Origin of the sequence: Actinoplanes sp. NPDC023714, assembly GCF_040639855.1 — a bacterium.
In the GTDB taxonomy this organism is placed as follows: domain Bacteria; phylum Actinomycetota; class Actinomycetes; order Mycobacteriales; family Micromonosporaceae; genus Actinoplanes.
Genome location: NZ_JBFAAR010000005.1, coordinates 226,939 through 284,609, shown reverse-complemented (window position 1 = coordinate 284,609; position 57,671 = coordinate 226,939). Strand labels below are relative to the sequence as shown.

Below are 57,671 nucleotides of genomic sequence, written 5' to 3'. Positions count from 1 at the left end.
GCCGTGAGCGCGCCGCGGATCTTGGCGATCGGCAACTTGCGGGGGGTGAGTGCGTGCTGGGCGTGGAACATCTCCGAGGCGAGGACCGTGCCCACCAGATCGGGCGTGGCTGATGCGGGTGGGGGGCCCGACAGTTCGAAGAGCGTCTCGCCCTGGTCGGCTTCCCTGCGGCTTGGTTTGCGGGCTTTCGAAGGCGCGGCCACGACCGGCTGTTCGACCGGCGGGGCGGACACCTTCAGCGGGTTCCACCAGGTCGGTTGTTGGGTGCCGAGGGGCCGCCAGGTCGGTGGTGCGGGCGCGCCGAGTGGCAGTAGCGCGACGACCGGCACGGTCACCTCCCCAAGTGAGGCGCCGCCGTGGTAGCCGGCCCGGCGCGGCAGGTATCGGCCGTTCTCCTCCCAGAGCGCCACGATACGGTGGTCGCCGTCGAGCACTCGGGGGCCGCTCAGTTCGACCTCGCCGTCGGCGGGTTCCGCGGCGTCGAGGCGGTGCCGGGCCGATGCCGGAGCCGCGGCGGCTCGCAGTTGCCCGCCTCGTTCCAGCACGTGCCCGTGGTCGCTGGTCAGGATGACCGCCAGCCCCTGATAGCTGGCATGGTCGAGAAGGGTGCGCAGGACTCCCAGTTGATTGATCCGCCATCCGGCGTCGGCGCTCTCCCGGCCGTGGTCCAAGGCGTCGTCGATGGTGTTGATCACGACGCCGACGATCGTGTCCGGCTCGCCGAGCGCGTCGACGAGATCCGTGCTCAGTACTCCTCCGGCATCCCCGTACAGGTTGTTCTTGTGGAAGAGGCGGGCCTTGCGGCCCTGCCAGAGCGGATGTTTTTCGAAAGCGGCTCGCTCGTCGTCCTGGTCACCGCGCCGCAACGATCCGGTCAGCAGGGAGGTACGCGAGACTGCCGTGACCGACGGGAGCCCGGAGACCACCCCGCGCCGCCGGGCGCCGCCGACCCCGCGGGATCCCGCCGGGTCGTACTCCTGCCAGCCGTTGCCGGTCAGTTCTTCGGTGATCTCGTTGGCCGCGGCGACGGTCATCCCGTCCAGGACGACGAGTAGCACACCCCGGTCCCCGTCACGGACCAACGGTTCGACGACCTTGCCGAGGATGGTGTCGACCGTCCAGGCACCGACAGGGTGCCGTGCCCAGTGTGCGAGAGCGGTCGCGAAGTCGCTGTCGAGTGTCCTCCGCCGTTCACGTACCCGGTCGTGCAGTGCCCGGTAGGCCCGGGCCAGGGCGGGATGGGCGTCATCGCCGATCCAGATGTGTTCGAGCGCGGTGTCGACCCAGGAGAACTCGCCGACGTGGGCATCGATCGCCTCTCCCGTGCTGGTGAAGGATCGCGGCGGGATCTCCAGCCACCGCAGGAGCCGGATCGCCATCTCGGCACGCTGCAGCCGGTGCCGGTAGCGTCCGGCCAGCAGGTGTTCGGCGAGTCTTCGTACGGCGGACTCGGCGGCCGGGACCGCCGCCCGGGTGCCACCGAGTGCCTGTTCCAGTGTGTGGGCGACGGCAGCCAGGGCACGGTCGAACCCGGTCGGCAGGACGCTGCTGTGTTCGGCGGCGGTGTGCGCGGAGAACATCGTCAGCAGGTCCTCGGCCCGCTCCAGCACACGTTGCGGGGTGATCTCGGCCGGTTGCTGATCGGTCGGGTTCACCAGGCTGCTCATCAGGTCCTGCGCGGCTGCTCCGTAGGCGCGCATCGCGGCCGGGTCGAGATGCCCAGCACCGGCATACTGTTCGATGCGTCCCTGGGCACGCTGGTCGGTGCCGCCCGGCTCGGCCCAGAGTGCCGCACAGAGCAGCCCAAGCGGCAGCAGGTCACCGATGTGCCCGGTCCGGGCGAGAAGGGCGAGCATCCGGCCGGTGGGCCCGAACGTCTCGCCGAGCCAGGCGAGGATGCCCAGCCGTTCGGTGTCGGCGAGCTGGTCGAGGTCCGGCCCGGAGGCGTTCAGGGCACTCCACCGCAGCAGCACGGCGTCGTCGAGATCGTCCGGTTCGACGCCGAGACGCCGTAGACCGAACCGTTCGACGGTGAGGTGCCGCAGGGCCAGATCACGCTGCAGCACGGTCCCGGCGAGCGGCGGCCAGCCGCGGGCCGGGGTGGCGTCCAGCAAGGCCGGCCCGGCCCAGCGGAGCTCGGTCAGGCGAGGGTCGATCCGCTGGGCGCCGAAGGACTCCGCGATGACGGCCCACGGCTCCATCCGGAACACCGACCGGTGCACGACCCGGCTGAGCAGGCCGATGCCGAGCGTCTCCTCCGGCACCGGCGTGAGGATGACGGTGGGTCTGGTGTGCTCCGCGACGACCTGCTCCCAGATGGCCAGGACCGACTCCGCCGCGATCACCTGAAACTCGATACCGGTACGGGTCGTCTGCACCGGCTCGTAGGGCCAGTGTGCGGCCGCCGCGACGAGAACGATCGGCGCGGGCGTCGACGGCCGGTCCTGCAGGATCTTGGTGATCCGTTGTGCCAGCACAGCCGGGTTGACCGCCAGCGCCGGCGTGGCCGGGTCGGAGACGGTCACGGCACGATCCGCCAGTTGATCTCCACCCGCTGTCCGGGGTGCTGCCGGGCGGCCTCCCGCAGATCAGCGAGTGCACTCTCCAGTTCCGTGGCCGGCACCAGGTCGTGGCCAGCGGGCAGCGACTTCTTCGGCGGCAGCGGCGGCGGGTTCTCGGGCTTTTGCCGTTTGGTGGTTCGCCGTAGCAGTTCGGTGGCGCGGCTCCGGCATCGGCGCAGCACCGGGATCAGTGGTGTGGTCAGTTCGTCGTCCTGCGCTGCCCGGCGCAGGTCGGCGAAGATCTCCTCGGCTTCCGGACGCCACTGCTCGTCGAGATCGGCGATCAGGTCGAGGGTGTCCCAGTCGGTGGCGCCGAGGGCCCCGCTGACCTCTCGTGCGCTGCGGATGCTCGTGCCGACCCGCTCGGCGGGGCCGCCGAGGTCGGCGCGGGCGAGCTGGCGCACGATCTCCACATTATTATGCCGGGAGTCGAGTCCGTCGAGCAGATCGGCGGCCACGTGGGCGGTGCGCAACCGTCCGGAGGCGGCCCGATGGTCGAGCCCCAGCCGCTCGCTGTGGCGTTCCAGTAGATCGACCAGGTCACGTGCGGCTGCCCGGTGGTTGCGGGCGTGTTTGGAGAGGTCCTGCACGAAAAGGGCGACCAGGCGGCCGCGGGGCAGCACCGGCGGCATGAACCCGAACAGGTGCATGGCCCGTTCCCGGGCTTTCTCCCAGTCGGCGTCCTCCGGGCGTTCCGGGGTGCGCAGGGTCATGTCGTCGGAGATCGTGCTCGGTTCCGGTTGGGGGGTCAGCACGGCGCCGTGACGCATCCAGGTGCGGTCGGTCTGCTCGGCGAAGGCTGCCAGCACCAGACGGGCCACCAGGGGGTCGAGGCCTCGCGGCTGCGGGTCGTCGAGCCAGGCGAAGAGCCGTCGGGCGGGCAGGTCACCGCTGATGCCCTCCTGCCCGGCCTTGCGGTGGAAGTGCTCGACCCAGTGCCGGCCGAGGATGAACGGCGCCTCGTGCATCTCACCGAGCCGCAGCGGGTTGGCGATCCGGCGCATGATCTGCCGGTCCTTGCGGTCCACCTCGACCCGTCCGTCACTGGCCTCGACCGCGCGGCGCACCCAGTCGAAGACGGTGCGCAGTTCACCGGGTTTGAGAGCCTCGCCCTTGCGGTCGGGGTCGAAGTCGGGATGCGCCGGGAACTGCCGTTGCAGGATCTGGTCGGCGATGCTGTGCAGGGCGGCGTTGAAGCGGGCGCCGACCGGCAGGGTCAGCGGCGGGCCGCCGGCCAGGTTGATCAGATGCTCGTCGTACGTGGTGAGCACATCCGCCGATTTCTTGGCGGCCAACCCGTAAGCCTGCCGCAGCACACCGCGCATGGCCAGCATGAGCGCGTCCCGCTGGCTAGTCAGTGCGGCGTGTGCCCGCTGCCGGTCGTCTTCGCTGAGATGTTTGGCGTGTGAGGCGAAACGTTGCCCGCTGAGCAGTGCATCCAGGATCACCAGGCGGCCCAGATCGTTCTGCCGGCTCAGGGTGAGAGTGGCCGGAATCCAGCACACCGTCTGATCCGCGAATTCGATCTTGGCGACGCGGGCCCGATCGTCGGAAGGGTGGTACGACTTATCGTCGAACGGGTAGTCGATCACCAGCCGCCAGGCGCCCGCGGTGAAGGGATGGAAGGTCTCGTCCCGCAGTTCCTTGTCGTCGCGGATGTTGCCGTAGACGACCTCGATCGAGCGCCGGCTGCCCCGCCACACCACATGCGCGAGATCGACGTACTGGTCGGTGACGGTGACGCCGAGCTCCTCCCAGAGCAGCCGTTTCACCATCGTCTTGCGGGCGCCGAAGCCCTGGGTGTCGAAGTGCCGGGCCGAGTTGATCACGCTGTCGACGTCGATGCCGACCAGTTCGAGCCGGACCGACGGGTTGTCGCCGTCGCTGACCTTGATCTCGCCGAACCGTTCGGACCAGCGTTCCAGTTTCTCCTGGACCACGCCGACCTCGTTGCCGGGGACCCGGCTGACGAAGCTGCCATGGTTGAGGGCCGACAACTTGCGAGGTGTCAGGTCGCGCAGGGCCGGAACGGACGGCGCGAGCGCCGACAACAGCAACGTCTTGATCAGCCGATCGTCGGCCTGGAATCGCACCACTTTCACGCGTTTGTCCGCAGGCAACGGCTCACCCAGCCGTACCGCTTCGAGATCCTCGTCGGTCAGACCGTAGGTGTCCAACAGGAAGGGCCGCAGTTTGCCCTGGTAGAGCTTCTGAGCTGTCTCGAACTCGGCTTTCAGTTTCTCGGTGAACGGCTGATCACCACCACGGCTGAGCACGTCGTAGAGGTCACCGAGCGGGATCAGCTGACCGAGCCGTAGCTCTTCCCGGCGCTCCATCAGCAGCTGCCGCATCAGCTTGAGCGCGGTCCGGGACCGTTGCAGCGCACTGGAGACGTAGACCAGGGTGGAGAGGAAGGCCGGGCTGAAAGGGTACGACTGCCGGAACGATTCGAGATCGGCGCCGCTGCCGGTGTCGACGCCGAGCAGGGTGTCCCAGACGTCCGGCCGGACCCGCTGCACCTCCTCGAACCGGCGGTCCAGCTCGCGATCCTGCGGGCTGCCGTCGCCGCCGATCCGTTTCAGCAGACGCCTGCGGGTGATCTCCGGCAGGTTGCGGTCCTCCAGGGTGATCCGGTCGAACCTGCCCTTGGCCAGATCCAGGGCGTCCTGGAAGCCCAGCTCGGTCGCCCCGGTGACCCCTTCACCGACGAGTTCGCGCAGGTCACGCTGGCGGGCAATGAACGTGATCACCGGGATGGGCCGACGGGCGTCCGACCCCTCCACGAAGTTGGTGATCTTCTGGACCTCGCGGGCCACGAACCGTTCGTCACCGATCGAATTGGCCAGCCAGAGGATCAACTCGTCGAGGAAGAGCACGAGAGCGTCGTACCCCAGGCTCTTGGCATGCCGGGCGATCTCGGTGAGGCCCCGGTCCAGGGCGACGAACCCCTCCGCGTCCTCCAGCGCGTTGCGGAAGAAGCCCTTCTGCCAGCTGCTCAGCAGATCGCTGACCAGCTTGCGCCGCGCCTCGTCGTCGTGGGCGGCGGCGAAGGCTGCGTCGAGGGCAGCCGGCGTCCAGGAACTGACCGGGTCGTCGTCCCAATCGTCCTCCTCACTCTCGCCGGGCAGGCCGGTGATGAACGCCTCGTCACCGATCTGCTCCCGCAGATGCCGGCTTTGCTCCAGCAACGCGTCGGTACGGTGCACCGCCGGCAGATCACAGCCGGGTTCGAGCTCCCGCACCCGCAGCACGTACTCGCCGAGCACCTTCTGCTCCAGCGAACGCGCACCGAGCATGTGGTACGGCATCAGCAGGAACTTCCGCCGGCCGAGCCAGTCGTGTTTGACCAGCAGCGGCGCGAACTCCGGCCGGTCCCGGGCGGCACGGTCGTTGCGCAGCAGCGCATACAGCACCGCCATGAAATGCGACTTACCCGCACCGAAGGAGCCGTGCAGGTAGGCGGCCCGGGAGGTGCCGGTGGTCAGCGCACCGGAGATGAGGTTGAGCGCCTCGTCGAAGTTCGCCACCAGCGACGGCGGCAGAATGTAGTCCTTGAGGGTCAGCTCGGCGTTCTCCACCCCGTCGGCCAGCTTCAGCACGAAATCGCTGTCACTCGTCGCAGAGGGCTCGGGGATGTAGATGTACTCCTTGAGCAGGGGCGGTTGACTCTGCGCTGACATGCTGACCACCGTACCGTTCGAGACTATTCGACGCCGTAGCCGGAAGCGCGTATCCAAGCCCGGCCAACGCCGGGCGAAACGCCGGTTACGGATCGAGAGGTACGGCGAGTCGCCGCTCTCCGACCGGGGTGCAGAGGGTTCGCAGCCGCCGATCGTGACTGATCACCTTGGCCACCACCTCGTACGTGCACTCCATCAGGTTCTCGGTCCGCTGGGCCTTGATGTTCTCGACTCGGCTTAACTCGTCGATCAGCCCTTTGTTGAGCCGGGACCGCCACAGCGCCCGGAGCACGTCGGCCGCGGGTTTACCGAGGGCGGCCCGGCCGGTGGCGGTCAGCGTCCGCTTTGCGCCGGAGATTTCGCCGAGCCCTCCGGCCTGCATCAGCAGCGGCCAGGCGACCGCGATAGCCGGCTCGGCACGGTAGAAGTCGCCGGCGGACAGCACCGCGGCCGCCTCGACGACGGTGGCCGCCGCGGGCCTGCTCGTCGTGACACTACACTTCAGCAGTCCCGAGTCAGACAGCCGCAGCACGGCGTGTAGGTCCTCGGCCCCATACCGCTCGGTCCGGCGAACGCACTCCGCCTCCGGTGACGTCTGCTTAGCCACGCACAGTCTTTCGTCCTCGCACCGGAGCCGGTGGACGCCAGCCGGTCAGGTCGTCCATGGTCAGATTCCAGCGGGCCAGCCGCTCACCGAGCAGACCCTGATACTCGTCGACGGCATCCGGCTCCAGCTCGTAGTGCCACTGCCGCGCCCACGGCAGGATCTCCCGCAGCCCGGCGAGCAACGGCACCAGACGGTCGGCTGGCCAGCCATCCCGATCACCGCGCTCCACAATCAGCATCGACAGGACGTGCGCCTGGTCCAGGTGATCCCATCCGCCCCAGCCGATCAGCTGCGACGGGTCACCGTCACGCTGGGCTCGCGGGTAGGAGATGAACCGTTCCTTCGGCACGTCCAGCTTCCCGCGGTTCGACCAATAACTCGTCTTACGGAAGTCGGCCTGGACGTACTTCGGCGGCACCGGGATCGTCTTGCGGATCCGCTGCTTCGCCTCCTCGTCCTCGGCCGAGTCCTCCTGCCGCTGCAGGTCCCAGACGTGCTCCCAGTCGGCTCGCTTGTCCAGCCCGGAGTCCTTATAGCGGAGCGCCGCAAGATAGGGAACGTGCTCGGACTCGACCAGGTCGGCGACGACCTTCCCCAGATCCGTATCGGAAGCGTAGATCTCGGCGACCGACACGAAATCGGCGTCCCGCCGCAACTCATCGGCAAGCCCTGCGGTGGACAATGGGCGGGGCTGGTCGAACCCGTACTCGTCAGGCTCGAACCATAGCTCCCGCTGCTCACACCGATCCAGCAGCCAATCTCGCAGGGCCCGCTCCTGCATCTTGTCCCAGCCCTCGGTGGCCCAGCGGCGTTTGCACTCCGGCCGTTCGATCAGCGCCAGATAGCGGTTGGTCTCGATGACTCGGATCCGCTTCTCGACGATCTTCCGGTACGCGGCCGGCCAGCGCTCCGGAATCTCGGTGATCGGCGTCGAACCGTGCCGCGCGAACCACTGCGTCTCGGTCTCGCCCCGCGCCATCCGCCGCGCCAGCACGATCTCGAACGCCCGCTCCCCCAGCCTGATCTCCGGAACGTCCACACAGGTCAAAGCATCGTCAAGCAGCCCGTAGAGATGATAGACCTCCCAATCCAGCTCCTCCTGAAGCGCGATCATCCGCCCCCGCGTGGCATGCCACCCGTCCTTGGCCTCCGCCAGCCGCTCCCGCGTCGGAACCTTCTCCTTCACGATCTCCACTGGGCTCAAGGCCGTCAGGCGCCGCGCACTTTCGTCCAGCGCCGTCGCCAACCCAATCGGGTACGCCGCAGGCAGCGGAAAATCCTGCAACTTAGTCCCGGTGAACTCGTAGAACCGCTCCCACTCCTGGCTTTTGAAGCCCTCGTTGACACCTTGGCTGCCCTTGTCATGACTTACCTGTTTGAGCCAGTAACAAGAAGTAGAACTATTCAGCAGCCCTAAGGTTCCCAGAAAGTCTTCATGCTTTGCATTTTCCTGCATCTTGATCACAGGGGCAGTTCGACTTGAAGCGCGCCGCTCCGTATCGAGGACTACGTGATTATGAGTAGCAACAAAGGCGAATCGAAGTGACCAAGGGTGAGATCCCTCATCTTTCGGGAGTTGATGCCATTGCCACCACTTTCTTCCCCGAGAAAAATACGTTCCGCCCCCCGCGCTTCGCATCCAGAGTTCCCATCGAAATTGCCACAGATGCCTCTGCAGCGGCAGGCTAACCTGCTCGAAAGACAGAAGGCCATGAAGCTCATCGTAAGGGAAAAGCATTAGATCGAACTCTGAAGCCGACCAATCGCGAACCTGATCGCCCTTGTTCGCTTTTTTGATTTGGCCGGCCGCCACATCGGGGAGCAGTAAGGCCGATTTGGGCATCATAAATACATCGTCGGCATGCGTGTCTCCATAGAACCCTATCCGTGTCGCCAGGGTCGACAGGCGATTACTTCGCCCAGCCTCAATCTTTTCAACTAGCTCGAGTCCGCCATCCTGCAGGATCCACGGGAAGCGCCGAAAGTATCTATCCTTTCCCAAATCACCCACGCTCACCCAGTCACTTGAAGAATTGACTCGCGAAGTCTGATCAACGATCGCTGCCCATACGATCCCTTTACTGCTGTCGCCCGGCAAGCCCGGCTCACCCCGAACAGACCTGACCGTACGGGTGGTTCCAGACCAGCTTGCTGCACGACGGCGACCGATCAGAATCACGGTCGGCGTTCCATGTCCGGGAATGTAGGCACCTGATGAGTCAATGACGTGCGTCAGATCTACTTTGCGAGAGAAAAATTTGGTTACCAGAGCTTCGCCGAACTCGCGCTTCATGAAGGAATTTGCCGTGATTTGCCCGGTGTACCCGCTGGCTCGACCATCGGAACTACCAACAACCGCAAGCTCGAAGATCAGCTTGGCGAAAGGCACGGCCAATGAGAAGCTGCCCACGCACACATCGGGATAAGTTTCAGAATAAGTGCGTGCGGCTTTGCTGTCTTTTGGAGTGATGTAAGGAGGATTTCCTACGACGACGTGATATCTACCATCACGCAAAATTTCCGGATGCTCGTGGAGATCCTCCACTGCATACTTGAAAGTGGCCAGCTTTTCTGCGTCACTAGCGCCATCGAGAGTAAGTTGTCGAACCCGGATCAGGGAGTCACCGATGGCAAGATTCAGCGGAAAGACCACCTGCCTAATTTCATCGAAGCTTGTAAATCCAGCCTCTTTGAGGGCAGCGATCAAAAGGCGATAGCGGGCGATGGCTACCGCGAACGGGTTGATGTCGACGCCGTGGACGGCTTCGAGGGCGAGGCGGACGATCTCGTGCGGTTCTCGCCGGGTGGTCTCGCGCCATCGGTTGACCAGGCGGTGGAAAGCACCGAGGACGAAGTGGCCGGAGCCGCAGGCTGGGTCGATCATCTTGACAACGTCGAGGCCGAACTCGTCGATCGCCGGGGTCAGCGTCAGGTCGAGGATGAACTCTTCGACGAACTCGGGGGTCTGCAGCAAGGCGTACGTCTTGCGGGTGGCCTCTGAGAGATTCTGGTAGAGGTCGCCGAGGAAGCGGGTGCCCCAGTCCGGATCAGTGAAGTCGTGGATCAAGACGCCGTCGGCGTTGGTGCGCCGCCAGAAGGCGATCAGCTCCTTGGCCGCGTCCGGACTGATCGGCAATTGGTAGGCGGCGTTGTGTTTCGGGTCGAAGAGCGTCCTGCCGGCCTGGGTACGCCCGATGTGGTCGAACGCGGTCAGCAGCCAGTGCCGGTCGTTGTCGGCAGGATTCATCCGGAAGTACTCTTCCTGGGCCTCCTCGGCCAGGATCGCCCGATCCTTGATCGGCCCGGCGAGGAAGCAGGCATCACCGAACAGCCCATTGTCCTCGCAGAAGCGGACGAAGACCGTACCCAGGATCCAGGCGACCGCTGCCTGGGTGATCCGCTCGTCGCGCCACACGGCCCAGGTTGAGGCGGTGCGTTTGAGCTGGAATGCCGCATCGTACTCCGCTCGCAGCCCGCTGTAGAGCGGCCCGCTCGTGCCGACCTGCTCGACTAGGTCCTGTTCCAAAAGTTTGACCCGCCCCTGCAGATCCTTCCGCAACGCCTCCGCGTTGATCACGCCGCTCACCCTCGCCCCACCAGCGCGCCGCCCGGACCGGCACGAACCCGCAACACCGTACCGCCCAGCAAACGCGACCGACCGCAAGCGCACGGCGCCGCGTCAACCCGGTGAGCCGGCCCTGCAGCCCATCGCGCGATCCGTCGGGAGCCGTGCCACGACGGCGTCTACACCCGAATCAGAGCACAGATTCTGTAGCCGATCGGACTCATAGAGTTATTAAGGTTGCCTGTTTCCTGTCGTCCAGTAGAAGAATGAGCCTTTCCAACCTGATCTTGCAGGTCAGCGCGGTAAGCAGGGGGCCGGTGATCGGTGAGGGCGAGGCTCCAGTAGGACAGCAAATCGACCAAAACCCGATGCCCCGACCGGGAGCCTCGCCATGCTGTCCTACCCTGCCACCATCTCCTTGTTCAGCCGGACCCTGAACCACCTCGTCGACCGCCTCCGCGGCCACCGCTAGCAGCGCAAATCCCGATGGAGGCGACTGACCCCGGGCCGCCAGGCCCTCCTGGCCCTGGCCCACCTGCGCAACGGCGACACCTACACCCGCCTGGCCGCCGGCTTCGAGATTGGGATAGCGATCCGCCTGGCGCTACGAGGAAGCGATCACCCTGCTCAGCGCGGCCGCCGAGGACCTGGACACCGTCATGTGGCGCATCCGGCAGCTGGCCTACGCGATCCTGGACGGCACCCTGATCCTGATCGACCGGGTTGTCAACCAGAAGCCGTACTACTCTGGCAAACACAAGCGCCACGCAGTGAACGTGCAGATCATCGCCGACGCGGCCGGACGTCTCGTCTGGGCCTCGGCCGCGCTGCCCGGCTCGGCCCACGAGCTGACCGCCGCCCGCACCCACGGCATCATCGACGCGCTGAACAGCGCAGACGTGATGACCTTCGCGGGCAAGGGTTATCAAGGTGCCCGCGGCAGCGTGCGCACCCCGTTCAAGCGGCGCCGTTTCCGGCCGAAGCTGTCACACCGGCAGACGGCGGTCAACCGGGCGCACGCGAAGATCCGCGCCCGCGGTGAGCGCGCGATCGCCACGCTCAAGACCTGGAAGATCCTCACCAAGCTGCGCTGCTGCCCACGCCGCGCTACCACGATCGTGCAGGCCATCCTCGTCCTGCACCACGTCGAAGCCAACCGCTACGCAGGATGAAAAAGGCTCAATGACTGATCTCAACGAACAGCCCAGCGCTTATCTCTCCGTCCCATCACGGCCGACGAGTTGCAATTGCTCGAAGATCTCGCCCGAAAACCTGACCCCGCCCCTGACCAGCTGGTCGCATATCTGGCGCCCGAGGAAGCCCAGTGGACGCCGTTTCTGTCCGGATGCGCCGTGTGGCTTGCCGCTCCGGTTATCGGGCTGTCTCTTGTCGCTTCCGCGGCCATCGGGCTGACCCGACTGTCTGAACCACCGCCTCAGCATGGTTCGGTCCCCTAGGTAAGACTCTCTCGCTATGAGCCGCCGGACGACTCGGCCACTTCGGGTGACGTAACATGAGCACTTCGTCCACTATGGTTTCTGCATGGCTCTCGTCCGGATGGCTCTGGGGCGTTACCGCGGCTTCGCCAAGCGCCAGGTCATCGACCTCGCCCCGCTCACCGTGATCCTCGGCCGCAACAACTCCGGCAAAAGCGCCCTGGTCCGCGCTCCACTGATCCTGGGCACCGGGATCGGCGAGGTCGGAGGGCCGCCACTCGACCTCGACCGGCTCGGCGAAGAGCTAGTCGACTCTTTCACCGATCTGGTGCATGACGCCCGAGTGCACCGCGGGTCGATCGACGTTGAGCTGGAGGTCGGCTCCGGGAGCCGGAGTGTTCGAATGGCTGCGACAGTTCTGCACCTGAGTGACCACCACACCGAAGTCGTCGACCGTTTCGAATTGAGTGACGGAGAAGGGTTGACCTGTCGGCTGGAGTGGGAGCTCGACGATCCCCCCAAGCTCCCATTCACCTACACGGTCACCGTGGGCGATCGGACGTGGCAGGGTGTGCCTGTAGCGTTCAGCGGACTTCTGCCGGGTCACCTGTCACGCCATGCAGACTTCCCGCGCGACGTGGCAGAGAGAGTCCAGAGGGCCTATTTCGATTTCACCCTCGGCTACCCCACTGTGCGCTATCTCGGGCCGTTCCGGGAACGGCCGCGCCGTCGGTACCGGCTACCCAGCCGCTGGACGTCAGAGGTGGGTGTCACCGGCGAGAACACCGCCGGGATCCTGGCGAACGATCAACTACGCCGTGAGGGCCGGTTGCTGCATCAGGTCAATCTCTACCTCCGGGATCACCTGCCGGGATGGCGGGTCGACGTGATGCCGGAGGGCGGGATGCGATCCGTGGTGCTGGTCTCTGCCCGTGACGAGTCGGTTCGGGTGAATCTCGCCGACACCGGGACCGGGGTGGCACAGATGCTTCCCATCCTGGTGCAACGGGCCATTGACGATGTCACACCGCCGGGACGACCGGTCCTCGAGATCATCGAGCAGCCTGAACTGCATCTTCACCCGGCCGCGCACGCCGACCTGGCGGAATTGTTCCTCGACGCGATCCGCAATAGCGACTCCACGCGGTTCCTGATCGAGACGCACAGTGAGACGTTCCTGCTGCGGCTGCGCCGGCACATCGCGCAGGGCTTGGATCCGGCGACGGTGGCCGTCTACTTCGTCGATCAGCAGGACGGGGTGTCCACCGCACGGCGGATCGCCATCGACGAGAACGGCAACCTCGACTACTGGCCGGAGGGCGTCTTCGCCGAGGACTTCGAGGAGACTCGGGAACTTGCCCGGGCGCAGCGAGCCAGGAGGGCCGCCAGTGCAAGTTGAGCTGGCCCCGGAGGTCTTCACTGCCACCGATCCCGAGCCTCAGCAGATCACCGCCGCGGGTCGGCTACTGGCCACCTTCGACGAGGGACGGCACGACTGGATCGTCGACATCGAAATCGTCGACGACGTCGCCTCGTACCTGAAGAAGCATCATCCAACGCTGGCAACCGTCTACCTGGATCTCGCGCAGAAAGCCGCCGTGAAGAATCTGGCCTGGACAGGCGCCGAGCAGCGGGGTCGAGTCATCGTGGTCGAGCATAAGAGTCTCGCCAAGGATGCTTCCGATCTGACCCGGGCCGCAGTCGTCGTGATTGAGAACATCCCTGGCGACAAGCACTTTCTCCAGGCGGTCATCCATGCGTTCCGGGCAGACCGGATCCGAGAGGCGTTCGCGAACGACTGGGCGGAATTCCGGCACAGTGGCGGCTGCGGTTCGATGCCGGCCGTCGCCCTGGAGGAGGCTGGGCGTTTCCATCACACCATCCGCGTGGTCGCCGTCTTCGACAGCGACGCGCTCACTCCTGAACACGAGGGCCCGAACCGGCACAAGGCCCGCGACCTGGAGGCCATCGGGGTGTCGACGCATGTCCTGATGTTTCGCGAGGCCGAGAACTACGCACCGAACCGTGTGCTCGCCTGCACCGGTCAAGCCGGTGCGGCCGAAACCCGCGTCGTGCACCTCGAGCGGCTGATTCCCCGACAGCGTCGGCACTTTGACATGAAGAACGGGATACCCCGGCGGTTACCCTCCGAGCAGCGGAACTTCTTCGACGGTCTCGACGCTGAGACACGACAAGCTCTAGCGTCCGGCTTCGGTGGCGGGGTCTTGAAGAAAATGTACGAGATGCGTGACAGCCTCTCCGAGGATGACTTCCATGCGACCGATCCCGAAGCGGCCGAGGACTTGCGTAAGCTGCTGGCGCTCATCGAGAGCCTGATCTAGGAGTGCACCCGTGACCGATCCTGACGACGGTGGTGTCGTCCGGCCCGATGTGGTGCTGCTGGAAACGCTGCTCGACGACATCGCAGCCGGCCGGCTGCGCGTGCCCCGCTTCCAGCGCCCGTTCGTTTGGTCTCCGGAACAGATGCTGGAATTGTTCGACAGCATCGAGGGCGGATATCCGATCGGCAGCATCCTGGTTTGGGAAACCGCCCTCAAGGTGCCGAGCCTGGACACTGTCGCAGGTATCGACATTCCTCCGCCACCGACGGACCGCACCGTCTCTTACCTGCTCGATGGCCACCAACGTCTTTCCACGCTGTTCGGGACGCTGGTGAAGCGACCGTCTACGGACGATCCGCAGTGGCACATCTACCGTCGGCTGGGCGACAACGTCGGCGCGCGGGCGCTCCGGTTCATTCACGGGCAACCCGACGTGGAGGGCGCCCCTCGGCTACTACCCCTGCAGGCCGTGCTGCGGACGATGGACTTCCTGGCATATGCGCGGCAGGTCACACGGGATCCGGCAACCGCCGATCAGGCTGATACCTTGATCGACGAGGCCGAGCATTTGGCACAGGGCATCAAGTCCTACAAGATCGCTGTCATTCGTCTGGTCGGAGGCAGCATCTCGCACGCTGTCGAGGCGTTCACCAGGGTAAACAGCGGCGGACGGAAGATTCAGCCATACGATCTGGTGTCGGCTCTGACCTATCGCGTCACGCACCACAGCCTCGCCGACCGCATTGAGGCTCTGCGACAGAACGTTGCCGCGACCGGTTTCGGCGCGCCGGACGCGGGACTGCTATTCCGTGCCTGTCTGCGCGTGGGCGGCATCGACGCCTTCCCCCTTCAGCCGCGTTGGGCTGAGGTCGCCGCCAAGCTCGAGGACAGGATCGACGACATCACTCGGCGCACCGATGTCGCACTGGCTCGAACAATCCGTTTCCTCCGGTACGAAGCCGGCGTCCCGCACATGTGCCTGCTACCGGAGGACAATCAACTGCTCCGGCTGGTGGCGACTTACGACGGCAACCCTGAGCTGAACGAGGAACAGACGGCAGACCTGGTTCAATGGTTCTGGTTGACGGCTTGGACCGGAACGACCTGGGAGCCACTCAGCAAACGTCATCACAGCATCAGAGCGAATATCGCCAAGGCGGGGTTCGCCTCCGAGACCGAGAGTCGTAGTCTCCTTCCGCAGGTGAGACCGCTGTCCGAGCGGCTCGGCTCGGTACACAGCAGAAGCCGGGCCTACCTGTTGTGGGAGCTGCGTGAGTTCAGTCGACGGCTGGACCTCAGCGGCAAACCCTTCGACGCGACGGAACTCTTCATTCGGTCCGGCATTACCGCGTACCGCCGCATCATGCCGACCGGCTCTCAGGGACCAGCGAACCGCATGATGCTCCCGGAACACACCGCGCATGGTCTCGTCCGGGAACTCACCGCACTTCCACCGCGGCTGCTGCGCGACGTGGTGGCTAGCCATGGCATCCCGGTCCCGGCCCTGACCAGGATGCTCGGTGGTGACGCCGAGGGCTTCGTCAGGGAACGTAGCGCCTACCTCGGCTCGCTGGAGGAGGAGTTCATGCGCAGCATGGGTGTGGAACCGCAGCCGGCGGCGGACTCGAGTGACGACTACGAGGCGTGACGGCTGCGGTGTTTGTTGTCGGCCCACTCGTCGGTCAGGGTGATCCATTCGTCGGGTGAGACGGCCACGACCGCGTGATCCAGTCGCGGCAGTTGGCCCGGGTCCTCGGCCGGGCAGAGCAGCCAGACCGGCCCGGCGCCGTCCCGCGCGGCCTGGGCGACCTCCTCGATCAGGTCCATCGCGCGATAGCGGGCCAGCGTCGCACCGTCGTCGAGCAGCAACGGCCGGCCGCGCAGCATCGCGTCGAGCAGTTCGGGGCGCAGGCTCTGCCAGGCCTGCTGGGTGAACTCGGCCAGCTTGAGAGCATCCCGGGAGTTCGGGTCGGCGGCGTCCGCGGAGAGAACCTTCTGCCAGGTCGGTTTCGGCCGCGCACTGACGAGTTGGCGCAGGTGCATGAGAAAGCGTTCGGTCACCGAGACGTGCCGGGCCCCGAAGCGCCCGACGAGCGCATCGGCCGCCGGACGTACCCGGTCCGTGCGTACCGTCAGGGCCCGGAAACCGGTCTCCTGGCTGGCGGAAACCAACCGCTGCTCGGTCCGGATCGCTTCGGCGAGCGTCGGCTCGTCCACCGTCCATGGGGATGCCGACGTCGATGTCGAACGTCGACGCACCGACGTAGCGAGCAGCGACGAGCCATCGGACTTGCGGCGCCGGTAACCGCCGCCTCGCCAGATCAGGTCGAAACCGGCGGCGGTCAGCAGGTGGTGAAGGGCCGGGTGCTCGGGCAGCGGTGGCAACTCCGGGAACCGGGCACGAACCCGTTCCTGGATCTGCTGCGGGGTCAGCCCCGGGTCCTCACCGTCACCGAACTGGGCGGGCACCACCCCTGCTTGGGAGAGCCGCATCGCCCGGACCGGATCCAGGTCACGCGGATAGATCTCCAGGCGAGGCGAGGCCGCCGCGACACCGGAGGCAGCAGCGGCGAGATGTACGGTTCGCCGGTCATCCAAATTGATACCGAACCGGCTGCCCTTGATGAACACCGCACTCAGCTCCCGCAGAACCGTCGCGGGACTCGGCAACACCTCCTGACCGGCCAGTCGCTTGGCGACCTTGCCGAGAGCGTCGGCGTGATCGAGCAGGGCCGGGGCGGCCGGGGTGTCGGCCGGGTCTCCGGTGCCGACCTCCAGGGCGACCAGCAGCAGCTCGTCGTGCCGGCGGGTGAGGAATCGCGGCTCGTCCGCCGGGTCGATCTCGATGGCAACCCGCACCGCGGCCATGCTGAGCGCGTCGCGCAACGCCTCGTCGGAGACGGACGAGCCGCGCCTGGCCAGCAGGTGCGCGGCCAACTCGGCGACGCTCGCCACCCGGCCGCTGGCGGCGAGCAGGTCGACGATCTCATCGTGGACACTGCGGATCAGCGGGTCGGACCGCCACCTCTTCCGCTGATCGATGAGGATCTGCGCGATCCGACCCGGTGTCACGTCGAGCCGCGCCGCGACAGCGGGGTGCTGTGGCCACGCCGCGAGGTCGGGAAGTGCACCATCGGCATCAGGCAGGCGCAACAGCAGCCGGACCGCCTCCACCTCGGTGTGGTTACGCCCTCGGGCTTTCGGAATCAGCCTCGCCACGACGCTGTCGAGGCCGATCCGCGACAGCTCCCGCCCGTCCGGCTCGTGCGAGCCGCCGGTCGGCTTCGGTGTCGCCTCGGCTTCGGGCAGTACCACGGGCTCCTGCTCGTGTAGCCGGATTCGCCACTGCTTGAGGCGTTGCTGCAGCTCGCCACGGGTCTTGGCACCCAGGCCGGGAAGGGTGAAGAGATCCTTGGAACCGAGGGCCAGTAGTTCACCGACGGTATGGGCGTTGAGGCGGTGCGCAGCCGACACCGCACGCGGGGTCAGCCCGGATGCCTCCAGCACGGTTGCCCGCGTCGCCCGGTCGGCCGCCGCGTCACGCTCCTGCGCGGTGTCATCGTCCTCGGGGTGCAGTGAACCGACCGGAGCGGTCCGGTCGGACTTGCGGAAGACCTGCTGCCACTCGCTGCGCATCTCCCGCAGGGTGCGGAATCGGCGTTTGGCGTCCCGATCCAGCGAACGGGTGAAGAAGGCGACGAGACCATCGCGGATAGCGGCGTCGAAGGCTTCGACGGCCAGCGTCGGAGGGCCGTCCGTGAAGTCGATCGGGGTGATTCCGTCACCCCAGAGGGGGAGTTCACCGGAGGCCATCTCGTGCAGGGTCACTGCGACCGCGTACCACTCGGCGTGGTCGTCGTACACGGGCCGGTTCGGGGTGCCGAGGAACGGGTCGAGATAGCCTGGCGTACCCGCTTCCACCTCCGTGACCGCGGCCGCGGCCAACGAGAAATCAAAAAGAACCAGTTGCCGGGTACGGTTCTTCCGTACCCGGATGGCGATGTTGTCGGGTTTGATGTCGCGGTGATAGACGCCTTCGCCCTGCAGATGGTCGACGGCGTGGAAGAGATAGTCGGAGTAGGTCTCGAGTTCGTCGATCGTGAGCCGCCCGTCCTCGCGCAGCTTGCGGGCAACCGTGACCGAACCTGCATGCTCCAGGACGATCATCGTGCGCGGCGGGATGTCGATCGGTTCCTCGCGGGCCAGCCTGATGACCCCGGAATCCTGGCTGATGCCCCGCAACACCCGGGCCTCGTGCTCCAACCTGCTGCGCTTCTCGTCCGAGAGCGCGACCTTGAGCACCTCCTCGGCGCCGGTCTGTAGGTTGTCCGCCAGGAAAGCCCGTGACGTGGAACCGGTGCCGAGTTTCTGTCTGATCCGCCAGTCCGACACGACATCGCCCGGACGGGCTTCGAGCAGGTCGATCACCTGCACCGGTTCGACAGCGGGTGCGGTGAGCTCCTCCTCGATGCACACCAGCATGTCCAGCACCTCGGCGACCGTGGACAGCCGCCGGGCCGGGACGGGTGCCGTCGCGGCCTGCACCAACTCGTCCATAAATTCCGAGACCGAGTCCGCGTCAGCCGACGGACGTAGACCGTCCTCCCGCTTGAGCCTGGTCATCAGCTCGGCCCTGCTTGCTGCTGGAGCCTTTCCGGAGAGCAGCAGGTAGGAGAGAGTGCCGAGCCCGAAGACATCGAGGGCGATCGGGTCCGTGTCGGCTAGGCTCAGCTCCGGCGCCAGGTACGCTTCGGCCGACCGCTCCAGGTGGGCGCCATCCCGGGTAGCGGTGGCCGCGATCCCCGAACCTCCGCTGGTCGACTCGCTTTCTCGTACGGCCGCCTGCCAGTCGCTGATCTGCAACTGCGGATCGGCCCACGGGTCCTCGCCGGGAGTGCGCGCTCGTCCGGGGCTGACCAGGACACTGCGTGCCGCGAGGGCACGGTGATAGAGCTTGCGCCCGTGCGCGTACGCCATCGCCTCGGCTAGTTGCCGGATCATGTCGAGCCGGGTGCCGATCTCCAGTTTCTCGCCGTACTGGGCCATGAAATGATCCAGCCGCATCGCCTGATGATCGTGCCGGAAGATCAGTGCCGGCCCGCCCTCGTGCGGTTCCATCCCGTCGACCTGCACGATGCCGGGATGGCTGATGCCATGCAATGCCAGCATCTCCCGCCGGGCAGCACGCTCGATGCTGGCCCGCACCGACTTGGCGGAATTGCGTTCGACCAGGTAGATCCGGACTCGCCGGTGCTCCTTCGGGAACTTCGCGTGCCTGGCCAGGTGGTCCTGCCAGGTGGGGCCGACATCCCAAGGCTTACCGTCGAGCTTCCAGGAGCCAACCTGGTAGTACCGGCGGCTGCGTCCGATACCCACTCCGTCGAGCAACTTGCCGAGCGCCCGGGAGGCCGCCGCGGTGAGCTGGCGCTGCGGATCGTCACGTGGTGTACGACCCAGAAGGCTCGACCAGACGCCGGGCAGTGCGGCCGGCCCACCTTTCGCCGGCTCGGGGCCGAACACCCAGTGCAGTTGGTGCGGGTCCAATGCCACCTGCAGGCTGGGAACCGACAGGAAGACCGCGCCCTGAATGAACGGGATTTTCTCGTTGCCCCCTGATCGGCGGACTTGAGCGGCCAGCAGCGAGCGCAGTCGCTTGGCTTTGCTGTCCGCCAGGTGCAGAGGGTTGTCGAAGGTGCGCACCGACTGGTTGTCGAGCATCCAGGTGGATCCACTGTTCCAGAGCCGCCCATGCAAGCTTTTGACCTCGACGAGGTAGATCCCGCCCGGAGTCACCACGAGAAGATCGACCTCGTACACGTGGCCGGTCTCTGCAGTGAAGGTGAAATTCGACCACGCACGGTAGGGCTCGGAGTCGGGTAGGAGACCCCGGATGTGTTCGAGTGCTTCCCGCTCGTGCTCGAACTGCGATGGAGTAACCGTCGTCCAGCGCCCCTCCTGCATGGAGCCAGGCTAGTGGGTCATCGGCCTGGTTGAGGGATCACCACCCACCGCAGCATCACCACCCTGCCAGTCATAGATCAAACTCCGCGCCACCCAAAGCACCATAAGCGGCATTCCGGGCGGCCGTCGACCAACAGCGAGGGGGTGACGATCGGCGAAGCGGGCGACGGGGAGTCAGCCGTCGGTATCGTGCGAATCTTCGAGCATCTTCAGCACGTGGGTCAGGTGGTGTGCCGTGCCCCAGGCTCGCCATCCTGTCGCGTTCCCGGGACCTCCGAGCACGGCGGCGCGTTGCGCGATCTCGGCATCGCCCCAGGAGTACGCGGCACCTTCTGCCGGCCAGTGATCCGCCGCCACCAGCGAGGCGCAAAGGTCGTACATGCTCTTGTAGCCGTTGCCGTCGCGCGCCCATCGGTATATCCACCACACATCCTCGTCGGTGTACCGAAGGTTCGGAGGTGGAGGCCATCCCTTGACGCTCATCTTCGGGTGGGCGATGCCGTAGTCCCCGAATACGATGTCGGGATCTTGGAGTCGTCTCCAGAGAGCAAGGTCGCGTCTGGGTATAGGGGTGGCGATGTTGTACGGGAGGCCGCTGATCGACTCCGGCATCGCCCCTGAGGCCACCGTGATGGATTCCCACGGATAGCGCCGCGCCCAGACTAGGCACTTTCGTGCCAGCGCTTCGACTCTGCCGATGTCGCGCTCTGAGCGAACGTCGAAGAAATCGAGAACGAGTGCAGACCTTTCGATCGTCGTCCCAGCCCGCCGGCAGAGCTTAGCCAGCGCCGCTTCGGCTTCATCCTCGTCAGGATCGGCGATGTCGCCGCCGAGCCGGATGACAGCCTGCCCATCATGCATCTCCGCAGCCTGTCGCGCCTCTGTCAGACGGCGCTCGGAGTCGTTTAGGTGGAGAACCGGCCGGATTGGGACGCACCAATCGGCGAAATCGTCGACGACAGTCTGCAGCGCTCCCCGCCAGCCTCCGTCCGGATCATCCAGGTAACGAGCGTCGACCGCCACGCTCATCCCCCGCGGTATTACGTTCCGGGCCTTCTCGGCGAAGCTGTGGGCATCCTTGATCGGATCCCCACTGGTTGGCGGCACCTCGAAGATCGGCATCACCCTCGCTGCCAGCACTTCCGGCAGATGATCGATGGCTTTGAGCTCACCTTCCCTGCCTTTGAGTATGGGCATGTAGACCACGGCGCACCCTTCGCTGGCCATCCACGCTTATCACTCAATAGTGCACGCTAAGTGACGCTACAACAACATTTCGTGCTCTCGCTGCAACGTGGACGGTAGCCACCCCGAGGTCAGGCCCGATGGCGGTGACCTTCGCTGCACTGGACCGTCAGAGCAAAGGGTGATCATCTACCCGGCTGATGGATCAGGCCGCTGCCGCCGTTTTCCAGGCGTGCCGCAGGCCCGACGCGCCAACGTCGCTAGTCATAGACCTGACAGGCGACAGCGCTCGCTCGAACCCACGCTGGCCCAGACCTGGCCGGCTGGACCGGCTGAGTCCTCGCGCGTGCCAGTGGCGACGCGCAATAGGTCGGGACCTTCAGCGAGGCGTAGCCGGAGGTTGCGTTCCCGGGCGGCGGAGTGTAGCCAGAACAGGATCGGCCAGGACCGGTCGAGGGTGGCGAAGAGTCTGGCGTAGCCGATGATTTTGGCGGTGAGAACGCCAAGCTGTTCGGTGCCAGTGTCGTACTCAAGGAAGAACGGCACCTGGCGGCCATTCTCCAGCCAGAGCCCGTACCCGTCTGGGCGTATCGGTGGTTCGTACGCCCGAAGCAGTGCCGGGTCGTCGTCGGTGACGAACGTGCCGGCTCGCTGGCAGACGGCTTCGGGCAGCCACTGCTGGAGTTCGGCGCCGGGGTGCGTGCGGGCGTGGCCGGCGAGGTCGGTGAAGAACTGGTTGACGCCGAGCCGGTGGTCGAGAGTGCGGGTGGAGGTCCAGCGGCGGCGTTCGAGGCGGGCGTGGTCACGGCGCGGTGGCCGTTCGTCGCGGGCCGCGGCGACGACTTCGGCGCCGAGCTGGTCGATGAGCCAGTGGTACGGGTAGGAGCCGCCGTCGGCACGCTGAGGGCGGAAGCGGGCTATCAGTCGCAGTTGGTAGAGCGTGCGGAGGCGGCGCTGGCAGAAGTCCAGCGACGGGAACAGGGCGTTGGCGGCCTGGAAGGTGGTGAGGACGCCGTGGTCGTAGAGCCAGCCCAGCAGGATCCGGTCACGGGTCGTGAGTTGTGACTGCACTCGCAGGACGGGATCATCCATGCCGCAGCCCAGGGGAGACCCGGATGATTGCAGGGTCTGTCGGTGCACACGGCGCCAGCGGTGACAGCCGCCCTGACCTGCGGTGTGAGGTGGGCGTGGGGGTCGGTTCGGGGGTCCGGTTGAAGACTGACGTCAACCCGGACAGCAAGACTGACGTCCACGCTGACACTCGAACCGTTGTCGATACTGAATTTGCGGATGGCACAGTTCTCCCTTTGAGTTTGGAAGCGCGGCAAAGTGGTGTGGTGCCGGCCGGGAACCGCGGTCGCTGATCGGTCCGACGTGGATGGCAGGCGGTCGGACTCGGCTACCTGGGGCGAGCCGTCACGGCCTGGTCGTGGGCAACGGGCCGCGGTGCTTCCCGGCGAGCCTGGGAAGCGGTCGGCAATGACGTCGGCGTGCGGGTGTCCTGCCCGCACAGCTTCCGCGTCAGCGGGGATCGGGCAACGGCCGAACAGCGGAATGTCGGCGGCTTCGCTGTTCAAAACGCGGTTTGTCAGCTCTGGCGAACACTTCCCGGTCTAACAGGTTTCTGACAGGCCGACATGGATCTATGACAGTGCAGGTCAGCGGCTATCTCGTCCCGTTCCGGCACGACGTCTCATCACGCACACCGCATGGACATCGGCTGTGCACAACCGTCTGACAGAGCCGCCGACGAGGTCGGTGTGCGGACGCTGTCAGACCCTCGGGGAGACTATCGCGATCGCTGATTAAGGCCCTGAGCCGCACTGTCAGATTCGTGGAGGGCGCTGTCAGAAACCCGTTAGACCGGAAAGTGTTCGCCGGAGCTGACAAGAGCCGGTTTGAGGGTGCACGCGCGTCCTCGGCCGCCCTGCGGCGGAAGGGATGCGCCTGAATCGGCCGTCTCTTGCGACAGGAGCACTCTCACCGTGAACGCCAATCCCAGCCACAGCGTCTCAAGCGGTCACCGCGACGAGGTATGGACCGAGGACCGCATCCGCGCCCTCGGCGCGGTCACCGACCTGCCCACCGCTGCCCGGATCTTCGGCCTCGGCCGGTCCCTGGCCTACGACCTCGCCCGCACCGACCAGTTCCCGGCACTGGTCATCCGCGCCGGCACCCGCTACCGCGTACCGATCGCCGGGATCCTCACCGCTCTCGGCCTGCCCACCAGCCCCGACTTGACCTCATCGGCGAAGCCAAGCGTGGATCACCACGACGGAATCAGACCGTCCGACCACGACGAGCGGGGAGAACCGTGACCAGCGAAGGATCCATCACCAAACGATGCGGCTGCAAAGACCCGACTACCGGCAAACGACTCAACAGCGGATGCCCGAAACTACGACGCCCTGGCGGCTCCTGGAGCACCACCCACGGCACCTGGGGCTACCAACTGGAACTGCCCGTCGGGCCGGGCCGCAACCGACGAGTCATGCGCCGCAGCGGCTTCGACGACCGCGACGCCACACGCACCGAACTCGACCATGCCCGCTCGCTGCTCGCCCTCGCCGGCGACGACAGCGGCCTCGCCGTACAGATCGGCGGCCTTCTCCAAGCCTGCAAGAACGGCGTCGCCCTGCCCGACCGCGACACCGTCGCCACCCGCGTCCGCGCCGGTGTCCCCGCCAGCGTGCCGACCACCACCGGCGAGTACCTCTCCGAATGGCTGGCCGGACGGCGAGGCCTCTCGCCCAAGACGATCCGCGGGTACGGCGACCACATCCGCTCCTACCTCATCCCGCACCTCGGCGAGGTTCCGCTGCAGAGCCTGCGGGCCAGCCACATCCAGCTCATGTTCACCGCGCTCGACGCCCGCAACGAACAGATCCGGACCGCACGGACCAGCACTGACCCCGTCGTACGCCAGAAGTATCGAGGCATCCGGCCGATGGAGGCCGCCAGCATGCGCCGACTGTTCGCCACCTTGCGGGTGGCACTCAACGACGCCGTCCGCCGCGCCCGACTCATCCCTAACAACCCCGCCCTCGGCATCGAACTCGAAGCCGGCACCCGGCCGAAGGCACGGGTCTGGACACCCAAGTCGATCGAACTCTGGAAGGCGACCGGTGAACGGCCCAGCCCAGTGATGGTGTGGCGACCCGAGCAAGCCGGACAGTTCCTCGACTACGCCCAACGCCACGACGCCGTGCTCTACCCGATGTTCGAACTGATCCTGCACCGCGGCCTGCGACGCGGCGAAGCCGTCGGGCTCCGCGATCACGACGTCGACCTCAACGAGGCCTACCTCAGCATCGTCCAACAGATCACCACCGTCGGCTACGAACCAGTCACCCGCAAGGTGAAGAGCGACGCCGGCGACCGGGTCGTCCCTCTCGGCCCCACAACCGTTACCAGCCTCACCGCCTACCTCGACATGCGCAACCGATGGCAGCAGGTCAGCGGTGACAGCTGGCCGGACACCGGACTGTTCTTCGTACGCCCGAATGGACAACCGTGGCATCCACAGGCCATCAGCGACCGCTTTGACCACCTCGTCATCAAGAGCGGCCTACCACCGGTCAGGTTGCACGACCTCCGGCACTGCGCCGCCACCTACCTACGCCATGGCGGCGCCGATATGAAGGAGATCCAGGAAGTTCTCGGCCACTCCACCATCGGACTCACCTCCGACACCTACACCTCGGTCATCCTCGAACTACGACGTCCGAACGCCGACGCGGCCGCCAACCTCATCCCCCGCGAAGCCGCGTAGTAAAGCCGGTCCGCGTTCGCCTGGAAGCCGAGGCAACGGCGGAAACACCACGTGCCGGGCCTCCCTCATCGGGAGGCCCGGCTTCGCTGCCGCAACGGCGGCCATCGGCCGACCGCCGCGGTACTGGTCTAGTCGCAAGACAACCTGACCAGGTGCACGAACAATCGCGTGACTTCGCCGAACGGTCAAGTGCCCTGAGCAGGCGGGACAGGGATCGGTCGGCACCGCAATCGCGTCGGCGACATCAGAACCCTGCTGTGCCGACGCGTCCTTCTTTCGTTGAGTTCGAGTCTCTTTGTCGACGGTCAGCGGTCGCTGAAACGAAGCTGCGGATGGGCGAAAAGATCGATGCCATAGCGCGCATAGACCTTCACTGTGTTCTCGCCGGTCAGCGCGTCTTCAGAGATGCCGAGCAGCGCGGCCACTCGCACGACCTCCTCGCGGGAGTCCGCCTCGATCTCCAGGTAGGGCGGGATCAGCGGCCATTCGTCGATCTCCAGGCGAGCTCCGTCGAGCAGGAAACTAGTGCGCCGATTCTCCTGGTACGACTTCGCCGTGAAGCCGAGCCGGCCCAGTAGTTCGTTGGTCGCCTCGAAGCGGTCGACGCCGACCTCTACCTCGTCGGTGCCGTCGATCCCGTCGTGCGCGATCTCCTTGACCGCCAGCGTCGCGCCCGCACCGGTGTCGCGCAGTCGAATCCAGCGGCTCTCGTCGCCGGGGGTGATGTCGTAGACATGGCGACGTTGGAGCAGCGTTTCGCCCTTCTGTTGTCCTCCGAGAGAGAGGATCGACGAGGTCATCTGGGCAGGATCGATGTCGAGAACCTTCGCCTCAAATTCGGTCGACAACTCAGTGCTCCTTACTGGAACAGGACAGAAGTGGACAACTGACCGTACTCGGCATCACGTAGTGCGACGACTTCCTGGCACAGGGGACTCTGGACGAACTCGCTGACCGGCATACACAAGTCCATCCGTTGGATACAGACGCCGACCTGGTAGCCACCGCGCCGATCGCGATAAAGGCGGACGCCGTAGAAGCCCTCCTCGCAGTCCTGGTCATTGTTGAACCGGCAGCCGAGGCACGTCTCGGGGAGCCGGACGCGGCGGATCTTCTTGAAGAGCAACTCTCGGCCCGCAGGAGTCCGGTAGGCAGTACGCCATCCCGAAACTCCGGCTGTCACTCGATGCTCGAAAGCCAGCGCACCCGCTTCCGCCAAGATTCTTTCGATGGCGACGACGGAGTCGATCCCATCATCGAGGGAATTCAGCAGTCGCACCGACAACCCGGGCGCGAAATCGGTCAGCAGTCTGCGCACGCGCGGCGCATGGGAGTAGTTCGGGACCACGATGTTCGCGCTGACTCGGATTCCCGCGGCGAGCGCTGCTTGGACGGCGTGCAGCAACGCCTGGATCTTCTTCTCTGCCCGACGCCGGTCGGCGAATCGGGCGTGCTGGACCTCAGCCAGTTCGCGCGCGGTCGTACCGAAGATGCTGAAGTTCACCCGGTCGAGCCCCTCCCGGGCGCAGCCGTCGAGGACCCGTGCTCCGTTCTCACCGTTGGAGGTCATGCAGACGCGGAAGCCTGCCCCCGTGGCGGACCGGATCACCTCAGCCAGGCGTGGGTGAAGGCTGGGTTCGCCGCCGGTGAGATGCAGCTCGTCAAGGTGCAGCCCATCCCGCAGCGTACGAAGTGCGTCGACGAACTCCTCGTCAGGAGAGACCGTCGCGGGCAGGAACCGTGCGCCGTTACTGGCCAGGTAGATGGAAACGCGTCCCGACCGCCCTGCGCCGTCGAAGTCGCGCGGGTCGCGACCCAGGTTGTCGGCGACGACCGGCGTCCCCTCGTTGTGACAGAACGTGCAGGCCATCCCGCAAGCGTCGATGACCTTCACGCGCAGGGTGCGGTCCCGCTCCACCCGCACCGGCAAGTCAGCCAATTCGCTGCCATGCTCCTCACCGCCCAGCCACACTCGATGATGGAGTGATAGCAATCCGTCAATATCCGCCATGTGCTGATCGTGGTTGCGGAGAGGCGCCGAACCCATCACACGCGGTAGTGCATCAACGGGTAGGTTCGATCCGGTGACCGGATACTTCGGCAATCCCGAGCTATCCGGTGCATGGATGGGGTCGGAAGCGACCAGAGGAGCATCGTGGGTAACCGCACAGCGCCGGCGTTCTCAGTTCCCGAACACCTCTGGCAGGCGGAAAGCATGCGCAGCGCCCTGGCAGCGCGTGACATCGCCCAGGTTTTCCGACTGGTCCAGCGAGAGACAGGCGTGAGCCAATCCCATCTCGGCGTCGCGACGGGCCTCAGCCAGGCACAGGTCAGCGAAATCATCAGTGGCGCGCGCAGGGTTAGCAGTATCGACGTGCTGACCCGTATCTCCACCGGGCTCGGCATGCCTGGTGGTGCCCGCATGACCCTCTTACTTGGTGAACGCGCGCAGACTGATGCGATGCCCTCCGATAAGGATGTCGGGTCGTACCTGATCGAGCGATTCTCCGACGTCGAGGCGATCTACCCGAGCCGATCGGAATTCACCTCGAAGGTGCCGCCCCATGCGCTGTTCGACGAGGCAGCTGACATCCGCGCGGCAGGGTTGTCACTCAATCTGATCTGTCAGCAGTACGCCGACAGCCGGCTGGCTCAAATCGTCCGCGACGGCGCGCGTCTGCGTCTACTCTTCCTGGACCCGGCTGGCAACGCCATCCGCCAACGTGAGACAGAAGAAGGCTTGACCGCCGGCCATCTGGGCTCGCTGACGACCCTCAACCTCCAAGGCATCCTTCGGGTACGCGATCGGCTCCCGGCGGAGGCGCAGGAGCGGATAGAGGTGGCCACCTACGACCAGACGATTCGCATCAACATCATCCTGATCGATGACATCGTCTGCGTCGCCCAGCCGTATCTTCCACATTCCCGAGGAGTTGAGGCTCCCACCATGATGATCAGGAAGCGGTGGCCGGCCGCCGGGCTCTACCCGGTATTCGAGCGCACCTTCGAAGAGCTCTGGAGCGGTGGCCGGCTCAGATGACCGACTACACGGACCTGCTACCCATCGCTCACCAAGCCGTCGACCTAGCCAGGGACATCATGCGCACCATGCAGCCCGGCCTGCTGACCGCCAAGGGCGACCGTGACATGGCGAGCGAGGTCGACTACGCCGTCGAGGACCAGGTTCGCGCCTTCCTCGCCGAACACACCCCGGAGATCGGCTTCCTCGGAGAAGAGAACGGCCTCAGCGGAACGGCAGACGGCCCGACATGGGCCCTCGACCCGGTGGACGGCACCGTCAACTTCGTCCACGGCTCACCGCTCTGCGCCATCTCGCTCGGCCTCATCACCGAGAACCGCTCGGTCCTCGGCATCATCGACCTGCCCTTCCTCGGAAACCGCTACTCCGCAGCCGAAGGCAACGGCGCCCACTCAGACGGCAATCCGATCAGAGTCAGCACGACACGACGAGTCAGCGAGGCCGTGGTGGCGATCGGTGACTACGCGGTCGGCGATGGAGCCACCGAAAAGAACCGAGCCAGGTTCGCCCTCACCCAACGACTGGCCAACAACGTCCAGCGCATCCGCATGCACGGATCAGCCGCCATCGACCTGGCATGGCTGGCCGCAGGCAAAATCGACGCCGTCGTCATGCTGGCCAACAAACCCTGGGACACCGCCGCCGGAGTCATCATCGCCCGCGAAGCCGGCGCACTCACCGCCGACCGTGACGGGTCGGCCCACAGCTTGAAGTCGTCCGCAACGATCGCCGCCAACCCGAACCTTCTCCCCGCCATCCTCGATCTCGCTGCCGACCCCGATCGTTTAGCAACCTGAGCACGCCTCAACGTTCCAGCGCTGCTGGTTCGGAGTGACAGCGGCGGCCCTTTGGCTATCGGACTCCCGTCGACACCAGGTCGAGGTAGAAGGTGCACTGGATCGTGCTCAGCGGTTCGGCGTCGCCCGGACGGGAGCGCAGCTCCCTCTTCTATTGGCCAGCAAGGAGCTGCTCGCGCCATTCCGCGAAACGTCCGCGCATCCCAGCAATCAGGTCCGGAGTGGCGCCATAGGCAGCGAAGCGCCGATCCGGATACCGCGGCAACATCGCCAGCAGGTCGGCCAGAGCTCGGCGGTCGAATCCGGCATCGGCCTGCTCAGCAAGCTCGAGCAACTGCTCGTAGGTGTACCGGCCCGAGATCACAGCGGCATCGACGTCGAGGAAGTCCCGCGGCTCCGCCCGAGTGAACAGCGCGGACATCTTGCCGGCCACGACGTCATCAACATGCAGGACCGGACCGACATCCATCATCACCGGCGGCAACGAACGCCAGTTCGCCGCCAACTCCACCTTGTACGGTCCATCCGGCCCATCGGGATCCGTGACCGCAAGTCGGGCGAAGGTCTCGAACTGCTGCGTGATCTCTACGGCGTACCCGTCGGCACGATAGGCGTCGACGACAGCCTCCACCGCCGCCGCGAACTCACCCCGGCGCTCCCACGCGGTGAAGAGATCGATGTCTTCGCTCGGTCGCTCAAGCAGGCCGTGTGCTTGCACGGCATACCCACCTGCCAGAGCGAAGCCATACCTACCAGCCACCCGAAGAGCGATCTCCGCCAGCTTGAGAAGACCTGGATCCACGCTCAGCCGGCCAGCGCCCGCGGCGGAACAGCCAGCTCAGGAAAGCGCGACTGCCAGAGCGCCCGCAGCCGTGAGGGAAGCCAGAGCTCCGGCCACAGCCTGCGCAGAACCCCGCCGTCAAGCCAGCGGCACAAGTCCTCCGCCGTCGTCGCCTGGTTGAGCACGGTCTGATACATCAACTGCCGGTCCCCGGCATCGTCCAGGTCATAGGTCGCGTCACCGGACCAGTCCAGCGACCGGTCGAGCGTCACCGTGCCACCAACCGGGCCCCGCAGGTCAGCCAGGTTCGACGGGACGACGTAGTGCCGCTGGTCGGCATAACGCGATCCTGGCGGCGCACCATTCACCCCTGCCATCCGACCCACCTCCCGCCTTCGATCGTACGTACACATCACGGCGAACGAACGCCACGCGCCGGACTCCCCGCAACGAGGAGCCCGGCGACGCTGCCACAGCGAAGGCCTGCATGCGACCCGTTCGCCACGGTGCCAGCCGGTCACTCGCCCCGGCTGGTGCACGAACCATCGCGTGACTCCAGGCATAGATCAAGTGCTATTGATGGCATACGGCGAAGCATCCAGATCCGCAGTGAATGCAACCGATCACCACAGGATCACCACGTCCCAAATCGCGGGATCTCGGCATGCCTGGAATGGGAAACAAAAATGCCGTGCCCCGCGTTTCCGCAGGTCACGGCATTTTCAAGAAGTGCGCCCGAAGGGACTCGAACCCCTAACCTTCTGATCCGTAGTCAGATGCTCTATCCATTGAGCTACGGGCGCTTCTCTGTGTTGCTCAGTCAGCCTACAACACCGACTTTCGCGCGGAGACTCCGGGATTCGAACCCGGGAGGGGCTTTAAAACCCCAACCGCATTAGCAGTGCGGCGCCATAGACCAGACTAGGCGAAGTCTCCCCGGTGGCCCGAAGGTCACCGAGGCTTGAGAATACCGGACCGTCCGGACGGCGCACAAAGAGGGCCGCACCCGGCACGCCGAAGATCTGCGCAAGGCGTCTCCAACAGGCGAAACGTCGCGTCAGCGACTAGGCTTCGTTCGATGGAGGAGAACACCCGCCGGGAGGCCCCGCGCGCTCGTGATCCGCGGGCGCCGTTCGCCAAGCCCGAGCAGACGGCCCCTGCCGAGCAGCCTCCCGCGCGCTCCGCCCGGCGCGGCGCACCGCCGGCGGTCACTTTCCAACCCCCGCGTCCCGGCCCGAGTGCCCAAGGTCACTCTTCCGAGCCACCTTCGAGTACGAGCGGAGCACCCGTGCAGCCGGCCGACGCCCCGAAACAGGCCCGTCCCGCACGCAGACCGGCCCGCAAACCGGTCCCGCCCCAGCCGAAGCCCCAAACCGAAGCGCCCCAGACCGAAGCGCCCCAAACCGAAGCGCCCCAAGCCGAAGCGCCCCAGCCGGAACCCGCCGAGAATGAGACGACGGTCACGGCCCCGGTGAAGGCCGCCCCGGTCAAGAAGGCGACCCCGGCAAAAGCCGCAAAGAAGGCAGCCCCCGCGAAGGCGACCCCGGCGAAGAAGGCCGCCACTCCACGGAAGACGGCCGCCCCCAAGCCCCCGACCCCGGTGGCCGAAACGACGCAGCCCGAGCCGACAAAGCCCGAGCCGACAAGAACCGAGCCGACAAAGCCCGAGCAGACAAAGCCCGAGCCGCCGACTGCGACCCCCGAGCCGCCGACTGCGACCCCCGAGCTTCCGATCTTCGAGGCGGTCCGCGCCGCCGAACCCCGGCGGCCGGAACCCCACGATCTTCTGGCGAAGCTCCTGGCCGAGCCCGCCCACGCCCCGGCCACCCTGGCCCACGAGGCGGTCCGCACGCTCGGCCCCCGGGCCCGCGATCACGTCGCGGCGCTGCGGCACACCTATCCGGCGGCGACCACCGAGGGCCTGGTCCGCCTGACGATCCAGCGCTTCACCCGTTCGGCGGGACTGCGGGGCGCGCTGAGCGCGGCCGCCGGCCCGTACGCTCCGGTGGCCATCGCGGGCAGCGCCGCGATCACGCACGCCGAGCTGGTGTTGCACCTGGCCGCGCTGCACGGCCTGGACCCGGTGGACCCGCAGCGGGCCGAGGACATCCTGGCCTGCGCCCCGGTCGCGGCGTCGGTCAGGATCCTGGCCGGCTGGGTCGCGCTCAGCATGATCAACAGAGTGCTGCCGGGAGCCGGGCTGGTGGCGACCGTCCTGGCCGGCCGGAACGCGATCGAGGCGACCGCGGTCCGGGCGAGACTGCACTACACCCGCAGCCAACTCAGCCAGTCGTCGGGCAGCAGCTGATAGCCGACGAACGCGGTGATGTCGAGGAGCGCGTGCGCCACGATCAGCGGCATCACCCGTTTCGTCCGCAGGAAGAAGAGCGCGAACACCACGCCCATCACCGCGTTGCCGAGGAAGGCGCCGAAGCCCTGGTAGAGGTGGTAGGAGCCGCGCACCACGGCGGAGATGGCGACGATCCAGACCGGTGTGAGGCCCATCGTGCGCAGCCGCGTGATCAGGTATCCCACCACGATCACTTCTTCGAGGATCGAGTTCTCCAGCGCGGACAGGATGAGCACGGGCACCGTCCACCAGTACGGCGCCAGCGCGGAGGGCACGATCTGTGCGTTGATCCCGAGCTGGAGTGAGACGTACACGAGAAGGAGCCCTGGAATCCCGATGGCCGCGGCCAAACCGAAGCCCCAGCCCAGGTCGAAGCGGGGCCGGCGGTAGTCGATGCCGAGCTCGCGGCTCGGCGAGATGTGGTCGCGGATCAGCAGGTAGAGCACCAGGGCGACGGGCACCAGGTCGAAGAGGATGCCGAGAAGCTGATAGGTCAGGTCGAGGTACGGCCGCGGCGAACGACTCGGGTTCAGCGTGGCGGTCTGCTGCGCCAGCGGCACGGTGGCGGTGAGCTTCGCGGCGAGCGAGACGATCGCGTAGACGGCCGACTGCCCGAGAGACAGCAGCAGGACGATGACTATCTCGGCGGTGTACACCCTACGGGTGTTCTGCCGGCTGTCTTCGAGGGTCACGCGCCAACTCTACGGCTGGCACAAACGCCCCTAATTCACCAAGCGACACACCGGGCGCTATGACGAGTCGCACTTTTGGTGCGTCGTGTTCCTGACTGCGCTGACCACCCTGAATGCATGGGAGACCTCGCACGCTTGCTCAAGGAGAGCTGGAGCCTCGTCGAGGAACATCAGGACAAGGTGGCCGGCTATTTCTACGCCCGCATGTTCCTGTCGCGCCCGGATCTGCGTGATCTCTTCCCGGTGCACATGGACGTGCAGCGCACCCGGCTGCTGAACGCGATCGTGACGGCCGTGCAGACGATCGAGGACCCGGAGCGGTTCGACGACTACCTGCGCGGGCTGGGGCGGGACCATCGCAAGTTCCACGTGGAACCGGAGCACTACGAGGTCGTGGGCGGGGCATTGATCGAGGCGATGCGGTCCTTCGCGGGCGAGCAGTGGGGTGTCGAGTACGACCAGGCGTGGGCCGACGCGTATGCGGTCATCGCCTCGAAGATGCTGGCGGGCGCGGACGCCGACCCGAACCCGCCGTACTGGTACGCCGAGGTGGTGGCGCACGAGCGGCGGTCCCGGGACATCGCGGTCTTCACGGCGCTGCCGATGCAGCCGCTGGAGTTCCGCGCGGGCCAGTATCTGAGCATCGAGTGCTCCAAGTACCAGCCGCGGCTCTGGCGCACCTATTCACCGGCGAACGCGCCGAGGCGCGACAACACCCTCGAGTTCCATGTCCGTGCGGTCGGCGCCGGGTGGGTTTCCAGTGCATTGGTACGCCGCCTGCAGGTCGGCGACATGATCAAGGTGGCCGCGCCGATGGGGAACATGACGCTCGACCGCCGCTCCACCCGGGACGCGGTCTTCGTGGCCGGCGGCACCGGCCTGGCGCCGATCAAGTCCCTGCTCGAGGAGCTGACCCGGTACAACCGGACCCGCTGGGTGCACGTCTTCTTCGGCGCGCAGACCCGGGAGGATCTGTACGACCTGGCCGACCTGAACCGGCTCGCCGCGCGGTACCCCTGGCTGTCGGTGGTGACCGCGTGCAGCGACGACCCGACCTTCCCCGGCGAGCAGGGCAACATCTCCGACGTGGTGGCCCGGTACGGCCCGTGGCAGGAGCACGACTTCTTCGTCTCCGGCTCCGGCCGGATGGTGAAGGCGACCCTGAAGACGCTGGCCGAACTCCAGGTCCCCTCGGTGCGCGTCAAGTACGACAGCTTCACCGACGCCTAGTAGTCCCAGGGGCGCCCGGTCTGCTGGTACTGCGCGACCGGCACGAGCTTGGCGTCCGGCGTCATCCGGTCCACGTAGAGCCGGCCCTCCAGGTGGTCGATCTCGTGGCTGATCAACCGGGCCAGGGCCCGTTCGAACCGGGTGACCACCCGCGTCCCGTCGAACCGCGCGTGCTCCACGTCGATCCGCAACGGCCGGGTCACCAGGCCCCGGTAGTCGAAGAACGACAGGCACCCCTCGTACTGGTCGTCGCACTCGCCGGACTCGCCGACCACCCGGGGGTTGAGCAGCACGACCGGCTGGACGTCGTACTCCGGCGGCTGGACCACGGCGGCCGCGACCGGCACGCCGATCTGGGTGGCCGCCAGGCCGACGCCCTTGCTGAACTCGTGCAGGTCGTGCAGCCGGCCCAGGGACGTGAGCAGCCGGGTCACGGTCTCCTGGGCGGCGTTGCCCTCGCGCGGGAGTTGAAAATGGCGGGCCCGCTGCCGCAGCAGATCGGATCCGCGCTGGATGATGCCGATGCCCCTCATCCGGTGCGAGGCACGTGGCAGGGCCGGCTCCGGCGGCCCTATCTCGTCGTAGATCGGAGCGTCGGCGCCGCGGTACCGCCATTCCAGACGGTATCGGGCGTTGAGCAGGGGCGCGTCGGTTGACCACTCGAAAATGGCGCGACCTCCCTCGTTGCGGCGTTCCAGCGGGGTGCGGACGGGCACCTCGGCGGCGAGGGACGCCTCCACACCCCATACCTGCGGTTCGAAGTTCTCCGGGAAGTCGAGCCGGACGGTGAGCGACCGGGTCGGCAGGCGGACGGCACGCTGGAACCACTGCCCCCACTTCTCCTCGCCGACCGTGTACGCGTACTCGATCGTGGTCCGCTCGCCGGGGTAGAGCGGGAACTGCCCGCGGTCGTTCGCGAAGAGCAGCCAGATCTCCTTGGCCGCGTCCCGGTCGAGCTTGACCCGCCACTGCATCGGCTCGGCGGCGTTGCCCTCGCCGGCCAGCGCGCGCACGTCCATCTCGTCGAAGCTGAGCGGGTTGTCGCGGTGGTGCCGGTTCGAGCCGGCCGGGTCGTGCGGGTACCGATCCACCGCGATCTTCACCAGATAGCGGGTGACCGGCTCGACTCCGGCGTTGTAGAGCGCCCGGCGTACGTGGCAGCGGTAGGCTCCGTCGGTGTACGCCAGTTCGGCGACCTCCTGCTCGACGACCAGCCCGGTTCCCGGTGGCAGCCACTGGACCGGCACCGGAGGGTCACGGTGCAGGACCGAGCCGCGGGCGTGCCGGAGTTCGTCGTACTCCTGGAAGCGTTGCCAGATCATGCCGCCGGCGCCGAGCACCGCCTCGGCTCGGCGGGCGAAGTCCTCCGTGGGCTTGTGGCGACGCCCCTCGACGTGGCTGACATAGGAGGGATCGAAGCCCATGCGCGCGGCAAGCTGCTTCTTGGTCATTCCGCGCTCGACCCGCCATTGCGCAAGCGCCGTAACGAACTGATCTGCGGCCCGTTCAATGGGCGAGGTGGTCATCACGGATGTCCCCTTCGCGACGGCACGTTAAGTGTCGCTGGCTCTCCGTGTCCACAAGGTGCTAGTAGCGCGTTGCCGACAGATACCTTGACGAATCCGACAGGGCGGCAACGCTACGTAAAGTGATCCTCGCCGAGGGTATTCGTCCGAAAGATCCCGCTCGTCGGTGTGGTTAGGCTACCCTTAACCGGGTACGGTGGGTCGCCTGAGACCTCTTGAAAGTCATTCCGGCGAGGAGATGCGGTGCCCGTGAGCAGCACCCTTGAACTCACCCGGTCGCGGCTCACCGATCAGCCCCTCGCTCCGGTGACGACCACGCTGCGTGCGATGTTCGGCACGAGCTCGGAAATACCGGGCCTCGCGCCCGACCTCGTCGTGCCCGACCTCGCCGGTTGGTCGCCCGCCGCGCGGCTCACCGACGTGCACCTCGACACGCTGCTCGGCAACGCCTCCCGCCGCTGGAACGCGCAGCCGCACGCCGCCGCGGCGCTCGCCTGGAAGGCGTACACCTACTGGCTCACCCTCCCGGCCGTGCTCGGCTGGGCCTCGGCGCGCCGCGTCCCGCTGCTCACCGCCACCGACGCGGTCATGCACTTCGACGACCCGCGCCCGCTCGTCACCCTCGGCATGCGCCCGGACACCACCGTCGCGGTGCTGCCCGGCGACCCGCTCGCGCTGATCGGCCACCCGCAGGTCCGGGTCGTCGCCGACGAGGATGCTCTGCTGGCCGAGTTCCGCCGCTCGATCTACGACGAACACCTCGAGCCCCTGCTCGACGCGATCCACGACCGGGTCCGCCTCGGCAAGCGCACCCTCCTGGGGTCGCTCGCGTCCGGCATCGCCTACGGCGTGCTCCGCTCGGCCGACGCTCTCCCCGGATCGTCCGCGGAGAGCATCGACCGGCTGCTCGGCACCCTCGGCGTGCGCGACCTGATCGAGCTCTACCCGAGCCACCAGGGCAAGCTCGACGTGCGCCGCAAGACCTGCTGCCTCGCCTTCACCCTGCCCAGGCCGAAGGTCTGCCCGGGCTGCTGCATCAAATGACCGGCTGATCAGTCGCTCATCTCATCGGCGTACCGTTTCGCCCGGCGGTCGATCTCGGCGTCCAGATCCTCGTCGTACTGCTCGCGGACCAGGCGGCTCTGCGTGTCGATCGTGTCCATCGCCGTCTTGATCGACGCCGCCTCCTTGTGCTCGGCGTAGTCGAGGCTCAGCCCGTGGAAGCTCTGGCCGGTGCGGAGCTGCCGGTTCACCAGCCGGTCGTACGAGGTGGAGCCGCCCAGCATCTTGGCGAGCACCGGGAGGCTGTCCACCACGATGAGCAGGATGCGGACCAGCCACTGGGCCGACCACACGAAGCCGCTCTCCTCGGAGAGGCGCTCCAGGCCCTTCGCCTCGTCGATGATGTCGATCTTCCCGAACTGCCCCTCGAACTGGGCGACCTTCGCGTCGATGCCCTTCTCGATGGTCTGCGCGTAGGTCTGCTGGGAGTCGCCGAGCTCGAGGCTCAGCGTCTCGATCTGCTGATCCAGGGACGCGATCTTCTGCTGCCGGCCCGGGAGGTCGTTCTGCGCCTCGAAGTCGTCGGCCACCCGCCAGGCCTGCTTGCAGAGCGGGCCGTCACCCCGTACCTGTGAGGTTGATCCACCGTCGATCTTGCGGCCGGTGCACTCGGCCTGGGCGAGATCCTGCTTCTCGGTGAGCTCGGCGGAGAGCCGGCGGTACTCCTCGCTCAGCTCGGTGCGCTGGGCGGTGAGCGACGCGACCTTCGCCTGGGTGCCGGCCGGACCCTGGAGGGTGAGCTGGTGCTCCTTGCACTCGGTGAGGGCCGTCGTGTCGGCGCCGTCCACCGGGTTGCACTTGGTCCACAGGCCCCGCTCGGTCCCGGTCAGCTCCTGCCGGTGATGTTCGACCTCGGTGTGGATCGCGGGGTGGAAGATCCAGAGGACGAGCGGCTCGGCGATCACGCAGCCCAGCAGCACCGCCATGATCAGCCGGGGGATGAACATGAACCACCGCCCGGCGCCGAGCGCGCCGTGGCTGCTCGACACCATCCAGCTGTCGATGGTGAGCACCAGCAGGCCCCAGAAGATCGCCACCGGGATCACCAGCGGCCACGGCACGTCGACCACCCGGGTGAGCGCTGTCCACAGCGAGATCGCCGCCATCAGGGCGGTGTTGACGACGATGAGGCCGAGCCGGGTGTAGCGGGCACGCTCCTCCGGCACCCAGTCGAGGATCTGCTCGCGGACGCCGATCAGCCGCCGCGCCAGCAGGGAGATCGTGGTGGTGTCGGCCGCCTCCGGGCGCCGGTAGAGCGCCTCCCGGAGCGGTACGGCGGCCCGGCCGGCCGGCGGCTCGGTGCCGCGCGGCTTCGACAGGTCGACGGTGACGTCAGCGACCATCGCCGTCATCCTCCTCGGCGTTGTCGAGGTCCGGCAGCCGCACCGCGGCGTCGTCCTGGTCGGTGCCGGCGTCGTCGTCCCCGGCCGCCCGGAGCGGGGCGGCCGGCGCCGCGCCCGGCAGCTCGTCGTAGTTCACCGAGGCCACCGCCGAGACCGTGCCGCCGGAGATGTCCGAGACCAGCTTGTCGACCTGCACGTTGATCATGTCGAGGTGGCCGTGCTTGGCCAGCTCGCGCAGTACGTCCAACTGCATCTCCAGCTGTTTCTGCCGGTCCTCGCGCAGTTCCCGGCGCCGGTCCCGGTCGTCCTTGCGGTCCTCCCGCTTGTCCTCGAGCCGTTCGGCGCGGTCGGCGGCCGCCTGCTCGGCCCGCTGCTGCCGGGCCCAGGCGAGGGCCTGCCGCTCGTCGTCGCGGTCCAGCGCGAACTGCTTGCGCTGGTATTCGAGCTGGTCCCGGTCGGCGGCGGCCTGGCGCTCGGCGAACTCCTTCATGTCCCCCTGGCCCTTGGCCTCGGCCAGCAGCGACGCGCGCACCGGGTCGGAGCCGACGGACTCGTAGGTGAGGTGGGCCTGGTGCCGGACGAAGTCGAGGTCCTCGGCCGTCATCCGGTGCCGGGCGCGCTGCTCGCGGTGCTGCTGCGAGATGCCGTGCTCCTGGTCCTCCTGCTCGGTGACGTACCGGGCGCCGCGCCGGCGTCCGGCCATGTCCTGCGCGTGGATCTCGTCCTCGATCTCGGCGCTGTGGTGGTGCCCGGCCTGCTGCCGCTGGAGCAGGTAGGACGCCTCGGCCTCGCGCCGCTTCTGCTCGTAGACTCCGAGCTCCTGCGGGGTCAGCACCTCGACCCCGACGAACCGGACATCCATGCCGTTGATCTCCGGCGCCTTGACCTCGGTGTACGCCCGGATCCGCGCCGTGGCGTCGCGGCGCAGCGCGTTCAGGTCGCTCATCCGGTAGTTCAGCGCGAGATGGCCGAGCTTGCTGTCGCGCCGCAGGTAGGCGAGCACGGCCGAGGACGCCTTGATGTCCTCGCGCACGACCCGGGCGGCGTCGGTGACGGTGCAGGCGAACGTGACCCGGACGGTGAAGTCGCTGGCCTCGGCGGAGGGGATCTGCAGCTCGACGGTGACCGGGACGTCCCGGCCCACGTTGACGAGGCTGACGCTGTCGGCGCGGACCACGGCGTCGTCGTCGAGCCCGAGCTCGCCGCGGTTCACCACGTGGCGGCCCTCGACCCGGTACACCCACACCTCATGGGGATCGGCCTTCGGCAGGTCGGCGGCCGCGCGGCGCTTCCTGCCCAGACCGAAGAGACCGCCCTTCTGCGCGTCGTCCAAGGCGACGCTGCGGACCAGGGGATAGGCGGACATGTTCACCTCTCAACTCGCCTTGCGGCGGTAGTGACGCCCGATCACCTGGAGCAGGATCCGGGCCGGGGAGCTGGTGGGCTTGGTGCGGTTCGACGACCGGCTGTCCACGATCCGCAGGTGTTCGTAGAAGGAGCCGATCTCGCCGGGCGGCAGCGCCGAGACCAGGGCCTCGCCGAGCGCGTTCGCGAACGTGACCGGATCGTCGGTGATGTGCCGGAGCCGGTTCAGGCCGTGCCAGAGCGCCTGCAGGACCACCTGACGGTGCGGCCGGTAGCAGATCGCCTCGGCCCAGAGCCGGGCCACGAGGGGCAGCCGCTTCGGGTACTTCACGAGGTAGAGGAAGGTCGCCGGCACCTGCTGCCGGTTCTGCCGCATGACCAGGACCTCGACCAGCACCTGCCGGGCGCACATGGTGATCCGCCGGTCGGCGGGCCGGCGCGGCGGGCGGCGCAACTGCTCGTCCAGGGTGGTCAGCACCTTGCCGGCGCTGCCGGTCTCGAGCAGCGTCCCGAACAGCACCGCCATCGCGTAGCAGGCCTCCTCGAAGCCCTGCGCGGCACTGAAGATCAGCTGCCAGAGCTGGCGGATCGACTGCGCCGGATCGCAGGCGCCGAGGATGCCGCTGTACGCCATGGCCGCGGCCCACCGCTGGCTCGGGTCGCCGTGGTTGGCCCACTGCTTGGCGACCTTGAGCGCGGTCGGCTGGGTCTCGTCCCGGAAGCACATCGCCCAGAGGACGAAGACCGCTGTCGTCTGGCCGGCCGTGTAGATCTCACCCTTCGACCACGGCGTCAGGTAGGCGAGCTCCACCTCGTCGAAGTCCGAGGCGGCCAGCTCGGCCAGCCCGATCGCGACCTCGGCGTCCGGCTGGTTCAGGACCAGGCCGTGCAGCCACTGCGCGATGGCGTTCCAGAACGGCGTCTCGTACCGGCGGGTCAGTTCGGCGAGCACGTGCCGCCGGTAGCTGTCGTTGCGGAAGACCAGCACCCGCCGGTCGCTCGTCGGCCCGGCGATCCGGCGCTCGCAGACCAGGCCCTCGTCGGTGTGCAGGCGGCTGCGGCGGTCGAGGATCCGGCCTCCGGCGTCCTCCGCCTTCCTGCTCTTGGCGCTCGGCGGAGTGATCGCGCCGTGCTCCTTGAGGCACGCCTCGAGGCCGAGGCGCAGCGAGTCGAAGTCGCGGTAGATGACCGCGCCGAGGAACGCCACGGTCGCGACGTCGAGGATCGCCGACTGGTCGGTCCGGTGCGCCTCGAACCACTCGCCGACCCGGCGGGCCGAGGTCTCCGTGAGCTTGTCCAGCGCCACCTCGGGCTCGACGCCCTTGCGGATGGCGCGGAGGGTGGACGTGACGTCGGCCATCGAGCACTCGGCGTCGAAGTGGCCGGCGATGACCTCGAGCATCTCGTCGGAGAGGTCCCGGTCGGCGAGGTGCGCGCGGCAGACCGTACGGGGGTCGGGCCGGCTCCAGCCGATGTGGGCGACCGCGTCGATCCGGGCCGAGGCGGCGGTCACGGTCGTGACGACGAGGTGGGCGCCGGCCTTGCGGACCTGGTCGCGGACCGTGCGCCACTGGAAGTCGACGTCGCCGCCGGCCCGCCCGTCCACGCGGTCGACGATCAGGTAGCCGTACCCCTTCACGTAGTTGAGGGAGGCCAGCTCCTTCAGGTCGCTGACCGAGGACATGATGACCAGCTGGCCGGTGGTGACCTCGCGGAGCAGGTTGATCGCGCCGGTGCGCTTGCCGATCCCGTTCGCGCCGCAGATGGTCACGACGTGGTCGGTGGCGAGCCGGCCCAGGGCCTCGTCGAAGCTCTCCGGCCGGCAGAAGAACTCCGCTTCGGTACGGACTTCGTCATCGTCGATCTTGCCGGTGGCGGATCGGAGTCGCGCCCGCCGCTGTTCCGGGCTCTGCTGCTGGCCGATCGTCCCGGCCTCGACCGCGCCCAGGAAGACGTTGAAGACGTCGGCCATCTTCTTCGTGTCCCGGGACTTCGGGTCCGCGGTCGGCTTCGTGTCCCTCGGCCTCGGGTCCGCGGGCTCGGCGGCGCCGGAGCGGGTGGTGGCCGCGTCGGTGACGTCGGCGGTGCTCGGGCCGGAGTGCTCTGCCTCTTCCTCAGCCACGGTGGTTCACCTGCATGCCGATGACCTCGGCGGTCACCCGATCGTGGAAGTTGCTGATCACCTCGGCGGACTGGGCGGGCATGTCAGGCGTTCTTCCGGGCCGGTCGGGCGGGGTCTCGGCGGCCGTCTCCAGGTCGACGGCCCGGATGTCGGCGCCGGGGACGTGCAGCCAGGCGTCGTCCCGGTACTCCTTGACCCGTACCCGCACCTTCCGGAACCGGGCGGGCCGCACCGAGGTGTGGCCCTGCGCCACGGTGTCCAGGTAGACGCGGTTCGAGAGGATCACCACGAGACCCGCCTCGGGGAGGGCGTCCTGCAGCGCCTTGGCCGGCGCGCAGTCGCAGAGCCGGCCGACCACCACGGCGCCGGCGCCGGCGAAGCCGCTCGCGGCAGGCTCGACGACGCCGTTGTGGATGGCGAGCCGGAGCCGCATCCGGGCCTCGTCCCGCCGGTCCTCGTTGTAGTCGGCCACCCGGTCGGCGAGCGCCCGGACGAAGTCGTCGATCAGCACGCTCTCCGGCTCGTCGGCCGGCAGCACCGCGAATTCGCCGTCCCCCGACTGCTGCCGCTGCCAGGCGGCGCGTCGCAGGCCGGCCGCCTCGGCGCTGTCGTCGAGGAGGTCGATCAGCCCGCGCTGCATGGCGACCTGCCGCCGGCCGTCGGCCGCACCATAGCCGCGAGCGTCGACGGAAAGTAATGGCCGGCGACCGGCGGTGCGTCCCCCCACGGCAATTCCCCACCCTTCGTGATTTCCCCTCGGAATTCGAGGCCGTGCATTCCCGGGAAACCGTTCCGAGGCGCGACCGAATGGTGACGATCGGGGCCTCGCCGGGTGCGCATGAGATGTTGCCGTGTGTGTTTCCTGCCCGAAACCGGTGATTCGACCACCTGGAAAAGACGGACAGAGCGCACCAGGCAGCCAGGAAGAGGCAGCGATCGGACAGTCGGGGGATGGCGAGGGGTACGGTCGGTCGACCGTTTCCGGCTCGGTCAGAGAAATGGAGTCGATTTCACGTTCACGGCTGCTCAGGTCGTACGTGAATAATGTTTTTGAAATGGCGCCGACAAGCATGAATCGCGCGGGGGCGAAACGGTGGTCGTCGCTCCATGCCGCTGTCCGCGAGGGCCTCGGCCGGATGAACGGTCGGGAAGAAGCCGAAAAACGTGCGCAAATGGTGGATACCGTGCCGGAGTGACTACCAAGGAAGATCGCTACACACGCCGTGTCGTCGTCGTGGCCCTGGCCGGGATGGTCGGACTCACCGCCTTCACCGGCCCGCAGGCCGCGCAGGCCGCTGAGGTGAGCCAGGCGCAGACCGCGCCCGCCGCTGCCGCGAGCCAGGTGCGGTCCGCCCAGGTCGCGCCCGCCGCTGCCGCGAGGCAGGCGCAGGTCGCGCGGGCCGTGTCGGCCGCCGGGGCCGGTCGGGATCTGACCGCCAGTGCCCGCCGTCTTCTGCCGGGTGCGGATGGGCTCATCGCCGTTCGCCCGGACGGCAAGGTGTTCGCCACGGTGAGCTACCCGGGCGACAAGTCCGACAAATCCGATAAGGGCGACAAGGCCGGCGAGGGCGACGGCAAGGTCCGGCTGTGGAAGACGTCAACCGGGCGGAAGGGCGGCCCCTCGCTCGCGACCGAGACCGGCCACATCAACGCGATCGCGTTCAGCTCCGACGGCAAGCTGCTGGCGGTCGCGGCCGACCGCGGGATCTCGCTCTGGGACCCGGTCACCGGGGAACAGTCCGGCCCGCCGCTGAGCGGTCATGCCGGTGCGGTGCGCTCGGTCGCGTTCAGCTCCGCCGGCCAGCTGATGGCCACGGCCGGCGACGACGGTACGGCCCGGGTCTGGGACGTCACGACCGGGGACCTGCTGCGCACCCTGAAGGGGCACCCCGGCGCGGTCCGGTCGGTGGTGTTCAGCCCGGACGGCGACCGGATCGCGACGGCCGGCGCCGGCGAGGACAACACCGTGCGGCTGTGGCTCACGCACTCCGGCCGGGCCGTCGGGCCGGCGCTCGTGGCGAGCCCCGGCCCGGTGCACGCGCTGAGCTTCAGCCCGGACGGGAAGGTGCTGGCGGTGTCCGGCGGCAGCAACGTCGTACGGCTGTGGAACGGCATGAACGGCAGGCCCGCGGGTGAGCCGATCGTGACGAGCACCGGTCCGGTCTACGCCCTCACGTTCGCGATGGGCCGGAAGCTGCTCGCCACCTCCTCGGGCGGCGACAACACCGTGCAGCTGTGGAACACGGCGACCCGGCTGCCGGCCACCCCGCCGCTCGCCGGGCACACCGGGCCGGTGCGTGCCATGCGGTTCGCCCCGGGCGGGAAGTGGCTGGCCACCGGCGGCGACGACGGGACCGTGCGGCTCTGGGACACGGCGACCGGCACGGCCGCCGGGAAGCCGCTGACCGCCCACGAGGGCGCGGTCTGGGCGCTGCGGATCAGCCCGAACGGCAAGCGCCTGATCACCGCGGGCGAGGACGACAAGGCCCGCCTGTGGAGGGTCACCGCCTGAGCACGGCGAAAGGCCGCCACCCGCGGGTGGCGGCCTTCTCCATGGGAGCTACTTCGGGTCGCTGTTGAACTTCGCGGTCGCCCAGAAGTAGCCGAGCACCGCCAGCCCGACGCTCCAGGCCACCGTGAGCCAGCCGTTGTGCCCGATCTCGCCGCCGAGCAGCAGCCCCCGCAGGGTCTCGATGGCCGGCGTGAACGGCTGGTACTCGGCGATCGGCTGGAACCAGCCGGGCATCGACTCGATCGGCACGAACGCGCTGGAGATCAGCGGCAGCAGGATCAGCGGCATCGCGTTGTTGCTGGCCGCCTCGGCGTTCGGGCTGACCAGGCCCATCCCGACGGCGATCCAGGTGAGGGCCAGGGCGAAGAGCACGAGCAGGCCGAACGCCGCGAGCCAGTCGAGGGCCGTCGCGTCGACGGACCGGAACCCGATCGCCACCGCCACGGCGCCGACCAGGACGACGCTCAGGACCGACTGGATGACGCTGCCGATCACGTGCCCGACCAGCACCGAGCCGCGGTGGATGGCCATCGTCCGGAAGCGGGCGATGATGCCCTCGTTCATGTCGTTGGCGACCGAGACCGCGGTGCCGATCACCGTGCTGCCGACGGTCATCAGGAGCAGGCCCGGGACGATGTACGCGATGTACTCGGCCCGCCCGCCGCCGAGCCCCGCGCCGAGGGCGTCGCCGAATATGTAGACGAAGAGCAACAACAGCATGATCGGTGTGAGCAGCAGGTTCAGTGTGAGCGACGGATACCGGCGCGCGTGGAGGAGATTGCGGCGGAGCATCGTGGACGAGTCGCGGACGGCGAGGGACATGGTGCTCATCGGGAAACCTCCGAAGGCTGAGTAAGGGCGAAGAAGACGTCGTCGAGGTCGGGCGTGTGCACGGTCAGCTCGTCGGCGTCGATGGCCGCCGAGGCGAGGATGTCGAGGATCGAGCGCAGGTCCCGCTGGCTGCCGCCGCTCGGGATCTGCACGGAGAGCGAGTCGTCGTCGCCGGTCGCGGCCGGCAGCGCGGCCAGCGCGTTCCGATAGGCGACCGGGTCGTGGAAGCGGAGCCGGACGTGCCCGCCCGGGACCAGCCGCTTCAGTTCGCCGGCGGTGCCCTCGGCGACGATCCGGCCGTCGTGCAGGACGGCGATCCGGTCGGCGAGTTCGTCGGCCTCCTCCAGGTACTGGGTGGTGAGGAAGACCGTGACGCCGTCCGCGACGAGCTCCCGGATGATCTGCCACATGTTGTGCCGGCTGCGCGGGTCGAGCCCGGTGGTCGGCTCGTCCAGGAAGATCACCCGCGGGCTGCCGACCAGGGTCATCGCGATGTCGAGCCGGCGCTTCATGCCGCCCGAGTAGGTCGAGGCGGGTTTCTTCGCGGCCTCCACCAGGTCGAAGCGTTCCAGCAGCTCGGCGGTGACCCGGCGGCCCTCGGCGGCGGACAGGTGGTTGAGGTCCGCCATGAGCAGCATGTTCTCCTCGCCGGTGATCAGCCCGTCGACGGCCGAGAACTGGCCGGTGACGCCGATCGTGCGGCGTACCGCCCGGGGGTCGGCGGCCAGGTCGTGACCGCCGACCCGGACGCTGCCGGCGTCCGCGGAGATCAGGGTGGAGAGGATCTTCACGGCGGTGGTCTTGCCGGCCCCGTTCGGGCCGAGGAGAGAGAAGATCGTTCCTTCGGGTACGGAGAGATCGACGCCGTCGAGGACTACCTTGTCGCCGTACGCCTTGCGGAGGCCGGTGGCGGAGATGGCCGGTGCGGTCATGACTGTGACTCCTTCGGAGGTCAGAGGCTGTGGGCGGCGATGTCGCCGACGGTCGTGGTGGCGCGGATGGTGAGCCGCACGTCGCCGTCGTTCTTGAGGCTGTTCGTGATGCGGCCGGTCACCGTGCCGGCGTCGAGGGCGGCCGAGACACCGGCGGCGGCGCCGACCGTGATCGAGCCGGCCTGGGTGCGGAGGACGACGTCGCCGCCGGCCGCCTCGGCGATCCGGATGTCGCCCTGCGCCGTGGTGATCTCGGCGGAGCCGCCGAGCCGGCCGATCGTGACGTCGCCGGCCGAGGTGGTGACGCGGACGCTCGCGGCCTCGTCTACCTGGACGCCGCCGTGCGCGCCCTCGTAGACCAGGTCGCCGAGCGGCCCGGAACCCCGGAACTCGGCGCTCGCCACCTTCGTCTCGACCCGCGAGCCGGCGGGCAGCCGGACCGTCACGTCGACCGAGCCGGACGGGCCGAGGACCCGGTTCGCCTCGGTGGTCTCGATCCGCAGGACCCCGTCGGTGAACGCGACCCGGGTCTGCTCGGCGGCCTTCACGTCGCGGCTCTTCGCGGCGTCCAGCGGCAGGACCTCGACGGTGGCGCCGGCCCGGTCGGCGGCGACGATCCGGACGGTGCCGGCGGCGATCTCGAGGATGGCGGTGACGGCGGTGGTGGTGTCGAAGCTCTTCACTGTTCTCTCCTGTGCTCGTTGTTTCCGATATGGGAAAAGCTACGTTGCGTTCACGGATTGAGCAACAAGTTTGTTGCTCTAAACGAGTGATAGAGCAGCTCAGCGCGCTGAAATCATTGCAATGGTTCTAGATTCAAAGCAATGACCATCATGCGTACGTTGCAATGGAATGAAGGTGAACGCTATGCTCGACGCACGCCACTCAAGTGAAGGGGACCGCGATGCCGGGAGGCAGGCTCACGCAGCAGGAGCGCCAGCAGATCGCGCTGGGGGTGGCCGACGGCCTCGCCTACGCGGAGATCGCCAGGCGTCTCGACCGTCCTACCTCGACGATCACCCGCGAGGTGATGCGCAACGGGGGTCCGGCGGGCTACCGCGCCGACCTCGCCCACCGGGCCACCGAGCGGCGCGCCCACCGCCGCGGCCAGACCGCGTCCCGGGGCGGGCAGGCGGCGCGGCCGGCCGACGGGCGGGACACCGAGGCCGTCCGGGAATACGAGGAGCTGTTCACCACGTACCTCATGCAGTCCGGCCTGCCGAAGATGATGTCCCGGCTGCTCGCCAGCCTCTACATGACCGACACCGGCAGCCTCTCGGCGTCCGAGCTGGTCCAGCGCCTGCAGGTGAGCCCGGCGTCGATCTCCAAGGCCGTCGCGTTCCTGGAGAGCCAGGAGCTGGTCCGGCGGGAGCGCGACGAGCGGCGCCGCGAGCGCTACGTCGTCGACAACGAGCTGTGGTACCAGTCCTCGATCCAGAGCGCCAAGGCGAACATCGAGCTGGCGAAGCTGGCGCGCCAGGGCGTCGGCGTCTTCGGCTCGGGCACGCCGGCCGCCGTGCGGTTCGAGAGCATCGCCCGCTTCCTCGACTTCCTCGGCGAGAGCATGATCCGGGCCGCCGAGCAGGCCCACGAGATCCTCTACACGAAGCCCGCAACGGAGGACGGGCCGCCGCCCGAGGGCGACGACCCGTCCACGCGGAAGGTCAGCTGAGCGCCTGCTCCAGCAGGGCGACGATCTTCGCCTCGGCAGCGTCGTCGAGGGCGGCGATCGCGAAGTAGGTGGGCCACACCGTCCCGTCGTCCAGCCGGGCCTCGTCGCTGAAGCCGAGGATCGCGTACCGGGTCTTGAACTTCGTGCTCGGCTGGAAGAAGCAGACGGTCCTGCCGTTCCGGGCGTAGGACGGCATGCCGTACCAGAGCTTCGAGGTCATCTCCGGCGCGTGCTCCTTGATCAGCTGGTGCAGCCGCTCGCCGATGGCCCGGTCGAAGTCGCCCATCTCGGCGATCTTCGCGAGCACCTCGGGCTCGGCGTCGCCGCGGCGGCCCTTCAGCTCCCTGGCGCGCTGCTTCATGGCGTCGCGCTCGGCGTCGGTGAATCCGTCGTAGGTCTTGGTGGTCATGGTGGAACCCCTTTCAGAGCTTGGCGGCGGCGTCCCACACCTGATCCGGCACCGGGTCGTGGTCATCGCGTCGCTGACAGGAGAAGTCGCTGACGGGAGAAGAAGACCACCGCGGAGGGGCGCGATGCGCGGCCCGTGGGACACCGTGGGACACCGCAACGATCGTGACCTGCGGAAAGGTCGGGCGATCCGGATGCGTGGGCCGGGACGGTACGGTGTTCCACGTGCCCGGCCCGCAGGAGAAACTGGTCGAACAGCTCACCCGGATCAAGGAACTGAGCGGTCTCAGCCTGCGCGCCCTGGCCCGCGACTCCGGCCTGAGCAGCTCGTCGCTGTCCCGCTACCTGAACGGGCAGCTCGTCCCGCCGTGGGAGGCCGTGGTGGCGCTCTGCCGCTCGGCCGGGCGCGATCCCCGGCCGCTGCGCGCGATCTGGTCCGAGGCTTCGAAGGCCGGTCCCGCCCCGCCGCCGCGGCGCAACGATCTTCCGGCCGACCTGTTCGACTTCACCGGCCGGCAGCGGGAGTCCACTTCGGTCGAGGAGCTTCTGCGTACGGTCGGAGCGGCCGCTCTCGACGGCATGGCCGGCGTCGGCAAGACGAGCCTGGCCGTGCACGTGGCGCACCGGCTCGCCCCGGCCTACCCGGACGGCGGCCTCTACCTGGACCTTCAGGGCTTCACGCCGGGCCAGGAGCCCCTCGAACCGCAGGCGGCGCTGGCCCGGCTGCTCGGCGCCCTCGACGTCACGCACCCGCCGGTGAGCCTGACCGAGCGGGCCGCGCTCTGGCGGTCGGAGCTGTCCCGCCGCCGGGCGCTCGTCGTGCTCGACAACGCGGCCGACGCCGAGCAGGTGCGCCCGCTGCTGCCCGGCGCCGGCCGGTCCGCGGTCCTGATCACGAGCCGGTACCGCCTGGTCAGCCTCGACGGGGTGCCGCCGGTCTCGCTCGAACCGCTCGACGGCGAGGACGCCGCCGGCCTGTTCAGCAAGGCGGCCGGGCTGGAGAGCCGGGCCGCCGGGCCGGCCGGCGACGAGGACGTCGACCAGGTGCTGCGGCAGTGCGGCGGGTTGCCGCTTGCCCTGCGGATGGCCGGCGCGCGGCTCCGGCATCGGCCAGGATGGACGGTCGCGGTGCTGGCCGAGCGGATGCGCGACGCCACGAACCGGTTCGACGCCGTCTTCGGCATGTCCCTGCGGCAGCTCGACGCGGTGCAGCGCCGCACGTTCCGGCTGCTCGGCGTGCTGCCCGGCACGGACTTCGACACGGCCGTGGCCGGCGCGCTCACCGGCATGCGGCCGGCCCGGGCCGACGAGGCGCTGGAGGAGCTCGTCGACGCCCACCTGCTGCGGGAGATCGCGCCGGGCCGCTACCGGATGCACGACCTGATCAGGCAGTACGCCGCCGAGCTGGCGGCCGAGGAGGAGCCGCTGGCGGAGGCCGCGGTACGCCGGGTGCTGACCCACTACCTCGACCGGGCGCGGGAGAGCGAACCGGCGTGGTTCGACAGCGAATACCCGAACCTCGTGGCGGCCGTCGACGCCGCGGTCCGGCTCGGGATGGACGAGGTGACCGCGGAGCTGCCGCGGACCATGCGCGTCTGGTTCTTCCGCCGGCGGGGCACCGACGAACAGGCCCGGCTGCTCGAGGCCGCCGAGGCCGCCGCGGGCCGGCTCGGCCGTGACGATCTCCGCGCCGAGCTCCTCTCCGACCTCGGCTGGACCAGGGCCGCCGCGGGACGCGTGAACGAGGCCGTGGCAGCGTACGAAAAAGCGGTCGAGATCTCGAACAGCCCGGCTCTTCAACTGCGGCTCGGGCTCGCCCGGCGCGACCTCGGCGACTTCGAGGCGGCCCGGGACCATTTCCGCGAGGCGAAGGAGGGGCCGGGCAGGTCTCAGGCGCTCGCCTTCGAAGGCTGGGTGACGATGCGCCTGGGGCGGCGCGACGAGGCGATCGAGCTGGCCCGCGAGTCACTGGCCCTGGCCGGCGGCCCGGCGAGGATCACCGGCCTGGTCACGCTGGGGCTGGCCGAGGCCGAAGAGGCGCCGATCCACGAGGCCCTGCGGATCGCCGAGGAGAACGATCTCCGGCATCACCGGGCCTGGTGTCACAACCAGCTCGGTGTGGTCCTGCGGACCTCGGGTGATCCGGAGAAGGCGCTGGTGCACCACGAGCGGGCTGCCGAGCTGCTGGAGGGTCTGGCCGAGGTGCAGATCGAGATCGACTGTCTGCACGAGCACGCCGCGACGTGTCGTGCGGCCGGCCGGACCGCCGAGGCGGCGGCCCTGACCGACCGGATCATCGGGCTCGCGAGGGAGCTGAATCGTCCGCACGACGAGCGCCGTGCCCGTGCGGAAGCAGCATAGGGACGAGCATCGCCGGGAACATCAGGATGTGCCCGAGGGTCATCAGCGTCCCGCCGGAGATCAACCCCATCCAGTACGGGACCAGCAGCACCACGAACGGCACGTACATGGCGGCGCACATCGCCACGATGTGCCGCCCGGAATGCCGCCGGATCCGCATCCAGATCGCCATCCCGATCGCCATGTTCGTCGCCATGACCATGGCCGACACGTCGGCGCGGCTGTCGTGCGCGGGCCACACGAAGTCCCACAGTGGAGCGAGCGCGACCATCCCGACCAGCATCGCGACGACCATTTCGACGTAGTGGAGGACGAATCGAAGTCTCATGACCCGAGGATCGCGGCCGGGCTCCCCGCTGTCGGGTGCCGATGGTCACGGTCAGGGGTCATGATCCAGGTGTGACCAGTCCCAGCGCCTGGGCGCGCAGCGCGGCCTGGGTCCGGTCCCGCACGCCGAGCTTGCCGAGAACGCTCGTGACGTGGTTCTTCACGGTTCCCTCGGCGAGGTAGAGCTCCCCGGCGATCTCCCGGTTGTTGCGCCCGGCGCAGACCAGCCGCAGCACCGCGAGCTCCCGATCGGTCAGCGGCACGACGAGCGGCTGCGGCGCCGGCGCGGCCGCGGTGTCCGAAGTGGAGAGCCTGGTGAACTGGGCGATGACCTTGGCGGCCACCGACGGCTGCAGCACCGACTCGCCGCGGGCCGCCGCCTGGACCGCCTCCAGCAGGCGCGCCGACGAGACGTCCTTCAGCAGGTAGCCGACCGCCCCGGCGCGCAGCGCGGCGAAGACGTCCTCGTCGTCGTCGAACGTGGTCAGGGCGATCACCCGCACCGACGGATGCTCGACCCGGATTCGCCGGGTCGCCGCGATCCCGTCGAGCACCGGCATGCGCAGGTCCATCAGCACCACGTCGGGCCGGAGCTCGGCGACCCGGTCCAGCGCCTCGGCGCCGTCCGCGGCCTCGCCGACCACCTCGACGCCGCCGGACGCGCCGAGCAGCACGGCCAGGGCCTCCCGGAAGAGCGCCTGGTCGTCGGCGAGCAGGACGCGTACCGCTGTCATCCGGGCACCTCCATGACCAGCAGCGATCCGCCGCCCGACGCCGGTTCGAGGGTGACCGTGCCGCCCAGGTGCGCGGCCCGTTCCCGGAGCCCGAGCAGGCCGAATCCTCCGGGTGCGGGTTCGGCGCCGACCCCGTCGTCGCGGACCTCGAGGCGGACGAGGGCGGGCCGCGAGTAGTCGAGGCAGAGCTCCGCACGGCTGGCGCGGGCGTGCCGGCGTACGTTGGTGAGCCCCTCCTGGGCCGCCCGGAACAGCGACTCCTCGGTCTCCGGGGACAGTGCTCTGCCCGTACCCCGCACCTCCACCACGGTGGGCACCCCCGCGGCGGAAGTCTCGGCAGCCAGCGTGCCCAACGCCTCGGAGAGAGGCGCCGCCGGACGCTGCTCACGCAGCGCGCCCACCGATCGGCGCACCTCGCGCAGAGCCTCCTCGGCCTGGTCCTGCGCCTTCGCGAGCATTTCGCCGGCGCGATCCGCGTGCGGCGGGAGCACGGCCCGGGCCGCCTTGATCTGCATCTGTACGACGGTGAGCGCGTGCCCGAGGCCGTCGTGGATGTCGCGCGCGACCCGGTTCCGTTCCTGCACGGCGGCGAGCCGCTCCACCTCGATCGCGTAGGTCCGCAGCCGCTCGTGCGCCTCGGCCAGCGCGGCACGGGCCTCCTGCTCACGCACCAGGAGCTTGGTCACGACGGCCGCGAAGATCGCCGCGGCGAGCAGGCCGAGCCCCTCGCGCAGGCCCTCGTCGAGCGCCATCCCGGCGTGGAAGAGCGGCAGCAGCAGGACCACCACGGCGACGGCGGTGATCGGGAGCAACAGCACGGTCTGGCTGACCAGGACGACCAGCAGCAGGGTCGCCCCGAGCGAGGCGTCCGAGACCACGAAGACCGCATAACCCACGAGGAACAGGACCACGACGTACGCGTAGTGCCAGCGCTCGCTGCGGCGGGCCACCCCGCCGAAGCCGAACGTGGCCATGACGAGGAACAGCGCGGCCGGGATCAGCGACGCGGCGGAAGCGCTGCCACCCGCCACGTCTATCAGCACGGTCAGGAACGCCGCGACGGTCAGCACGGTCATCGCCGCTTTCACGGATCCACTGTGATTCACACCCGTATCGCAGGTCAATGAGGTTGCGTCGGAACCGTACCGTCCTATACTCCGACGGCCCCTCCTCTCGATCTTGGGATTCACCATGAAATCTGTACGCGCCCGTGCCCTCGCCGCGCTGCTCGCGACCGTTCCGGCCGCCGGTCTCCTGATCGGGGCCGCCCCGGCGCAGGCCGCCCTCACCGTGAAGGTCACCAAGGCCTCGCTCAGCAAGAACGCCTTCGTGCTGAGCAAGAAGGCCGGCTGCACCAACGTGACCGCCACGGCGACGCTGAGCGCGCCGCTGCCGACCGCCGGCCTGCTCTACAGCGGCGTCGGCGTCGACCTCTACGCCGGCACCGCCGAGGACGCGACCACCAGCAAGGAGCTGACCCGGGTCGGCACCTCGAACACCTACAAGGGCGCCTTCCAGGTCTGCGGCAAGTACGCGCCGGGTAAGTACAGCGCCGCGTTCTACGGCGGCACCGTCGACAAGAACGAGAAGGTCGAGCTCACCAACATCGTCGTCAAGCCGCTCACCATCAAGCGGCCGTCGAAGGTGACCCTGAACGCCTCGCCCGAGCCGGTGAAGAAGGGCAAGAAGATCACCGCGAAGGGCACCCTCAAGGTCGACGGCAAGGTGCTGGCCGGCGCGAAGGTGAAGATCTACTTCAAGAAGTCGGGCGCCAAGTCCTACACCCTGAAGGCGACCACCACGACGAACAGCAAGGGCGTCTTCAGCAAGAAGTTCACCGCCACCAAGAGCGGCACCTGGAAGGTCGCCTACGCGGGCACCGGCACCAAGGCCACCGCGTCGGCCACCGACGCCGTGAAGGTCAAGTAACCCGGGTTTGTTTTCGGGGGTCCCGGCTGGCGGTCCGGAACCCCCGATGGGGTGAAACAAGGTCATAACCAGTTTCACCAGGCTTTATCGCACTAGAACTGTGCATGTCCACCATATCAATACCGCCAGCCCGGGGTGGCGCTGATGCTCACGCGCAGGTCAGCGGCGTTGCGTTACCCCGGCGCCAAGTGGTCGATCGCCGGTTTCGTGGCCGCCCAGTTCGACAGCCACTACCACTATCTCGAGCCGTACTTCGGCAGCGGCGCGGTCTTCTTCACCAAGGAACCGTCGCCCCACGAGCTGATCAACGACACCAACGGCGCCGTGGTGAACCTGTTCCGGATGCTCCGCGACCGCACCGAGGACCTCTGCTGGGCGCTCGAGGCGACACCCTGGTCCCGGGACGAGTACGCGATCTCCGACGCGGTCACCGGCGACCCCCTGGAGGACGCGCGCCGGTTCGTCGTCCGGGTCTGGCAGGCCCACGCCAGTGATCTCGCCAAGAAGACCGGCTGGAAGACGCGGGGCGTACGGCAGCGCGCCCGGGGCATGTCCGACCGCTGGAGCCGGGTGCCCGGCGAGCTGCGGGCGATGGCCTGGCGGCTGGCCGAGGCGGAGATCGAGAACCGGCCGGCGGTCGAGGTGATGCGCCGCTTCTCGGCGGCCGACTGCCTCATCTACGCCGATCCGCCGTACCTGCCCGAGGTGCGCACCCAGCGGATGTACGGCCAGGAGATGACCACGGCGGAGCATGCCGAGATGCTCGACGTGCTCCGCCGCCATGCCGGTCCCGCGGTCCTCAGCGGTTACGACAACGACCTCTACAACGAGGCCCTCGAAGGCTGGCGACAGGTCACCCTCAAGCCGCCGAAGGTGGAGAAGGGCGCCCCGCGTACCGAAAAGCTCTGGATCAAACCACCCGCTCGCAGCTGACCTGGACGTCCTGGGGCCACGGCCGGCACAGGTCGTCGCCCGCCGCGCCGCCGTCGAGGCGGTCGGGCTCGGCGGACGAGCCCCAGTCGGTGCCGTCGAGGTAGCCGTCGCCGGCCTCGCCGTAGATGCTGTCGTCGCCGGCGTCGCCGCTCAGGTCGTCGTTGCCGCCGCCGCCCCGGATCACGTCCTTGCCGTAACCGCCGAGGATGTGGTTCGGCGCGGCGTTGCCGGTGAGCCGGTCGTCCCCGCTGCCGCCGTAGACGTTCTCGACGTCGGCGCCGACGGTGTCCCTCTCGCCGGCCTGGCCGTCGTCGCCGGACGCGCCGTCGAGGTCGACCGTGACCGCCTTCGTGTACTGCGAGTAGTTGACCAGGTCCGTCCCGGCGCCGCCGCGCAGCACGTCCGCGGCGACCGCGTGGAGCCACGGCTCGTCACCGATGAGCTCGTCGTTCCCGGCCTGGCCGTCGAGCACGTCGGCGCCGCGCTGACCCGCCATCATGTCGTCGCCGCCGCCCCCGTGGAGGGTGTCGTTCCCGGCGCCGCCCTCGATGTACTCGGCGCGGCCGCTGCCCTGGATCCGGTCGTTCTTAGGGCCGCCGGCGAGGGACTCGAAGTCGTTCTGGACGTTGTCCTTCTCGCCGCTCCTGCCGTCGTCGGCGACCCCGTCCGGGTCGATCCGGACCGCGTGCTTGTAGTGCTCGTAGGCGACGAGCGAGTCGCGGCCGCTCCCGCCGGAGAGGAAGTCGGCGTCCGCGCCCTTCACGTCGGTCTCCTCGGCACCGACGACGTCGTCCCCGGCCCCGCCGGTGAGCCGGTCGTTGCCGGCGCCCCCGGTGATCGCGTCGTTCCCGTTGCCGCCGGCGGCCGCGTCGTTGCCGGAGCCGCCGTAGAGCTTGTCGTTGCCGTCGCCGCCGCTGAGCCGGTCGTGGCCGCCCTCCCCGTCCAGGGTGTCGTTGCCGCCGGCGCCCCAGATCCGGTCGTTGCCGGTGCCGCCGATCAGCAGGTCGCCCTTCGGGCCGCCGGTGATCTTGTCGTTGCCGCTGCCACCGGTGGCGTACATGCGGATCCCGGCCCTGTTGACGATCGAGTCGTTCCGGGTGCCGGTGTGCACGTTGACGGCGGTCGGCGCCTTCTTCGGGGTGCACCTGACCTTGGTCTTGTCACCCTTGACCGCCCGGCAGCCCTTGCCGGCCTTGATCCTGTATTCGTCGTCGATCGTGACGGTGTTGCCCGTGCGCGTCACCACGACCCGGTTCTGCTGGCCCTTCGCCGCGACGTAGTTCACCGTCCGGCCGGACACCGAGGCGGTCGCCGTCGAGGCGGCCTGGGCGGGCGAGCCGAGCAGGGTGGTGGACAGGCCGGTGAGGAGGGCGATGCCCAGCGCTGACCGCTTCACGTTCACTCCGTCTTCTCGCAGCTCAGCACGGTGTCGAGCGGCGCCGGGCGGCACAGGTCGGCGTTCGCGCCGCCGTCGAGGCGGTCGGCCTCGTCCGAGCCGTCCCAGTCCCAGCCGTTGAGGTCGTCGTCGCCGGCCTCGCCGTAGAGGGAGTCGCGCCCGTCCGCGCCGTCCAGCACGTCGTTGCCGGCGCCACCGCGGATGACGTCGTTGCCGCCGTCGCCCCAGATGACGTTCGGGCCGGCGCTGCCGGTCAGCCGGTCGCCGGCCTTGCCGCCGATGATGTCCTCGACGTCGGCGCCGACGGTGTCCTTCTCGCCGGCCTGACCGTCGTCGGCCCGGCCGTCGAGGTCGACGGTCACCGGTTTGGTGTAGTTCGCGTAGTCCACCCGGTCCCGGCCGGAGCCGCCGCGCAGCACGTCGGCGCTGAGCTTGCCGAACCAGGGGTCGTCGCCCACCAGGTCGTCGTTGCCGGCGCCGCCGTCGAGCACGTCCGCGCCGAGCTCGCCGACCAGGACGTCGTCGCCGCCGTATCCGTTGATGACGTCGTTGCCGGGCCCGCCGACCAGCACGTCGCGCCGGCTCGTGCCGTAGAGGCGGTCGTTCTTCTGTCCACCCTGGATGTGCTCGACGTCCGGCTTGACGTTGTCCTTCTCGCCGGCCTTGCCGTCGTCGGCGACCCCGTCGGCGTCCACCTTCACGGCGTGCTCGTAGATGAAGTAGGAGACCTCGTCCCACCCGGCGCCACCGGAGAAGACGTCGCTGTCGGACTCGCCCTTGGGGTAGTCGCCGTCGGCCCAGCCGAGGGTGTCGTTGCCGGCGCCGCCGCTGAGCCGGTCGTTCCCGGAGCCGCCGCCCAGCCGGTCGTCGCCGTTCTCGCCGTAGGCCACGTCGTTGCCGTAGTCACCCTCGATGGTGTCGTGGCCGTCGCCGCCCTTGATCCAGTCGTTGCCGTCGCCGCCGTAGATCGTGTCGCTGCCGGCCGAGCCCCAGATCCGGTCCTTGCCGTCGCCGCCGCGCAGGGTGTCGCCGCGCGGGCCGCCGGTGATCGAGTCGTTGCCGGTGCCGCCGTCGGCCGTCATCCCGAGACCGGTCCTGTTGACGATCGAGTCGTTCCGGTCGTACGTGTAGACGCCGATCCGGGTCGGCGCCTTCTTCGGCGTACACCTGACAGTGGTCTTGTCGATCTTCTTGCAGCCCTTGCCCGGCTTCACCGCGACCTTGTCGTCGACGACGATCGTGTTGCCGGACCGGGTCACGACGACCCTGTTCTGCTTGGCCTTGCCGGCCTTGTAGATCACCTTGGTGCCGGAGACGGCGGCCACTCCGGTGGCGGCGGCCTGCGCCGGCGAACCGAGAAGACCGCCGATGAGCAGGGCGGCGCCCACCACCGTGAGGATGCGCTTCATGCGGGGATGATAGGACGGTCCCGTACCGTCGCGCTGCCCCGTTGCGCTATCGATACGGAACGATCATCGGGGCACCGGTCCGCGGGTGCTCGATCACCTCCACCCGGTGCTGGTAGACCTCGCTCAGCAACGCGCCGGTGAACACCTCGGCGGGCGGCCCGCACGACCGCACCCGGCCGTCGGCCAGCACATACGCCCGATCCGCGTAGGCCGCCGCCAGCCCCAGGTCGTGCAGGACCACCACCACGGCGGCGCCGTCCGAGGCTCGGGACCGCGCCGACGTCATGACCAGTTCCTGATGCCGCAGGTCGAGGGCCGCTGTCGGCTCGTCGAGCAGCAGCACCGGGGTCCGCTGCGCCAGCACCCGGGCGAGCGCCACGCGGGCCTGCTCGCCACCGGACAGCGCCGGGAACGGCCGGTTCTCGAACGCCGTCGTCTCGGTCCACTTCATCGCCTCGGCGACGGCGGCCTCGTCGTCGGCGGCCTCCGGCCGTCCGGCCCAGGGCGCCCGCCCCATCCGGATCACCTCGCCCACCTCGAACGGGAACGACAGCGTCGCCTTCTGTGGCAGCACCGAGCGCAGGCGGGCGAGTTCGGCGGCCTTGTGATCTCTAAGAGGGCGGTCGCCGATGATGATTTCTCCGGAATATCCGATATCGCCTGCCAGGGCGGCCAGCAACGTCGACTTCCCGGCGCCGTTCGGCCCGACGAGCGCCACCACCTCGCCCGGGTCGACGTGCAGGTCCACTTCGGAGACGACCCGCCGGCCGCCCAGCTCGACCGAGATCCCCGTCGCTCTCATCCCCAGCC

At 68.2% G+C, this 57,671-nt stretch carries 43 protein-coding genes, 2 tRNA genes and 1 pseudogene (2 of these 46 only partly in view); 16 read left to right on the top strand and 30 right to left on the bottom strand.

Annotated features, from left to right (window positions below; genetic code table 11):
• From pglZ to pglX, 4 genes are all read right to left on the bottom strand, one after another.
• A protein-coding gene (pglZ, locus tag AB0G10_RS24090; RefSeq protein WP_360925705.1) for a BREX-2 system phosphatase PglZ crosses the window boundary here: on the bottom strand, nucleotides 1–2,525 show its 5' portion. It extends 214 nt beyond the left edge of the window; only the first 2,525 of its 2,739 coding nucleotides appear in the window; the start codon lies at nucleotides 2,523–2,525; its stop codon lies off the left edge, out of view.
• Nucleotides 2,522–6,241: a hypothetical protein gene (locus tag AB0G10_RS24085; RefSeq protein ID WP_360925702.1), complete on the bottom strand. Its 3,720-nt coding sequence runs from the start codon at nucleotides 6,239–6,241 to the stop codon at nucleotides 2,522–2,524. The genes pglZ and AB0G10_RS24085 overlap by 4 nt, the downstream gene beginning before the upstream one ends.
• A gap of 85 nt (nucleotides 6,242–6,326) precedes the next feature.
• Nucleotides 6,327–6,773, bottom strand: a complete 447-nt coding sequence (locus tag AB0G10_RS24080) for a hypothetical protein (protein WP_360925699.1) — start codon at nucleotides 6,771–6,773, stop codon at nucleotides 6,327–6,329.
• A 67-nt stretch (nucleotides 6,774–6,840) separates the two neighbouring features.
• The gene (gene pglX / locus AB0G10_RS24075; RefSeq protein ID WP_360925696.1) at nucleotides 6,841–10,425 is read right to left on the bottom strand and encodes a BREX-2 system adenine-specific DNA-methyltransferase PglX; all 3,585 of its coding nucleotides are present in this window, start codon (nucleotides 10,423–10,425) and stop codon (nucleotides 6,841–6,843) included.
• Nucleotides 10,426–10,804: 379 nt separating this feature from the next.
• Between pglX and AB0G10_RS24070 the strand changes: the two are divergent.
• From AB0G10_RS24070 to AB0G10_RS24055, 4 genes and pseudogenes are all read left to right on the top strand, one after another.
• A pseudogene (locus AB0G10_RS24070) lies at nucleotides 10,805–11,585 on the top strand (transposase family protein).
• A 370-nt stretch (nucleotides 11,586–11,955) separates the two neighbouring features.
• Complete coding sequence (locus AB0G10_RS24065; protein ID WP_360925693.1) at nucleotides 11,956–13,248, top strand: DUF3696 domain-containing protein; 1,293 nt, start codon at nucleotides 11,956–11,958, stop codon at nucleotides 13,246–13,248.
• Complete coding sequence (locus tag AB0G10_RS24060; protein ID WP_360925690.1) at nucleotides 13,238–14,191, top strand: hypothetical protein; 954 nt, start codon at nucleotides 13,238–13,240, stop codon at nucleotides 14,189–14,191. The genes AB0G10_RS24065 and AB0G10_RS24060 overlap by 11 nt, the downstream gene beginning before the upstream one ends.
• Nucleotides 14,192–14,201: 10 nt before the next feature.
• Nucleotides 14,202–15,839, top strand: coding sequence for a DUF262 domain-containing protein (locus AB0G10_RS24055; protein ID WP_360925687.1), 1,638 nt, complete (start codon nucleotides 14,202–14,204; stop codon nucleotides 15,837–15,839).
• Here the strand turns inward: AB0G10_RS24055 and pglW are convergent.
• The 3 genes from pglW to AB0G10_RS24040 form a co-directional block, all read right to left on the bottom strand.
• On the bottom strand, nucleotides 15,827–20,152 hold the full coding sequence (gene pglW, locus AB0G10_RS24050) for a BREX system serine/threonine kinase PglW (RefSeq protein WP_360925684.1): 4,326 nt from the start codon (nucleotides 20,150–20,152) through the stop codon (nucleotides 15,827–15,829). The genes AB0G10_RS24055 and pglW overlap by 13 nt on opposite strands.
• A 174-nt stretch (nucleotides 20,153–20,326) precedes the next feature.
• Nucleotides 20,327–21,349 (bottom strand): beta family protein, encoded by a 1,023-nt coding sequence (locus AB0G10_RS24045; protein ID WP_360926448.1) that lies wholly within the window; start codon nucleotides 21,347–21,349, stop codon nucleotides 20,327–20,329.
• 252 nt (nucleotides 21,350–21,601) lie between these two features.
• Nucleotides 21,602–22,429, bottom strand: a complete 828-nt coding sequence (locus AB0G10_RS24040; protein WP_360925681.1) for a replication-relaxation family protein — start codon at nucleotides 22,427–22,429, stop codon at nucleotides 21,602–21,604.
• Between the two features lie 893 nt (nucleotides 22,430–23,322).
• On the opposite strand from AB0G10_RS24040, the gene AB0G10_RS24035 reads away from it, so the two are divergent.
• Nucleotides 23,323–23,655 carry a DNA-binding protein gene (locus AB0G10_RS24035; protein ID WP_360925678.1) on the top strand — a complete coding sequence of 111 codons (333 nt, stop codon included), beginning with the start codon at nucleotides 23,323–23,325 and terminating at the stop codon, nucleotides 23,653–23,655.
• On the top strand, nucleotides 23,652–25,109 hold the full coding sequence (locus tag AB0G10_RS24030) for a tyrosine-type recombinase/integrase (protein ID WP_360925676.1): 1,458 nt from the start codon (nucleotides 23,652–23,654) through the stop codon (nucleotides 25,107–25,109). Before AB0G10_RS24035 ends, AB0G10_RS24030 begins: the two co-directional genes overlap by 4 nt.
• A 305-nt stretch (nucleotides 25,110–25,414) precedes the next feature.
• Here AB0G10_RS24030 and AB0G10_RS24025 read toward each other — a convergent pair whose 3' ends face one another.
• Complete coding sequence (locus AB0G10_RS24025) at nucleotides 25,415–25,957, bottom strand: CYTH domain-containing protein (RefSeq protein WP_360925673.1); 543 nt, start codon at nucleotides 25,955–25,957, stop codon at nucleotides 25,415–25,417.
• A gap of 11 nt (nucleotides 25,958–25,968) precedes the next feature.
• A complete protein-coding gene (locus tag AB0G10_RS24020; protein ID WP_360925670.1) occupies nucleotides 25,969–27,120 on the bottom strand; it encodes a radical SAM protein in 1,152 nt (383 codons plus the stop codon).
• Nucleotides 27,121–27,264: 144 nt separating this feature from the next.
• Here AB0G10_RS24020 and AB0G10_RS24015 point away from each other — a divergent pair, with 144 nt between their 5' ends.
• Nucleotides 27,265–28,149, top strand: a complete 885-nt coding sequence (locus tag AB0G10_RS24015; protein ID WP_360925667.1) for a DUF5919 domain-containing protein — start codon at nucleotides 27,265–27,267, stop codon at nucleotides 28,147–28,149.
• Nucleotides 28,146–28,946 (top strand): inositol monophosphatase family protein, encoded by an 801-nt coding sequence (locus AB0G10_RS24010; protein WP_360925665.1) that lies wholly within the window; start codon nucleotides 28,146–28,148, stop codon nucleotides 28,944–28,946. The genes AB0G10_RS24015 and AB0G10_RS24010 overlap by 4 nt, the downstream gene beginning before the upstream one ends.
• A 151-nt stretch (nucleotides 28,947–29,097) precedes the next feature.
• Here AB0G10_RS24010 and AB0G10_RS24005 read toward each other — a convergent pair whose 3' ends face one another.
• From AB0G10_RS24005 to AB0G10_RS23990, 4 genes are all read right to left on the bottom strand, one after another.
• The gene (locus AB0G10_RS24005; protein ID WP_360925662.1) at nucleotides 29,098–29,748 is read right to left on the bottom strand and encodes a nucleotidyl transferase AbiEii/AbiGii toxin family protein; all 651 of its coding nucleotides are present in this window, start codon (nucleotides 29,746–29,748) and stop codon (nucleotides 29,098–29,100) included.
• Between the two features lie 2 nt (nucleotides 29,749–29,750).
• A complete protein-coding gene (locus tag AB0G10_RS24000) occupies nucleotides 29,751–30,104 on the bottom strand; it encodes a hypothetical protein (RefSeq protein WP_360925659.1) in 354 nt (117 codons plus the stop codon).
• A 353-nt stretch (nucleotides 30,105–30,457) separates the two neighbouring features.
• A tRNA-Arg gene (locus tag AB0G10_RS23995) sits at nucleotides 30,458–30,530 on the bottom strand.
• Between the two features lie 42 nt (nucleotides 30,531–30,572).
• Nucleotides 30,573–30,663: transfer RNA gene (locus tag AB0G10_RS23990), tRNA-Ser, on the bottom strand.
• A 535-nt stretch (nucleotides 30,664–31,198) separates the two neighbouring features.
• On the opposite strand from AB0G10_RS23990, the gene AB0G10_RS23985 reads away from it, so the two are divergent.
• Nucleotides 31,199–32,035, top strand: coding sequence for a hypothetical protein (locus AB0G10_RS23985; protein ID WP_360925656.1), 837 nt, complete (start codon nucleotides 31,199–31,201; stop codon nucleotides 32,033–32,035).
• On the opposite strand, the gene AB0G10_RS23980 is transcribed toward AB0G10_RS23985, so the two are convergent.
• Nucleotides 31,993–32,769: a CPBP family intramembrane glutamic endopeptidase gene (locus AB0G10_RS23980; protein ID WP_360925654.1), complete on the bottom strand. Its 777-nt coding sequence runs from the start codon at nucleotides 32,767–32,769 to the stop codon at nucleotides 31,993–31,995. The genes AB0G10_RS23985 and AB0G10_RS23980 overlap by 43 nt on opposite strands.
• Before the next feature lie 117 nt (nucleotides 32,770–32,886).
• Between AB0G10_RS23980 and AB0G10_RS23975 the strand changes: the two genes are divergently transcribed.
• Nucleotides 32,887–33,999 (top strand): globin domain-containing protein, encoded by a 1,113-nt coding sequence (locus tag AB0G10_RS23975; protein WP_360925651.1) that lies wholly within the window; start codon nucleotides 32,887–32,889, stop codon nucleotides 33,997–33,999.
• Here the strand turns inward: AB0G10_RS23975 and AB0G10_RS23970 are convergent.
• Nucleotides 33,996–35,525, bottom strand: coding sequence for a peptide deformylase (locus AB0G10_RS23970; protein ID WP_360926445.1), 1,530 nt, complete (start codon nucleotides 35,523–35,525; stop codon nucleotides 33,996–33,998). The genes AB0G10_RS23975 and AB0G10_RS23970 overlap by 4 nt on opposite strands.
• Before the next feature lie 327 nt (nucleotides 35,526–35,852).
• Between AB0G10_RS23970 and AB0G10_RS23965 the strand changes: the two genes are divergently transcribed.
• Nucleotides 35,853–36,569, top strand: coding sequence for a hypothetical protein (locus tag AB0G10_RS23965; RefSeq protein ID WP_360926442.1), 717 nt, complete (start codon nucleotides 35,853–35,855; stop codon nucleotides 36,567–36,569).
• 8 nt (nucleotides 36,570–36,577) lie between these two features.
• Here AB0G10_RS23965 and AB0G10_RS23960 read toward each other — a convergent pair whose 3' ends face one another.
• Genes AB0G10_RS23960 through AB0G10_RS23945 form a run of 4 tightly spaced genes read right to left on the bottom strand, consistent with a single transcriptional unit; the run spans nucleotide 36,578 to nucleotide 42,144 of the window.
• Nucleotides 36,578–37,930 (bottom strand): DUF4407 domain-containing protein, encoded by a 1,353-nt coding sequence (locus AB0G10_RS23960; RefSeq protein ID WP_360925649.1) that lies wholly within the window; start codon nucleotides 37,928–37,930, stop codon nucleotides 36,578–36,580.
• Nucleotides 37,920–39,296, bottom strand: coding sequence for a hypothetical protein (locus tag AB0G10_RS23955; protein ID WP_360925646.1), 1,377 nt, complete (start codon nucleotides 39,294–39,296; stop codon nucleotides 37,920–37,922). Before AB0G10_RS23955 ends, AB0G10_RS23960 begins: the two co-directional genes overlap by 11 nt.
• A gap of 9 nt (nucleotides 39,297–39,305) precedes the next feature.
• A complete protein-coding gene (locus AB0G10_RS23950) occupies nucleotides 39,306–41,417 on the bottom strand; it encodes a hypothetical protein (protein ID WP_360925643.1) in 2,112 nt (703 codons plus the stop codon).
• On the bottom strand, nucleotides 41,410–42,144 hold the full coding sequence (locus AB0G10_RS23945; protein WP_360925641.1) for a hypothetical protein: 735 nt from the start codon (nucleotides 42,142–42,144) through the stop codon (nucleotides 41,410–41,412). The genes AB0G10_RS23950 and AB0G10_RS23945 overlap by 8 nt, the downstream gene beginning before the upstream one ends.
• A gap of 465 nt (nucleotides 42,145–42,609) precedes the next feature.
• On the opposite strand from AB0G10_RS23945, the gene AB0G10_RS23940 reads away from it, so the two are divergent.
• Nucleotides 42,610–43,929, top strand: coding sequence for a WD40 repeat domain-containing protein (locus AB0G10_RS23940; RefSeq protein ID WP_360925638.1), 1,320 nt, complete (start codon nucleotides 42,610–42,612; stop codon nucleotides 43,927–43,929).
• 48 nt (nucleotides 43,930–43,977) lie between these two features.
• Here AB0G10_RS23940 and AB0G10_RS23935 read toward each other — a convergent pair whose 3' ends face one another.
• From AB0G10_RS23935 to AB0G10_RS23925, 3 genes are read right to left on the bottom strand one after another with little or no spacing between them, the layout of a single operon-like run.
• On the bottom strand, nucleotides 43,978–44,760 hold the full coding sequence (locus AB0G10_RS23935; RefSeq protein ID WP_360925635.1) for an ABC transporter permease: 783 nt from the start codon (nucleotides 44,758–44,760) through the stop codon (nucleotides 43,978–43,980).
• Nucleotides 44,757–45,692: an ATP-binding cassette domain-containing protein gene (locus AB0G10_RS23930; RefSeq protein WP_360925633.1), complete on the bottom strand. Its 936-nt coding sequence runs from the start codon at nucleotides 45,690–45,692 to the stop codon at nucleotides 44,757–44,759. Before AB0G10_RS23930 ends, AB0G10_RS23935 begins: the two co-directional genes overlap by 4 nt.
• A 20-nt stretch (nucleotides 45,693–45,712) precedes the next feature.
• Nucleotides 45,713–46,375 (bottom strand): DUF4097 family beta strand repeat-containing protein, encoded by a 663-nt coding sequence (locus tag AB0G10_RS23925; protein ID WP_360925630.1) that lies wholly within the window; start codon nucleotides 46,373–46,375, stop codon nucleotides 45,713–45,715.
• A 221-nt stretch (nucleotides 46,376–46,596) separates the two neighbouring features.
• Between AB0G10_RS23925 and AB0G10_RS23920 the strand changes: the two genes are divergently transcribed.
• Nucleotides 46,597–47,364, top strand: a complete 768-nt coding sequence (locus tag AB0G10_RS23920; RefSeq protein WP_360925627.1) for a helix-turn-helix domain-containing protein — start codon at nucleotides 46,597–46,599, stop codon at nucleotides 47,362–47,364.
• On the opposite strand, the gene AB0G10_RS23915 is transcribed toward AB0G10_RS23920, so the two are convergent.
• Nucleotides 47,357–47,773, bottom strand: coding sequence for a DUF1801 domain-containing protein (locus AB0G10_RS23915; RefSeq protein WP_360925624.1), 417 nt, complete (start codon nucleotides 47,771–47,773; stop codon nucleotides 47,357–47,359). The genes AB0G10_RS23920 and AB0G10_RS23915 overlap by 8 nt on opposite strands.
• Nucleotides 47,774–47,997: 224 nt before the next feature.
• Here AB0G10_RS23915 and AB0G10_RS23910 point away from each other — a divergent pair, with 224 nt between their 5' ends.
• Nucleotides 47,998–50,133 (top strand): helix-turn-helix domain-containing protein, encoded by a 2,136-nt coding sequence (locus AB0G10_RS23910; RefSeq protein ID WP_360925621.1) that lies wholly within the window; start codon nucleotides 47,998–48,000, stop codon nucleotides 50,131–50,133.
• Here the strand turns inward: AB0G10_RS23910 and AB0G10_RS23905 are convergent.
• The 3 genes from AB0G10_RS23905 to AB0G10_RS23895 are packed head-to-tail and all read right to left on the bottom strand — an operon-like array spanning nucleotide 50,066 to nucleotide 52,282.
• Nucleotides 50,066–50,461 carry a hypothetical protein gene (locus AB0G10_RS23905; protein WP_360925618.1) on the bottom strand — a complete coding sequence of 132 codons (396 nt, stop codon included), beginning with the start codon at nucleotides 50,459–50,461 and terminating at the stop codon, nucleotides 50,066–50,068. The genes AB0G10_RS23910 and AB0G10_RS23905 overlap by 68 nt on opposite strands.
• A 58-nt stretch (nucleotides 50,462–50,519) precedes the next feature.
• Nucleotides 50,520–51,194 carry a response regulator transcription factor gene (locus tag AB0G10_RS23900; RefSeq protein WP_360925616.1) on the bottom strand — a complete coding sequence of 225 codons (675 nt, stop codon included), beginning with the start codon at nucleotides 51,192–51,194 and terminating at the stop codon, nucleotides 50,520–50,522.
• Nucleotides 51,191–52,282, bottom strand: coding sequence for a sensor histidine kinase (locus tag AB0G10_RS23895; RefSeq protein ID WP_360925613.1), 1,092 nt, complete (start codon nucleotides 52,280–52,282; stop codon nucleotides 51,191–51,193). The genes AB0G10_RS23900 and AB0G10_RS23895 overlap by 4 nt, the downstream gene beginning before the upstream one ends.
• Before the next feature lie 103 nt (nucleotides 52,283–52,385).
• On the opposite strand from AB0G10_RS23895, the gene AB0G10_RS23890 reads away from it, so the two are divergent.
• Both AB0G10_RS23890 and AB0G10_RS23885 read left to right on the top strand, forming a co-directional pair.
• On the top strand, nucleotides 52,386–53,123 hold the full coding sequence (locus AB0G10_RS23890; RefSeq protein ID WP_360925610.1) for a hypothetical protein: 738 nt from the start codon (nucleotides 52,386–52,388) through the stop codon (nucleotides 53,121–53,123).
• A gap of 144 nt (nucleotides 53,124–53,267) precedes the next feature.
• Nucleotides 53,268–54,056, top strand: a complete 789-nt coding sequence (locus tag AB0G10_RS23885; RefSeq protein WP_360925607.1) for a DNA adenine methylase — start codon at nucleotides 53,268–53,270, stop codon at nucleotides 54,054–54,056.
• Here AB0G10_RS23885 and AB0G10_RS23880 read toward each other — a convergent pair.
• The 4 genes in view from AB0G10_RS23880 to AB0G10_RS23865 are tightly spaced (at most 46 nt apart) and all read right to left on the bottom strand, a layout consistent with a single transcriptional unit that may run on beyond the window.
• Nucleotides 54,034–55,452 (bottom strand): calcium-binding protein, encoded by a 1,419-nt coding sequence (locus AB0G10_RS23880; RefSeq protein ID WP_360925604.1) that lies wholly within the window; start codon nucleotides 55,450–55,452, stop codon nucleotides 54,034–54,036. The two genes, AB0G10_RS23885 and AB0G10_RS23880, sit on opposite strands and share 23 nt — an antisense overlap.
• A 2-nt stretch (nucleotides 55,453–55,454) precedes the next feature.
• Complete coding sequence (locus tag AB0G10_RS23875) at nucleotides 55,455–56,861, bottom strand: calcium-binding protein (protein WP_360925602.1); 1,407 nt, start codon at nucleotides 56,859–56,861, stop codon at nucleotides 55,455–55,457.
• Nucleotides 56,862–56,907: 46 nt separating this feature from the next.
• A complete protein-coding gene (locus tag AB0G10_RS23870; RefSeq protein ID WP_360925599.1) occupies nucleotides 56,908–57,663 on the bottom strand; it encodes a heme ABC transporter ATP-binding protein in 756 nt (251 codons plus the stop codon).
• Nucleotides 57,660–57,671, bottom strand: partial view of an iron ABC transporter permease gene (locus AB0G10_RS23865; protein ID WP_360925596.1) — the final stretch only. 990 nt of this gene lie beyond the right edge of the window; the window shows 12 of its 1,002 coding nt (coding positions 991–1,002); the start codon falls outside the window, past its right edge; it ends in the stop codon at nucleotides 57,660–57,662. The genes AB0G10_RS23870 and AB0G10_RS23865 overlap by 4 nt, the downstream gene beginning before the upstream one ends.

Excerpts from the sequence above, each read along its gene's own strand:
- AB0G10_RS24085 (WP_360925702.1), bottom strand. The coding sequence starts at position 6,241 with ATGTCAGCGCAGAGTCAACCGCCCCTGCTCAAGGAGTACATCTACATC.
- AB0G10_RS24065 (WP_360925693.1), top strand. The coding sequence starts at position 11,956 with ATGGCTCTCGTCCGGATGGCTCTGGGGCGTTACCGCGGCTTCGCCAAG.
- pglW (WP_360925684.1), bottom strand. The coding sequence starts at position 20,152 with ATGCAGGAGGGGCGCTGGACGACGGTTACTCCATCGCAGTTCGAGCAC.
- AB0G10_RS24045 (WP_360926448.1), bottom strand. The coding sequence starts at position 21,349 with ATGCCCATACTCAAAGGCAGGGAAGGTGAGCTCAAAGCCATCGATCAT.
- AB0G10_RS24040 (WP_360925681.1), bottom strand. The coding sequence starts at position 22,429 with ATGGATGATCCCGTCCTGCGAGTGCAGTCACAACTCACGACCCGTGAC.
- AB0G10_RS24020 (WP_360925670.1), bottom strand. The coding sequence starts at position 27,120 with ATGGCGGATATTGACGGATTGCTATCACTCCATCATCGAGTGTGGCTG.
- AB0G10_RS24010 (WP_360925665.1), top strand. The coding sequence starts at position 28,146 with ATGACCGACTACACGGACCTGCTACCCATCGCTCACCAAGCCGTCGAC.
- AB0G10_RS24000 (WP_360925659.1), bottom strand. The coding sequence starts at position 30,104 with ATGGCAGGGGTGAATGGTGCGCCGCCAGGATCGCGTTATGCCGACCAG.
- AB0G10_RS23975 (WP_360925651.1), top strand. The coding sequence starts at position 32,887 with ATGGGAGACCTCGCACGCTTGCTCAAGGAGAGCTGGAGCCTCGTCGAG.
- AB0G10_RS23970 (WP_360926445.1), bottom strand. The coding sequence starts at position 35,525 with ATGACCACCTCGCCCATTGAACGGGCCGCAGATCAGTTCGTTACGGCG.
- AB0G10_RS23965 (WP_360926442.1), top strand. The coding sequence starts at position 35,853 with ATGTTCGGCACGAGCTCGGAAATACCGGGCCTCGCGCCCGACCTCGTC.
- AB0G10_RS23960 (WP_360925649.1), bottom strand. The coding sequence starts at position 37,930 with ATGGTCGCTGACGTCACCGTCGACCTGTCGAAGCCGCGCGGCACCGAG.
- AB0G10_RS23955 (WP_360925646.1), bottom strand. The coding sequence starts at position 39,296 with ATGTCCGCCTATCCCCTGGTCCGCAGCGTCGCCTTGGACGACGCGCAG.
- AB0G10_RS23935 (WP_360925635.1), bottom strand. The coding sequence starts at position 44,760 with ATGAGCACCATGTCCCTCGCCGTCCGCGACTCGTCCACGATGCTCCGC.
- AB0G10_RS23930 (WP_360925633.1), bottom strand. The coding sequence starts at position 45,692 with ATGACCGCACCGGCCATCTCCGCCACCGGCCTCCGCAAGGCGTACGGC.
- AB0G10_RS23920 (WP_360925627.1), top strand. The coding sequence starts at position 46,597 with ATGCCGGGAGGCAGGCTCACGCAGCAGGAGCGCCAGCAGATCGCGCTG.
- AB0G10_RS23915 (WP_360925624.1), bottom strand. The coding sequence starts at position 47,773 with ATGACCACCAAGACCTACGACGGATTCACCGACGCCGAGCGCGACGCC.
- AB0G10_RS23905 (WP_360925618.1), bottom strand. The coding sequence starts at position 50,461 with ATGAGACTTCGATTCGTCCTCCACTACGTCGAAATGGTCGTCGCGATG.
- AB0G10_RS23900 (WP_360925616.1), bottom strand. The coding sequence starts at position 51,194 with ATGACAGCGGTACGCGTCCTGCTCGCCGACGACCAGGCGCTCTTCCGG.
- AB0G10_RS23890 (WP_360925610.1), top strand. The coding sequence starts at position 52,386 with ATGAAATCTGTACGCGCCCGTGCCCTCGCCGCGCTGCTCGCGACCGTT.
- AB0G10_RS23885 (WP_360925607.1), top strand. The coding sequence starts at position 53,268 with ATGCTCACGCGCAGGTCAGCGGCGTTGCGTTACCCCGGCGCCAAGTGG.
- AB0G10_RS23875 (WP_360925602.1), bottom strand. The coding sequence starts at position 56,861 with ATGAAGCGCATCCTCACGGTGGTGGGCGCCGCCCTGCTCATCGGCGGT.
- AB0G10_RS23870 (WP_360925599.1), bottom strand. The coding sequence starts at position 57,663 with ATGAGAGCGACGGGGATCTCGGTCGAGCTGGGCGGCCGGCGGGTCGTC.